Annotated in this window: 45 protein-coding genes, 1 tRNA gene and 1 pseudogene (1 of these 47 running past the window's edge); 32 read left to right on the forward strand and 15 right to left on the reverse strand. The window is 71.3% G+C overall.

Going from position 1 to position 57,671, the window contains the following annotated elements; translation table 11 throughout:
• Window positions 1–939 (forward strand): sugar phosphate isomerase/epimerase (locus tag KUF83_RS19165; protein ID WP_217455954.1); only part of this gene is annotated, 939 nt, incomplete at its 5' end.
• 151 nt (window positions 940–1,090) lie between these two features.
• On the opposite strand, the gene KUF83_RS19170 is transcribed toward KUF83_RS19165, so the two are convergent.
• The 4 genes from KUF83_RS19170 to KUF83_RS19185 all read right to left on the reverse strand — a co-directional run bounded on the left by KUF83_RS19170 (window position 1,091) and on the right by KUF83_RS19185 (window position 7,698).
• On the reverse strand, window positions 1,091–2,479 hold the full coding sequence (locus KUF83_RS19170; protein ID WP_217455955.1) for an OFA family MFS transporter: 1,389 nt from the start codon (window positions 2,477–2,479) through the stop codon (window positions 1,091–1,093).
• A gap of 109 nt (window positions 2,480–2,588) precedes the next feature.
• On the reverse strand, window positions 2,589–4,733 hold the full coding sequence (locus KUF83_RS19175; RefSeq protein ID WP_217455956.1) for an acetate--CoA ligase family protein: 2,145 nt from the start codon (window positions 4,731–4,733) through the stop codon (window positions 2,589–2,591).
• A gap of 3 nt (window positions 4,734–4,736) precedes the next feature.
• Window positions 4,737–6,002: a formyl-CoA transferase gene (gene frc / locus KUF83_RS19180; RefSeq protein WP_217455957.1), complete on the reverse strand. Its 1,266-nt coding sequence runs from the start codon at window positions 6,000–6,002 to the stop codon at window positions 4,737–4,739.
• A 10-nt stretch (window positions 6,003–6,012) separates the two neighbouring features.
• Entirely contained in the window at window positions 6,013–7,698 is a 1,686-nt protein-coding gene (locus KUF83_RS19185) for a thiamine pyrophosphate-binding protein (RefSeq protein WP_217455958.1), read from the reverse strand.
• Between the two features lie 187 nt (window positions 7,699–7,885).
• Here KUF83_RS19185 and sucC point away from each other — a divergent pair, with 187 nt between their 5' ends.
• The 3 genes from sucC (at window position 7,886) to KUF83_RS19200 (ending at window position 11,620) form a co-directional block, all read left to right on the forward strand.
• Entirely contained in the window at window positions 7,886–9,022 is a 1,137-nt protein-coding gene (sucC, locus tag KUF83_RS19190) for an ADP-forming succinate--CoA ligase subunit beta (RefSeq protein ID WP_217455959.1), read from the forward strand.
• 11 nt (window positions 9,023–9,033) lie between these two features.
• Window positions 9,034–9,933, forward strand: coding sequence for a succinate--CoA ligase subunit alpha (sucD, locus tag KUF83_RS19195; RefSeq protein WP_217455960.1), 900 nt, complete (start codon window positions 9,034–9,036; stop codon window positions 9,931–9,933).
• Between the two features lie 145 nt (window positions 9,934–10,078).
• The gene (locus KUF83_RS19200) at window positions 10,079–11,620 is read left to right on the forward strand and encodes an aldehyde dehydrogenase family protein (protein WP_217455961.1); all 1,542 of its coding nucleotides are present in this window, start codon (window positions 10,079–10,081) and stop codon (window positions 11,618–11,620) included.
• 223 nt (window positions 11,621–11,843) lie between these two features.
• On the opposite strand, the gene KUF83_RS19205 is transcribed toward KUF83_RS19200, so the two are convergent.
• Window positions 11,844–13,178, reverse strand: a complete 1,335-nt coding sequence (locus tag KUF83_RS19205) for a DUF2254 domain-containing protein (RefSeq protein WP_217455962.1) — start codon at window positions 13,176–13,178, stop codon at window positions 11,844–11,846.
• A 141-nt stretch (window positions 13,179–13,319) separates the two neighbouring features.
• Here KUF83_RS19205 and KUF83_RS19210 point away from each other — a divergent pair.
• Window positions 13,320–13,404, forward strand: a tRNA-Leu gene (locus KUF83_RS19210).
• A 335-nt stretch (window positions 13,405–13,739) separates the two neighbouring features.
• A complete protein-coding gene (locus KUF83_RS19215) occupies window positions 13,740–15,395 on the forward strand; it encodes a carboxylesterase family protein (RefSeq protein WP_217455963.1) in 1,656 nt (551 codons plus the stop codon).
• Between the two features lie 55 nt (window positions 15,396–15,450).
• Here the strand turns inward: KUF83_RS19215 and KUF83_RS19220 are convergent, their stop codons facing one another.
• The gene (locus KUF83_RS19220; RefSeq protein WP_217455964.1) at window positions 15,451–15,765 is read right to left on the reverse strand and encodes a hypothetical protein; all 315 of its coding nucleotides are present in this window, start codon (window positions 15,763–15,765) and stop codon (window positions 15,451–15,453) included.
• A gap of 366 nt (window positions 15,766–16,131) precedes the next feature.
• Between KUF83_RS19220 and KUF83_RS19225 the strand changes: the two genes are divergently transcribed.
• The 4 genes from KUF83_RS19225 to KUF83_RS19240 all read left to right on the forward strand — a co-directional run bounded on the left by KUF83_RS19225 (window position 16,132) and on the right by KUF83_RS19240 (window position 20,644).
• Window positions 16,132–17,814, forward strand: a complete 1,683-nt coding sequence (locus KUF83_RS19225) for a serine/threonine-protein kinase (RefSeq protein WP_217455965.1) — start codon at window positions 16,132–16,134, stop codon at window positions 17,812–17,814.
• Window positions 17,811–18,635: an N-formylglutamate amidohydrolase gene (locus KUF83_RS19230; RefSeq protein ID WP_217455966.1), complete on the forward strand. Its 825-nt coding sequence runs from the start codon at window positions 17,811–17,813 to the stop codon at window positions 18,633–18,635. Before KUF83_RS19225 ends, KUF83_RS19230 begins: the two co-directional genes overlap by 4 nt.
• 75 nt (window positions 18,636–18,710) lie before the next feature.
• Window positions 18,711–19,577 (forward strand): DUF429 domain-containing protein, encoded by an 867-nt coding sequence (locus KUF83_RS19235; protein ID WP_217455967.1) that lies wholly within the window; start codon window positions 18,711–18,713, stop codon window positions 19,575–19,577.
• Window positions 19,578–19,702: 125 nt separating this feature from the next.
• Window positions 19,703–20,644, forward strand: a complete 942-nt coding sequence (locus KUF83_RS19240; protein WP_217455968.1) for a YhjD/YihY/BrkB family envelope integrity protein — start codon at window positions 19,703–19,705, stop codon at window positions 20,642–20,644.
• Between the two features lie 78 nt (window positions 20,645–20,722).
• Here KUF83_RS19240 and KUF83_RS19245 read toward each other — a convergent pair whose 3' ends face one another.
• Window positions 20,723–23,641, reverse strand: a complete 2,919-nt coding sequence (locus KUF83_RS19245) for a glycosyl hydrolase 115 family protein (protein ID WP_217455997.1) — start codon at window positions 23,639–23,641, stop codon at window positions 20,723–20,725.
• 703 nt (window positions 23,642–24,344) lie between these two features.
• On the opposite strand from KUF83_RS19245, the gene KUF83_RS19250 reads away from it, so the two are divergent.
• Window positions 24,345–26,351 (forward strand): bifunctional polysaccharide deacetylase/glycosyltransferase family 2 protein, encoded by a 2,007-nt coding sequence (locus KUF83_RS19250; protein WP_217455998.1) that lies wholly within the window; start codon window positions 24,345–24,347, stop codon window positions 26,349–26,351.
• A 45-nt stretch (window positions 26,352–26,396) separates the two neighbouring features.
• A complete protein-coding gene (locus KUF83_RS19255) occupies window positions 26,397–27,605 on the forward strand; it encodes an LCP family protein (protein ID WP_217455969.1) in 1,209 nt (402 codons plus the stop codon).
• Between the two features lie 36 nt (window positions 27,606–27,641).
• On the opposite strand, the gene KUF83_RS19260 is transcribed toward KUF83_RS19255, so the two are convergent.
• Window positions 27,642–28,835: a N(5)-(carboxyethyl)ornithine synthase gene (locus KUF83_RS19260; RefSeq protein ID WP_217455970.1), complete on the reverse strand. Its 1,194-nt coding sequence runs from the start codon at window positions 28,833–28,835 to the stop codon at window positions 27,642–27,644.
• A gap of 57 nt (window positions 28,836–28,892) precedes the next feature.
• Entirely contained in the window at window positions 28,893–29,165 is a 273-nt protein-coding gene (locus tag KUF83_RS19265; RefSeq protein WP_217455971.1) for a hypothetical protein, read from the reverse strand.
• 524 nt (window positions 29,166–29,689) lie between these two features.
• On the opposite strand from KUF83_RS19265, the gene KUF83_RS19270 reads away from it, so the two are divergent.
• Window positions 29,690–29,893 carry a cold-shock protein gene (locus tag KUF83_RS19270; protein WP_217455972.1) on the forward strand — a complete coding sequence of 68 codons (204 nt, stop codon included), beginning with the start codon at window positions 29,690–29,692 and terminating at the stop codon, window positions 29,891–29,893.
• Window positions 29,894–30,154: 261 nt separating this feature from the next.
• Here KUF83_RS19270 and KUF83_RS19275 read toward each other — a convergent pair whose 3' ends face one another.
• Window positions 30,155–30,937, reverse strand: a complete 783-nt coding sequence (locus tag KUF83_RS19275) for a CDP-alcohol phosphatidyltransferase family protein (protein ID WP_217455973.1) — start codon at window positions 30,935–30,937, stop codon at window positions 30,155–30,157.
• A gap of 144 nt (window positions 30,938–31,081) precedes the next feature.
• Here KUF83_RS19275 and KUF83_RS19280 point away from each other — a divergent pair, with 144 nt between their 5' ends.
• From KUF83_RS19280 to KUF83_RS41995, 5 genes and pseudogenes are all read left to right on the forward strand, one after another.
• Entirely contained in the window at window positions 31,082–32,056 is a 975-nt protein-coding gene (locus tag KUF83_RS19280) for a zinc-binding alcohol dehydrogenase (protein ID WP_217455974.1), read from the forward strand.
• Window positions 32,057–32,314: 258 nt separating this feature from the next.
• On the forward strand, window positions 32,315–32,713 hold the full coding sequence (locus KUF83_RS19285; RefSeq protein ID WP_055513514.1) for a 6-carboxytetrahydropterin synthase: 399 nt from the start codon (window positions 32,315–32,317) through the stop codon (window positions 32,711–32,713).
• A 23-nt stretch (window positions 32,714–32,736) separates the two neighbouring features.
• Entirely contained in the window at window positions 32,737–33,837 is a 1,101-nt protein-coding gene (locus KUF83_RS19290; RefSeq protein WP_217455999.1) for a glycosyltransferase family 4 protein, read from the forward strand.
• Complete coding sequence (locus KUF83_RS19295) at window positions 33,834–34,826, forward strand: class I SAM-dependent methyltransferase (protein WP_217455975.1); 993 nt, start codon at window positions 33,834–33,836, stop codon at window positions 34,824–34,826. Before KUF83_RS19290 ends, KUF83_RS19295 begins: the two co-directional genes overlap by 4 nt.
• A pseudogene (locus KUF83_RS41995) lies at window positions 34,826–35,842 on the forward strand (YbhN family protein); the annotation flags it as partial. The gene KUF83_RS19295 and the pseudogene KUF83_RS41995, both read left to right, overlap by 1 nt.
• Window positions 35,843–36,036: 194 nt before the next feature.
• Here the strand turns inward: KUF83_RS41995 and KUF83_RS19300 are convergent.
• Window positions 36,037–36,792, reverse strand: a complete 756-nt coding sequence (locus tag KUF83_RS19300; protein WP_217455976.1) for a creatininase family protein — start codon at window positions 36,790–36,792, stop codon at window positions 36,037–36,039.
• 75 nt (window positions 36,793–36,867) lie between these two features.
• On the opposite strand from KUF83_RS19300, the gene ribA reads away from it, so the two are divergent.
• The 7 genes from ribA (at window position 36,868) to tgmB (ending at window position 43,946) form a co-directional block, all read left to right on the forward strand.
• Window positions 36,868–37,527 (forward strand): GTP cyclohydrolase II, encoded by a 660-nt coding sequence (gene ribA / locus KUF83_RS19305; RefSeq protein ID WP_217455977.1) that lies wholly within the window; start codon window positions 36,868–36,870, stop codon window positions 37,525–37,527.
• A 124-nt stretch (window positions 37,528–37,651) separates the two neighbouring features.
• Window positions 37,652–38,641 carry an ornithine cyclodeaminase family protein gene (locus KUF83_RS19310; RefSeq protein ID WP_217455978.1) on the forward strand — a complete coding sequence of 330 codons (990 nt, stop codon included), beginning with the start codon at window positions 37,652–37,654 and terminating at the stop codon, window positions 38,639–38,641.
• Window positions 38,638–39,792 (forward strand): FAD-binding oxidoreductase, encoded by a 1,155-nt coding sequence (locus tag KUF83_RS19315; protein WP_217455979.1) that lies wholly within the window; start codon window positions 38,638–38,640, stop codon window positions 39,790–39,792. The genes KUF83_RS19310 and KUF83_RS19315 overlap by 4 nt, the downstream gene beginning before the upstream one ends.
• Entirely contained in the window at window positions 39,789–40,850 is a 1,062-nt protein-coding gene (locus KUF83_RS19320) for a saccharopine dehydrogenase (protein ID WP_217455980.1), read from the forward strand. The genes KUF83_RS19315 and KUF83_RS19320 overlap by 4 nt, the downstream gene beginning before the upstream one ends.
• The gene (locus KUF83_RS19325; RefSeq protein WP_217455981.1) at window positions 40,843–42,024 is read left to right on the forward strand and encodes a saccharopine dehydrogenase family protein; all 1,182 of its coding nucleotides are present in this window, start codon (window positions 40,843–40,845) and stop codon (window positions 42,022–42,024) included. The genes KUF83_RS19320 and KUF83_RS19325 overlap by 8 nt, the downstream gene beginning before the upstream one ends.
• 724 nt (window positions 42,025–42,748) lie before the next feature.
• A complete protein-coding gene (gene tgmA / locus KUF83_RS19330; RefSeq protein ID WP_033325990.1) occupies window positions 42,749–42,940 on the forward strand; it encodes a putative ATP-grasp-modified RiPP in 192 nt (63 codons plus the stop codon).
• 16 nt (window positions 42,941–42,956) lie between these two features.
• The gene (gene tgmB, locus KUF83_RS19335; RefSeq protein WP_217455982.1) at window positions 42,957–43,946 is read left to right on the forward strand and encodes an ATP-grasp ribosomal peptide maturase; all 990 of its coding nucleotides are present in this window, start codon (window positions 42,957–42,959) and stop codon (window positions 43,944–43,946) included.
• Window positions 43,947–44,082: 136 nt separating this feature from the next.
• On the opposite strand, the gene KUF83_RS19340 is transcribed toward tgmB, so the two are convergent.
• Together KUF83_RS19340 and KUF83_RS19345 are read right to left on the reverse strand one after the other, a co-directional pair.
• Window positions 44,083–46,008 (reverse strand): phosphatase PAP2 family protein, encoded by a 1,926-nt coding sequence (locus tag KUF83_RS19340; protein WP_217455983.1) that lies wholly within the window; start codon window positions 46,006–46,008, stop codon window positions 44,083–44,085.
• A gap of 210 nt (window positions 46,009–46,218) precedes the next feature.
• Window positions 46,219–47,136, reverse strand: coding sequence for a BadF/BadG/BcrA/BcrD ATPase family protein (locus KUF83_RS19345; protein WP_217455984.1), 918 nt, complete (start codon window positions 47,134–47,136; stop codon window positions 46,219–46,221).
• 232 nt (window positions 47,137–47,368) lie between these two features.
• Between KUF83_RS19345 and KUF83_RS19350 the strand changes: the two genes are divergently transcribed.
• From KUF83_RS19350 to KUF83_RS19370, 5 genes are all read left to right on the forward strand, one after another.
• Window positions 47,369–48,490, forward strand: a complete 1,122-nt coding sequence (locus tag KUF83_RS19350) for an ROK family protein (RefSeq protein ID WP_217455985.1) — start codon at window positions 47,369–47,371, stop codon at window positions 48,488–48,490.
• 271 nt (window positions 48,491–48,761) lie between these two features.
• Window positions 48,762–50,093: an ABC transporter substrate-binding protein gene (locus tag KUF83_RS19355; protein ID WP_217455986.1), complete on the forward strand. Its 1,332-nt coding sequence runs from the start codon at window positions 48,762–48,764 to the stop codon at window positions 50,091–50,093.
• 152 nt (window positions 50,094–50,245) lie between these two features.
• Window positions 50,246–51,223, forward strand: coding sequence for a carbohydrate ABC transporter permease (locus tag KUF83_RS19360; protein WP_217455987.1), 978 nt, complete (start codon window positions 50,246–50,248; stop codon window positions 51,221–51,223).
• Between the two features lie 18 nt (window positions 51,224–51,241).
• Entirely contained in the window at window positions 51,242–52,123 is an 882-nt protein-coding gene (locus KUF83_RS19365) for a carbohydrate ABC transporter permease (RefSeq protein WP_217455988.1), read from the forward strand.
• Window positions 52,124–52,127: 4 nt separating this feature from the next.
• Window positions 52,128–53,969, forward strand: a complete 1,842-nt coding sequence (locus KUF83_RS19370; RefSeq protein ID WP_217455989.1) for a hypothetical protein — start codon at window positions 52,128–52,130, stop codon at window positions 53,967–53,969.
• 108 nt (window positions 53,970–54,077) lie between these two features.
• On the opposite strand, the gene KUF83_RS19375 is transcribed toward KUF83_RS19370, so the two are convergent.
• Both KUF83_RS19375 and KUF83_RS19380 read right to left on the reverse strand, forming a co-directional pair.
• A complete protein-coding gene (locus KUF83_RS19375) occupies window positions 54,078–55,430 on the reverse strand; it encodes an MFS transporter (RefSeq protein WP_217455990.1) in 1,353 nt (450 codons plus the stop codon).
• Window positions 55,431–55,652: 222 nt separating this feature from the next.
• Window positions 55,653–56,318: a TetR/AcrR family transcriptional regulator gene (locus KUF83_RS19380; RefSeq protein WP_217455991.1), complete on the reverse strand. Its 666-nt coding sequence runs from the start codon at window positions 56,316–56,318 to the stop codon at window positions 55,653–55,655.
• A gap of 162 nt (window positions 56,319–56,480) precedes the next feature.
• Here KUF83_RS19380 and KUF83_RS19385 point away from each other — a divergent pair, with 162 nt between their 5' ends.
• Both KUF83_RS19385 and KUF83_RS19390 read left to right on the forward strand, forming a co-directional pair.
• Window positions 56,481–57,374, forward strand: coding sequence for a shikimate dehydrogenase (locus KUF83_RS19385; RefSeq protein WP_217456000.1), 894 nt, complete (start codon window positions 56,481–56,483; stop codon window positions 57,372–57,374).
• 231 nt (window positions 57,375–57,605) lie between these two features.
• Window positions 57,606–57,671, forward strand: the start of a protein-coding gene (locus tag KUF83_RS19390) for a bifunctional sugar phosphate isomerase/epimerase/4-hydroxyphenylpyruvate dioxygenase family protein (protein ID WP_217455992.1). Its footprint extends 1,749 nt past the window's final position; only the first 66 of its 1,815 coding nucleotides appear in the window; it begins with the start codon at window positions 57,606–57,608; its stop codon lies beyond the right edge, outside the window.

The following is a 57,671-nucleotide window of genomic DNA, read 5'->3' on the forward strand; positions in this document are numbered from 1 at the left end:
GCCCTGCTCGGCGCCGCCACCCCCGCCGCGGCCGCCGCCGACAAGGGCCGGGGCCGCCCCGTCCTCCCGCCCGGCCGCCTCGGCATCCAGCTCTACAGCCTCCGCGACAAGGTCTCCACGCTCGGCTTCGCGCCCGTCTTCGCCGAGCTGAAGAAGTACGGGTACGACGAGGTCGAGTTCGCCGGCTACACGCAGGGCTCGGCGGGCCCGATCACCCTCGCCCAGCTCAAGCGGCTGGCCCGCAACCACGGCCTGAACCCCATAGGCAGCCACGTCGGCTACTACTCCAGCGATCCCGGCGCCTACACCTTCGCGCAGAACCTCGAGAAGGTGCTCGACGACGCCCAGGCGCTCGGCCTCAAGCACATCGGCACCGCCTCGGGCCCGTTCCGCTACGGCTCCACGGTCGACGCGTGGAAGCGCGCGGCCGAGGAGTTCAACACCTACGGCGCGGCGGCCCGGGCCCGCGGCATGAAGTTCTACCAGCACAACCACTCCGAGGAGTTCTCTTTCGCGACCGACAATCCGAAGGTCCGCCTCTACGACGTGCTGCTCGCCGAGACCGACCCGAAGCTCGTGTACCTGGAGATGGACATCTTCTGGGCGTACTCCGGGGCGTTCCGCTTCTCGAAGCGGCCCGACGGCACGCCCGCGCCCTTCGAGCCCCTCGACTACGTGCTCAAGCAGCCCGACCGCTTCCCGCTCTTCCACGTGAAGGACGGTGTCAGCGACCCGTCGAACACCTACGGCTACCGCATGACGGACGTCGGCGACGGTGACATCGACTACCAGCGCTTCATCTCCGGCGTCACCCGCCTGCGCGGCCACCGGCTGGCGCACCACTGGCAGGCCGAACACGACAACCCCGTCGAGTCGTTCGCGTTCGCCCGCAAGTCGAGCAAGCACCTGCATTCCCTGCGGGAGCAGTGCGGCGAGTAGCCGTCGGCCGCGAAACGGTCGGTCCCGGGGCGTCGGAGCCCCGGGACCGACCGTTTCTGGTTCCGGTGCGTACGGCCCCGTATCCGCTGTCGAACACGAGGACGCCCGGCTGGGAATCCCAGCCGGGCGTCCGCCCGAACGCTGTGCGGTTCTAGTCCGTATCCCGGCTGATCGGCATCGGGTTGGCCGTCAGGTTTTTTGCTTTCGGCCGGCCCGGTGGGGTCAGGAAGAGGGCGATGCACGCCGCGAAGAGTGAGATCGAGCCCGCCAGGGTGAATGCCCCGTTGTGGCCCCAGTTGTCGACCACGACCTTTCCCATACCGGCGCCGAGCAGGCCGGACACCAGCTTGGAGCTGTAGACCAGCCCGTAGTTGGACGCGTTGTTGTTCTCGCCGAAGTAGTCCGCCGTCATCGCCGCGAACATCGGGAAGATGGCGCCTCCGCCGAATCCGGAGATGCTGGAGAAGAGGAGGAACAGCGGGAGGTTCTTGAGGTCGGCGGACCACAGGATTCCGTACTGCGAAAGGCCGAGGACGATACAGACGAAGATCAGGCAGCGCTTGCGTCCGTAACGGTCCGAAAGCCAGCCGATCACTCCCCGGCCGGTGCCGTTGACGATGGCCTTCATCGACATGGCCGTCGCGACGATCCCGCCCGCGAAGCCGGCCTCCTCGCCTATGTCGACCTGGAAGGCGATGCCGAAGATGTTCACGCCTGAGGTGCACAGCAGGCAGAACCACATCAGCGCGACCCGCCCGGTCCGCCAGGCCTCCCCGGGGGTGTACTGCTTCACGGCCGGCGGGTTCATCGCCATCGCGCGACGGGCCCGCGGGTCGTCCGGCGGCCGCAGCGGGTCGACCTCGGCGGGCCACCAGTTCTTCGGCGGGTCCCGGAAGAAGTAGCCGGCCACTGCCACCATCGCGGCCAGGAAGAAGCCGACGGACACGAGGACCCAGCGGAAGTTCGTCAGGTCCATGTAGTTGGTGAAGAGGAAGACGAACGGCACGGAACCGTAGGCGAAACCGCCGTTGACGAAGCCGGTCTTGCCTCCCTTGCGTTCCGGATACCACTTGCCGACCATGTTCACGCAGGTCGCGTACACCATGCCGGCGCCCATACCGCTGAACATGCCGAACCCGACGTACGCGACGATCACATGCGGCGCGAACGCGAGGGACAGATATCCGAGCAGTGTGCCGAGAGCGCCGAGCATCATCGCCCAGCGGGCGGGCAGTTTTCCGCTTTCCCTGAGCTTTCCGGCGGGGAAGGCCACAGCTGCCTGGAAGAACACCCAGACACCGAGCATCCAGAAGATGTGCCCGTCGTTCCAGCTGTGTGCGATGTGCAGTGTGTCCTCGGCCGACGCGAACGCGTACTCGGCCGAACTGATGCCCATCATGCCGATCCACGGCAGGATGACCATCCACTTGCGCTTGCGGCCCATGATGTCGATATCGGTCTCGCCGAGCCGATACACACGGCCGTTCCGGTCAGTCACCTCCCTGTAGGGGACGGGTGTCGAGATGTCGGTGGTAGTCATGACGGAATGCACCCCTTGTGTCGAAAGAGCTGGCCAGCGCCCCCTGTCCAATTCCTTTCGTGCTTTCGGGGTCGGGGGCGGCCGCACGGCCGCCCCCTCCTCGATCACCTCATCGGCCGCCCCCCAACAACCCGGCCGCCCGCGCCCACCGGTACTTGGCGCCCAGCACCGCGACAGGCTTCTCCGTCGTGTACGGGTACGCCACGACCCCGTGCTCGAAGAGGTACTGGCAGGCCTCCTCGACCTCGACGTCGCCCGCGAGCGACGCCACGACGGGCTTCTCGATCCCGCGCTCGCGGAACTCGGCCACCACGCGCGCGGTGAGCTCGGCGAAGACCATGGGAGGGGTCACGATGGTGTGCCAGTAGCCGAGGACCAGCGAGTGGATCCGTGGGTCCTCCAGGCCCAGCCGGATCGTCGCCTCGTACGTCGACGGCGGTTCGCCCCCCGTGATGTCCACCGGGTTGCCGGCCGCCCCGAAGGGCGGGATGAACTCACGGAAGGACGCGTCGAGGTCCGGCGGTATCTCCATCAGGGAGAGCCCGTTGTCGGTCACCGCGTCGGACAGCAGCACACCGCTGCCGCCGGCACCCGTGATGATCACGATGTTGTCGCCCTGCGGAGTCGGCAGCACCGGCAACGCGCGCGCGTACTCCAGCATTTCGTTCAGCCCGGGAGCCCGGATGACGCCGGCCTGCTTCAGGATGTCCTCGTACACGGCGTCGTCGCCCGCGAGGGCCCCCGTGTGCGAACCCGCGGCCTTGGCGCCGGCCGCGGTGCGGCCCGCCTTCAGGACGACCACCGGCTTCTTCGGGACGGTCGCCCGGGCGGCCTCCACGAAGGCCCGCCCGTCCTTGAGGTCCTCCAGGTGCATGGCGATGCACTTGGTGTTGGGGTCCTCGCCGAACCATGTCAGCAGGTCGTCCTCGTCCAGGTCCGACTTGTTGCCCAGCCCCACGATCGCGGAGACGCCCGTCTTCGTGGTGCGCGCGAAGCCCAGGATGGCCATCCCGATGCCACCGGACTGCGAGGTCAGCGCGACACCGCCCTTCACGTCGTACGGTGTGCAGAACGTGGCACACAGGTCGTGCCACGTCGAGTAGTAGCCGTAGATGTTCGGCCCGAGCAGCCGGACCCCGTACCGCTCGCCGATGGCCACGATCTCGTCCTGGAGCTCGTGCTCCCCGGTCTCCGCGAATCCGGAGGGGATCAGTACGGCGTTGGGGATCCCCTTGCGTCCCACCTCCTCCAGGGCCGAGGCCACGAACTTGGCCGGGATGGCGAAGACCGCCACATCCACCTCACCGGGAACGTCGGTGACACTCTTGTACGCCTTGCGGCCCAGAATGTCATCGGCCTTGGGGTTCACCGGATGGATCTCACCGGCGAAGCCGCCGTCGATGAGGTTGCGCATGACCGAATTGCCGATCTTGCCCTGCTCGTTGGAGGCGCCGATCACCGCGACCGACGCCGGCTGCATCAGCCGGCGCATCGAGGTGAGGATCTCGTCGCGGCTGTACCTGCGGCGGGGCTTGGCCACCGTCTCGGCGAGGATGACCCGGATGTCCGCGGCCATCGCGCCCTCCGGGGTGGCGATCACCGGGTTGAGGTCCACCTCGGCGATCTCCGGGAAGTCCGAGACCAGTTCGGAGACGCGGCGGATCTGTTCGGCGACCGCCCACCGGTCGACCGCGGGAGCACCCCGCACACCGCGCAGGATCTCCGCGGCCCGGATCGAGTCCAGCATCGACAGGGCCTCGTCCGCGTCGACGGGCGCCAGCCGGAACGTGACGTCCTTCAGGACCTCGACCAGCACACCGCCCAGCCCGAAGGCCACGACCTTCCCGAACGTCGGGTCGGTCACCGCGCCGACGATGACCTCCTGTCCCTGGGCGAGCAGTTCCTGCACCTGTACGCCCTCGATACGGGCGTCCGGCGCGTACGCACGCGCGTTGTCGATGATTCTGTGGAACGCGGCGCGTACGTCGCTTGCGCCCTCCACGCCGACGATCACGCCGCCCGCGTCGGTCTTGTGGAGGATGTCGGGGGAGACGATCTTCATCACGACGGGTCCGCCGAAGCGGGCCGCGTACGCGACCGCCTCGTCGACGTCCGTCGCCAGCTCCTCGCCGGGGACGGCGATCGCGTACGCGTCGGCGAGCACCTTGCCCTCGGGCGCGGTCAGCGTGGTCCGTCCCTCGGCCCGCACGGCGTCCAGGAGCGCACGCACCCTCAGCACCCGGTCTTCGGCCATCAATCAGATCACTCCGTTCGACTTGAGCAGGCGCAGCTCCTCGTCACCGAGACCGAGCTCGCCGACGTACACCTCTTCGTTGTGCTCGCCGAGCAGCGGCGAACTGGTCACGTCCACGGGGGAGTCGGAGAGCTTCAGCGGGCTGCCCACGGTCACGAAGTCGCCCCGCTCGGGGTGCGGCACCGTCACGACCATCTCGTTGGCGACCAGCGACCGGTCCTCGATGATCTCCTTGGTGGAGAGGATCGGGCCGCACGGGATGTTGTGGGCGTTGAGCTTCTCCAGCACCTGCCACTTGGGGAGCGTGGACGACCACTCCTCGATCAGCTGGAACATCTTGGTGAGCTGGGGCAGGCGGGCCTCCGGGGTCGCCCACTCGGGGTCCTCCGCCAGCTCGGGCCGGCCGATGAGCTCGGAGAGCGGCTTCCAGCCGACGGGCTGCACGATGACGTACACGTAGTCGTTGGGGCCGCCCGGGGCGCACTTGACCGCCCAGCCGGGCTGGCCGCCGCCGGACGCGTTGCCGGACCTGGGAACCTCGTCGCCGAAGTCGTCGTTGGGATATTCAGCCAGCGGCCCGTGCCCGAGGCGCTGTTGGTCCCGCAGTTTCACCCGGCACAGATTCAGCACGGCGTGCTGCATCGCCACGTTCACGCGCTGCCCGCGCCCGGTGCTCTCCCGCTGGAACAGGGCGGCGAGGATCGCCGCGACCGCGTGGATCCCGGTGCCCGAGTCGCCGATCTGGGCCCCCGTCGCCAGCGGCGGCCCGTCCTCGAAGCCGGTGGTCGACATCGACCCGCCCATGGCCTGAGCGACGACCTCGTACGCCTTGAAGTTGGTGTAGGGGCCGTCCCCGAACCCCTTGATGGAGGCATAGACGATCCGCGGATTGATCTCCTGGATGCGGTCCCAGGTGAAGCCCATGCGGTCGACCGCGCCCGGCCCGAAGTTCTCGACCATCACGTCGGAGCGCCGGATCAGCTCGGTGAGGATCTCCTTGCCGCGCTCGGTCTTGGTGTTGAGGGTGATGCTCCGCTTGTTGCAGTTGAGCATCGTGAAGTAGAGGGAGTCGACGTCCGGGAGGTCCCGCAGCTGTTTGCGCGTGATGTCTCCGGTCGGTGCCTCCAGCTTGACGACGTCGGCGCCGAGCCAGGCGAGCAGCTGGGTCGCGGACGGTCCGGACTGGACGTGCGTCATGTCGAGGACGCGGATGCCTTCGAGAGCCTTGGCTGAGGTCGACGTTCCTGCCGTGGAGGTCATGGGGGTCATCGGGGACACCTCACTTGTACATCGTCTGGTTCATGGTTCCGGGGGCGTACGCGTCCGGGTCGACCCAGACGTTGATGAGTGACGGCTTGCCCGACTCGCGGGCGCGCTGGAGGGCCGGGGCGATGTCGGCGGGGTCGCGGACCTCCTCGCCGTAGCCGCCCAGCATCTGGGCGAACTTGTCGTAGTGGACGTCGCCGAGGGTGTTGCCGACCCGCTCGCGCTCCAGGCCGTACTTCGCGGCCTGGCCGTAGCGGATCTGGTTCATGGAGGAGTTGTTGCCGACGATGCCGACGAAGGGGAGGTTGTACCGGACGAGCGTCTCGAAGTCCCAGCCGGTGAGGGAGAAGGCGCCGTCCCCGAAGAGGGCGACGACCTCCTTGTCGGGCCGTGCCTTCTTGGCGGCGAGCACGAAGGGGACGCCGACGCCGAGCGTGCCGAGGGGGCCCGGGTCCATCCAGTGCCCGGGCGACTTGGGCTGTACGACCTGCCCGGAGAAGGTGACGATGTCGCCGCCGTCGCCGATGTAGATGGAGTCCTCGGTGAGGAAGTCGTTGATCTCGCTGACCAGCCGGTAGGGGTGGATCGGTGAGGCGTCCGACTTCAGGCTCGGCAGTCGCTTCTCGAGGGCGGTCTGTTCGGCGGCGCGCAGTTCGTCGAGCCACTCCTTGCGCTTCGACGCGCCCCCGTTGATGCGCCCGGAGACGGCCTCGGTCACCGACTTCAGGACGAGGCCCGCGTCCCCGACGATCCCGAGGTCGATGTCCCGGTTCTTGCCCACGGTCCGGTAGTCGAGGTCGATCTGTACGACGGTCGCGTCCTGCGACAGCCGCTTCCCGTAGCCCATGCGGAAGTCGAAGGGCGTACCGACGATGACGATGACGTCCGCGTTGGAGAAGGCGTACCGGCGTGACAGCTGGAAGTGGTGCGGGTCGCCGGGCGGCAGCGTGCCGCGGCCGGCGCCGTTCATGTAGGCGGGGATGTTGAGGGCGCGTACGAGGTCGATGGCGGACTCGGTGCCGCGGGTCGTCCACACCTGGCTGCCCAGCAGGATCGCCGGCTTCTCGGCGTGCACGAGGAGATCGGCGAGTTTCTCGATGGCCTCGGGGTCGCCCGCCGAGCGGGTCGAGGCCCGGTACTGGCCGGCGGCGGGTACGCGTGCCTTCTCCACCGGCACCTTGGCGTCCAGGACGTCACGCGGGATCTCGAGGAAGGAGGGCCCCGGCGCCCCGTGATAGCACTCGCGGAACGCCATCGACACCATGTCGGCGGCCCGCGCGGTGTCGGGCACGGTCGCCGCGAACTTGGTGATGGGCGTCATCATGTCGACGTGCGGGAGGTCCTGCAGGGAGCCCATCTTGTGCTGGGTGTGCGCCCCCTGGCCGCCGATCAGCAGCATCGGGGACTCCGCGCGGAAGGCGTTGGCGACGCCCGTCACGGCGTCGGTCGTGCCGGGTCCGGCGGTGACGACCGCGCAGCCGGGCTTGCCGGTGATGCGGGCGTAGCCGTCGGCGGCGTGGGCGGCGACCTGCTCGTGGCGTACGTCGACGACCTCGATGCCTTCGTCGACGCAGCCGTCGTAGATGTCGATGATGTGGCCGCCGCAGAGCGTGTAGATGACCTCCACGCCCTCCGCTTTGAGTGCCTTGGCGACCAGGTGCCCACCGGAGATGAGGTTCTGGCTGTTGTCGTCGGGCATGGCGAAGTCCTGTCCCTTCGTAGGGGATTGGGCGCGCGGAAGTGCAGCTCATACGTGGTGCGCGCACTGTTCGTGGATGCCGTCGCGGTACATTGCATACAGTCGACGAATACTGTATGAAGCTTGTTATCCCGCATCCGGTGGGTGGTGTCCAGGGGGCGTGCGGCACTTTTAAGAGGGAGCCGAGATGGACCTGTTCGAGCACCAGGCAAGGGAACTCTTCGAAGAACACGGCATCTTGGTGCCGAGGGCGGAGGTCACCGACTCGCCCAAGGAGGCACGCGAGGCAGCCCGCAGGCTCGGCGGCCGCGTCGTCGTCAAGGCGCAGGTGAAGACCGGTGGACGCGGCAAGGCGGGCGGTGTGAAACTCGCCGCCGACCCGGCCGCCACCGAACTGACAGCACGCCAGATCCTCGGCATGGACATCAAGGGCCACACGGTCGGAAAGGTGATGGTGGCCCAACCGGTCGACATCGAGAGCGAGTTCTACGTCAGCTACGTACTCGACCGGGCGGCCGGCCGTTTCCTCGCCATCGCCTCGGCCGAGGGCGGCATGGACATCGAGGAGGTCGCCGCGACCCGGCCCGACGCCGTCGCGCGGGTCCACATCGATCCGGCCGAGGGCGTCACCCCGGCGAAGGCCACCGAGATCGCCGAAGCCGCGGGCCTGCCCCCGCAGACCGTCGACGTCCTGGTCAGGCTGTGGGACGTACTGATCCGCGAGGACGCCGTCCTCGTGGAGGTGAACCCCCTCGTCCGTACGGTCCAGGGGCAGATCCTCGCCCTCGACGGCAAGGTCACCCTCGACGACAACGCACGCTTCAGGCAGGCACGTTGGGGCGGCCAGGAATCCACGCACGACGACCCGCTGGAGGCGGCCGCCGCGGCCAAGGGCCTCAACTACGTGAAGCTGGACGGCGAGGTCGGCATCATCGGCAACGGCGCGGGCCTCGTCATGTCGACCCTCGACGTGGTCGCCGGTTGCGGCGCCCGCCCGGCCAACTTCCTCGACATCGGAGGCGGCGCCTCCGCCCAGATCATGGCCGACGGCCTCTCCGTCATCCTCTCCGACCCGGCCGTCAAGTCGGTCTTCGTCAATGTCTTCGGCGGCATCACCGCCTGTGACGCGGTCGCCGACGGCATCGTTCAGGCTCTGGAATCGGTCCACTTGACCAAGCCGCTGGTGGTCCGCCTCGACGGGAACAACGCCGTGCGCGGTCGTGCCATCCTCGACGACCGCGCACACCCCCTGGTCCAGCAGGCCACCACCATGGACGGCGCCGCGCGCCGCGCCGCCCAACTCGCCAACGCCAACGCCAGCTGAAGGAGCGGGACATGGCCATCTACCTCACCAAGGAGAGCAAGGTCCTCGTCCAGGGCATGACCGGCGGCGAAGGCATGAAGCACACCCGTCGCATGCTCGCGGCGGGCACCGACGTCGTCGGCGGGGTCAACCCGCGCAAGGCCGGACAGAGCGTCGACTTCGACGACCGTGCCGTCCCCGTCTTCGGCTCGGTGGCCGAAGGCATCGCGGCGACCGGCGCCGACGTCAGCGTCGTCTTCGTCCCGCCCGCCTTCGCCAAGGCGGCAGTCGTCGAGGCCGCCGACGCCGGCATCGGCCTCGCGGTCGTCATCACCGAGGGCATCCCCGTCCACGACTCGGTCGCCTTCACCACCTACGCGAGGGCGAAGGGAACCCGGGTCGTCGGCCCCAACTGCCCCGGCCTGATCACCCCGGGGCAGTCCAACGCGGGCATCATCCCCGCCGACATCACCAAGGCCGGCCGCATCGGCCTGGTCTCCAAGTCGGGCACCCTCACCTACCAACTCATGTACGAGCTGCGGGACATCGGCTTCTCCACCTGCGTCGGCATCGGCGGCGACCCCGTCGTCGGCACGACCCACATCGACTGCCTCGCCGCGTTCCAGGACGATCCCGACACCGAACTCATCGTCCTCATAGGCGAGATCGGCGGCGACGCCGAGGAACGCGCGGCCGCGTACGTCCGCGACCACGTCACCAAACCCGTCATCGGCTACATCGCCGGCTTCACCGCCCCCGAGGGCAAGACGATGGGTCACGCCGGCGCCATCGTGTCCGGCTCGTCCGGCACCGCCCAGGCCAAGAAGGAAGCCCTGGAAGCGGCGGGGGTACAGGTGGGCGGCACCCCGACCGAGACGGCCCGGCTGGTGCTGGCCCGGCTCGAAGCGGAACGTGATGTCACTCATAGGTGACGTGACGTCACTTTCGGGCGCAGCTGCGCCTCGCTAGCTTCCCCCTACGACGTCCCCGTACGCGAGTACGCACTGCGGTGCTCCCGTACGCGGGACGAGCCATGCACGACCGCCCCCGACTGTGCACCGAGAGCGGAGCAACCGAATGGCACCCACCCTCACCCTCAAGTCCCGCACCTCGTGGGCCGACGCCTGGCAACGCTGCCTGGCCACGGCACCCGAGGCCTTCAGGGACGACCGAGTCCTCAACCTCTGGGGCGCCGCCTGGCAGGCGGACGGCCGGGCCCTGCCCGCCACCAGCCCTGTCGACGGCAGCCCCGTCGCGGGCCCGCCCCGGCTGGACGGCGCCACGGCCCACCAGGCCGTCCGCGCCTCCCTCGACCAGCACCGCGCCTGGCGGCACGTACCCCTCGAAGAACGCCGGGCCCGCGTCGCGGCCACCCTCGACGCGCTCACCGAACACCGCGAACTGCTCGCCCTCCTCCTCGTCTGGGAGATCGGCAAGCCCTGGCGTCTCGCGCAGGCCGACGTCGACCGCGCCATCGACGGCGTGCGCTGGTACGTCGACGGAATCGAACCCATGATCGCGGACCGGACCCCGCTGGACGGGCCCGTCTCCAACATCGCGAGCTGGAACTACCCGATGAGCGTGCTCGTTCACGCCATGCTGGTACAGGCACTGGCAGGGAACGCGGTCATCGCCAAGACCCCGACCGACGGCGGCGTCGCGTGCCTCACCCTGGCCTGCGCGCTCGCCGCACGCGAGGGCATACCCGTCACCCTCGTCAGCGGCAGCGGCGGCGAGCTGTCGGAGGCGCTCGTGCGCGCGCCCGAGATCGGCTGCGTCTCCTTCGTCGGCGGCCGCGACACGGGCGCCGCCGTGGCCACGGCCGTCGCGGACCTGGGCAAGCGACACGTACTGGAACAGGAGGGCCTGAACACCTGGGGCATCTGGAACTACTCCGACTGGGACGCGCTGACGGCGGCCGTCCCCAAGCTCTTCGACTACGGCAAGCAGCGCTGCACGGCCTACCCGCGCTTCGTCGTCCAGCGCGAGCTGTTCGACCAGTTCCTGGCGGCGTACCTCCCGGCGGTTCACACCCTCCGGGTGGGGCACCCCCTGGCCGTCGAGCAACCCGACGACCCGTACCCCCAGCTGGACTTCGGGCCGGTGATCAACGCGGCCAAGGCGAAGGAACTGCACGACCAGGTCGCCGAGGCCATCGACCGCGGCGCCGTCCCCCTGCACCGCGGCCGGCTCGCCGACGCCCGCTTCCTGCCCGGCCAGGACACCTCGGCGTACGTCCAGCCGGTCACGATCCTCAATCCGCCGCCGTCCTCCCCGCTCCACCACGCGGAACCCTTCGGCCCGGTCGACACCATCGTCCTGGTCGACACGGAGGCGGAACTGCTGGCCGCCATGAACGCCTCGAACGGCGCGCTGGTCGCGACGCTGTCCACGGACGACGAGGCCACGTACGACCGCCTGGCCCCGCAGATCCGGGCCTTCAAGGTCGGCCACGGAAAACCCCGCTCCCGGGGTGACCGCGACGAACTCTTCGGCGGTTTCGGCGCGTCCTGGCGCGGCGCCTTCGTGGGCGGCGAACTGCTGGTCCGCGCGGTGACGCACGGACCGGCGGGGGAGCGGTTGCCGGGGAACTTCCCGGAGTACCACCTGATGCCGTGACCACGGTGGTGCGACCGTCATCGTCACGTCGACCGTCATCGTCACGTCGACCGTCGTCGTGACGACTGTCGTCATCGTGACGATGTGACCGTCACGATGACGAGGCTGTCACCGTCATGACCATGACGGCGTGAGTGTCGTGACCACGATGCGGTGATCACGAGTGGGCGGCGCCGCGCGCCCGGCGCCGCCCACCGGCACAGGAGCCGACCGCGAACCTGGCCTAGCCGATGCCCTGCCGGTCCGGGTGGAGGGCGAAGGCGCGGTCCGCGGCCTCCGGCACGGTCCGTTCCACAGCCTGGACCAGCAGCGCGCGATGCCGCAGCAGCGGCGCCCGACGGTCCTCGGGAACGGCGTCGAGAAGATCGTCGAACCCGGCCAGCAGACGGCGGGTGACCTGAGGACTGCGCACCGCGCAGATCCGGACCTCGGCGAAGGCGAGGTCGACCAGCTCGGTCCACCCCGGCACGGGCTGCACCAGCCGGACGGTGCCCTGCCGGTCCCGGTGCAGCGAGGCGCCGAGCGGCCGCCGCGCCACCGAGGACAGGAACTGCACGATCCGGTCCACGGCCTGCACCGCGGTGGTGGGGTCGTTCACCGCGGCCGACAGGGCGCGCAACGCGATGTCCGACAACTGCCGCAGCCCGAACCCGAGATCCTGGTGATACGTCCGCTCGGCACCCACGGCCACCCGGAAGCCCAGCGTTCCCAGCCCCTTCGTGGCGGGGCCGCCGTGCACCGAGAACACGGGTGTGCCCGGCACGACGAAATCCCCGATCCGCGGGACGAGCCGCAGTACGACGCCGTGCTGCCGCGCGGCACGGACGAGCCGCGCGATGTCGACGTCCCGCAGCACCCCCGCGCGGCCGTGATGGGCGAACCGGGCGGTCTCGGCGCCGAGACCGACGGGTTCGTCCGCCGAGATGTCCAGTGGCATGTTCGCGACGACCCGCAACGCCTCCGAGGCGATCAGGTCCACGACGTGCCCGACCCGCATCAGCCGCAGGGTCGAGTTCACGTACAGGACGAAGAGGATCACGCTCAGCCCGACCAGGATCAGGGTGAGGACGGCCTGGACGAGCGGGATGGACGACACGAGCGCCGGATCGCTCTGACTGTCGTACGAGGTCAGGACGAGCAGCGACTGGACGAAGGTCGCCAGGAACACCGCGAAGGTGACCTTGGTGATCCGGCTGCGTACGAAGATCCGTACGATGCGCGGGCTGAACTGCCCGGCGGCCATCTGCACGGCGACGAGCGAGATGCTGAAGACGACACCGATGAAGGTCATCATGGCCGCGCTGACCGTGGTGACCACGGTCTTCGCGTCCTCGGCGATCCCCAGCAGATCGCTCACCGTGTCCTCGTCGCCCGCGTCGCGCAGGGCGGTGAGGATCGCGTCGTCCACGGCGGTCGCCGCCGACCACACCACCACGACCAGGACCAGCGCGGCGCTCGGAGCGAACCAGAACGTGTCCCTCAGATGCTCCCGCAGCGGCGAGAACGACCGGGGACGCCGCCCCCGGGGGAGCCCGACCGTAGTTTTCCAGTCACCCATGGTGAGACTGTAGGTGCGCCCTGCACGCCTCGCCGGGAACCCCGCCGAAGCACGGAAACGCAGGTGAAGGCCACTCCGAAAGCTTGGTATTGTTGTCCATGTCGCCGCGGGGAACACCCCCGTCCAGGCGGCAGACACCTGGTCCGGGTGGCGGAATGGCAGACGCGCTAGCTTGAGGTGCTAGTGCCCTTTATCGGGCGTGGGGGTTCAAGTCCCCCCTCGGACACACAGAACACAGGAACACGTACAGAAACACAGACCAGACGCCTACCGGTGCTGACCGATTCTCGGTCGGCACCGTCTGCGTTTCGGGACCGCCCGCCGCCGGGGTACATCACCCGCTCGCTGATCCGCGGGGTGGCTGTTGTGCGGCCCGGCCGAGGCGGACCGTCATGCCGGCGGCAGCCAAGCACGCTCGAGGCCGTGGACCAGGCGGCCGCCCTTGCACGGGCAAGCCCCGCTCCCCCGAGGGCTCGGTCGCCCGAGGCTTGATGTCCCCCATCCGCGGTCTGCGACCGTGGTGCGGATTCCGCAACGAAACGCCGCCGCAGAGGAGTTCCGATGAGGCACGTCGAGGAACAGGGTTCACCGCCGCCGGTGGTGCGTACCGACGCGGGCGCAGTGCGTGCGGCAGCGGCCCGCCTGCACGAGGCGGACGGGACCACCGGGTCCGTCGCGGCGTTCCTCGGGATCCCCTTCATGGCGCCGCCGGTGGGGCCGCTGCGATTCGCCTCACCGCGTCCGCACCCGCCGTGGAGCGGCGTACGACCCACCGCCGGACATCGCCCCGCGTTCCTCCAGCCCCGACGGGGACGGCCGCCGGTCACCGGCGCGGCCCCCGCCGGGACCCGCGCGGAGGACGCCGTCCACGCCAACGTCTGGACACCGGACGTCGCCGGCCGCCGGCCCGTGCTGGTCTACGTCCACGGCGGCGGCTGGGAAGTGGGTACCGCCGCGAGCCCGACCTTCGACGGTTCCCGGCTGGCGGAACACGGGGACCTGGTCGTCGTCACCTTCAACTACCGCCTGGGCCCCTTCGGGTTCGGACTGCACGAGCACCTGGCCGACCCTGTGACCGGCCTGTGCGCCAACTGGGGGCTGCAGGACCAGATTGCGCTGGTCGAATGGGTGCATGCGAACATTGCGGCCTTCGGCGGCGACCCAGAGAACATCACCCTCTGCGGCACGTCCGCGGGCGGCGCCGCCGTCCGGCAGCTCGCACTGCTCCCGCGACTCGCGGGTGCGATCCGCCGCATCGTCCCGATCAGCGCGGCTCATGTCTGGACGCCCGTGTACGCGCTGGAACCGGCGGACGCGCGCACCGCGTTCGAGGCGGTGGCGGACCGCCTCGGCGTCGACGTACCGGGGCTGCGCACCGTGGACGCCGAACGGCTGCTGACCGTCTGGCACGAGTACTTCGCCCACGTCCCGGCCGGCCGCCCGAAGACATCGGGTCGCTGGTACCGGGGGCCCGTGGTCGACGGCCGGCTGATACCCGGCCAGGACGCGCACCGGCCGGTGCCCGACCTGCCGACCCTGTCCGTGGTGACCGCGACGGAGGGCTCCTTCTACACCGTCGCCGCCCGGCCGAGCCCCGCCGACGGCTCCGAACTGCGCGCCATGGTCCGTGACCTGCTGCTGAAGGGCCGCACCGATGTCGGAGAGCGGCTCGTCGACGCGGTCGTCGACCACTACCGCGTGTGCGCCCGGGAAGCGGGACTCCCGAGCGATCCGTTCGCCCTGTACACGGAGATCTTCGGGGACGCCATGTTCCGCCACCAGATCGTCCGTACGGCCGAGCGCGCCGCACGCGAGAGTGGTGCGCCGTACTTCCTTATGCACTTCGAGTACGAGGTGCACCCGCCCGGGCACGGCTCACCGCACGAGGCGACCTCGCCGTTCCTGTTCGGCACGCACGCGATCGCGCAGCACCGCGAGGCCTTCGGCGACGGCCCCCTGGAACGGCGGGTCTCGGCGACCCTGATGGACCTGGTGGCATCGTTCGCGCACGACGGAACACCGCGCAGTGAACACGCCCCGCGATGGCCCGAATTCACCCCCGACGAGCCGAGCACGATGCTCCTCGGCGGCCCGGACGGCCCCCGGATCGGCTCCGTTCCGAAAGCGGCCCAGCTGCGGTTCTGGGACTCGGCCGACTGGCATCCGCGCTCCGGCGAGTCCGGAACGGCCGCGGTGACCTTCTCCGCGAGCTGGTAGGGCCTGGCCACATGCCGGTTTCGAACTCACCGCCGTGGAGGTGGCAGGGCCGCCCTCAACGCTTCGTCCGCGCCTCGATGCCGGCCAGCAGAACCTTCAGTCCGGCCGCGAAGCTCGCGTCCCAGTCGTCGTCGGCGATGTGGTCGTACGTGGTGACGGTCGGGTACTGGTCGCGCCGGCGTCTGCCGGCCGCGGCGACCAACCTGGCGACGGCCGCACCGAACCCGATGGAAGCAGGCGTCGCGCCGGCGGCGTACAACACGGTGCAGCAGGTGGGCGCCGCGTTCGGCACCGCCCCGCTGAACTCCGTCGCGACCGGCGTCACTCCGTCGTACCCAGAGGACCACGGGGCCGAGTCGGCCGCTGTCACCGCCGGCACCGTGCACGGCTGCACGGCTGCACGGCTGCACGGTGGCGCTCCGGGTGGCCTTCGGAGCCCTCCTGTCCGGCGCGGCCCTCGTCGGACTGTTCTCGAAAGGAGGCCGGCGAACGGCGCAGCCGGGAGCCGTACCCGAGACGGCGAACCAGGCCGAGAAGCAGGCGGCCGAGAAACAGTCGAGTAGCAGGGCCGCCGCGTGACGCGGGTGTCGCCGGGTACCGGCCGGGCGTGCCCAGATCACCGACAGCCCATCCCCTCGACGGCAAGTCCCCTTCCCCCGCACCGCTATGCTCGCCGGTGTTCGAATCTGTATGGGGCCGGTGGGGCGGTTGCCACCGGGAGGGGCGTGAGTGAGGCGTGTTATCCGGCAGCGATGATCAGCAGGGCGCGGCCTACGCGCCACACGGGGCCGGGCGGCTGATCGCCGGCCGGTACCTGCTGGCCGAGCAGCTCGGCAGGGGCGGCATGGGCACGGTCTGGCGGGCCCACGACCAACTGCTCGCCCGGGACGTGGCGGCCAAGGAGCTGCACGTCTTCACCCAGGGCGACGAGGACCACCGAAGATGGCTGCGCCGTGCCGTGCGCGAGGCACGGGTGGTCGCCCGGGTGCCGCACCCGCACGTGGTCGGGGTCCACGACCTGGTCGAGCACGAGAACCGGCTGTGGATCGTCATGGAGCTCGTCGACGGCCCCTCGCTCGCCCAACTCATCGCCCAGTCCGGTCCGTTGGAGCCGAGAAAGGTCGCCGCGCTGGGGGCGCAGCTGCTCGGCGCACTGGAGGCCGTGCACGCCGTCGGAGCGCTGCACCGGGACGTCAAGCCGGCCAACGTCCTGCTGCGCCGCGACGGCAGCGCGGTCCTCACCGACTTCGGGATCGCCGTCCTTGACGACGGTGAGGCCCACACGAACTCCGGTGAATTCGCGGGTTCCGTCGAGTACATGGCGCCCGAACGTGTCAACGGCGGCCAGGTCGGCCCCGCTTCCGACCTGTGGTCGCTGGCCGCGACACTCGTCACCGCCGCCACCGGCTCGTCGCCGTTCCGCCGCCCCGCGCACGCGGCCACCCTGCACGCCGTGGCGTACGAAGAACCCGGTCTCCCGGCGCAGTTGGGCCCGCTGCTGCCGGTCGTCGAGGCGCTCCTGCGCAAGGTGCCCGAGGAACGGCCCTCCGTGGCCGACGCGTCGGCCGCCCTGCGGCGCGTCGCCGAGGGAGCCGTCGAGGGAGCCGCGGAGAGAGCCGGGGACACGGCGCCGTTGCCGACGCCCACCGTCCAGGTCCAGGTCCCGGCCCCGGCCGGTGTCGCCCTCGCGGACGCGGAGACCCGGACCCGTCAGCACGCCCCGTGGTCGGAGCCGGTCTCGCTCACCTCGCGCTACGACGCCGAGACCGCGTCCGCGTTGAGGAACGATGCCACGGGGCGAGGGAACGCGGGACGGCGTGACAAGCGGCTGCTGTGGTGGGTCGCCTCCGCAGTCGCCCTCCTTTTCCTGGGGACCGGTGCCGGTCTCCTCCTCGCCGGGGTCCCGCCCTTCGAACGGGCCGCGCAGGACGGCGCGGCGGACCGCGAGGACCAGAGGAGCGGGGCCGACCAGGCGGCCGGGACCCCCTTGTCGCCGACGCCCGTCGTCGCCAACGACTCGGTGGTCCGCAGCACGGAGGGCTGGCAGCGGGTCACCGAGACGCTCATCCGGGCGGGCGACACGGTCACGGTCCGCGTCGTCTCGGGGCAGTGGACCGTCGACGACCCCGAGATGCCACAGACCGGGCCCGACGGGTACGACCCCGCGACCGACAAGGCACTGGACTTCGCCGCGGCGACCTGCAAGGTCAACGCGTCGGCGCCCTTCGGCGCGCTCCTCGGTCGCTTCACCGAGGGAGGCGAGGGCGAGACGAGCGACCTGGTGGGCAAGGAATGGACCTTCCAGGCAGCGGCCGCGGGCACGCTCGAACTGCGCATCAACGACGGCGACGGTACCTGCCTGGCGGACAACTCCGGTGACCTTTCCGTCAAGGTGACCGTGACCGGGGAGCCCGGGTGAACGGCTCTCCGGACCCCTACCGGCTCGTGCCGGGCGCCCCCGACTCGCCCGTGATCCTGCACGTACCGCACTCCTCCCGGGTCGTCCCCGCCGGTGTACGTGAGGGAATCGTCCTCGACGACGCCGCGCTGGAACGGGAGTTGGACCACATCACCGACTCGCACACCGCCCGGATCGCCGCGGAGGCCGCCGCCCTGGCCGCGAACGGGCCCGGACGGAAAGAACCCTGGCGGTTCGTCAACGGGTTGTCGCGCCTGGTCGTCGACCCCGAGCGCTTCCCGGACGAACGGGAGGAGATGCGGGCCGTCGGCATGGGAGCCGTCTACACCCGCACCACCCACGGGAAGCCGCTCCGACCGGACGGCCATCCGGAGGAGCCGCTCATCGACCGCTACTTCCACCCCTACGCCGCCGCCATGACCGACGCGGTGGCCCGGCGGCTGGAGGCCACCGGACGGGCCGTGATCATCGACGTGCACTCCTACCCGGGCGAGCGGCTGCCGTACGAGCTGCACGGCGACGGCCCCCGGCCACCCGTCTGCCTCGGGCACGACTCCTTCCACACCGCGCCCGACCTGCTCGCCCACGCCGAGAAGGCGTTCGCCGGCTTCGGCGGTACGGGCGTCAACAGCCCCTTCTCGGGGACGTACGTCCCGCTGAAGTACTACGGGACCGACCGGCGGGTCGGTGCTCTGATGATCGAGATCCGGCGGGACGTCTACATGACCGAGCCGGGTGGTCCGGCCGGCCCCGGCCTGCACCGGGTGGCGGCCGCGCTGGCGGAACTCGTGGACGCGGTGACCGGCGCGCCGCCGACCTGAGCCGTCGTCCGGCCGGCCGGAACGGGACGCAGGCCCGGCCACCCCGCCGGTAGCCGTCTCTGGTACTACCGTCCCATGGCAATGGAGCGGTTCATCGGCATCGACCTGGCCTGGGCGCAGGGCGGGGCCCGCAGGCCCAACGAGACCGGCGTGGCCGCCATCAACGGCGACGGGGAGGTCGTCGACTGCGGCTGGACCCGCGGCCTCGACGAGACGGCGGCATGGCTGGCCGGGACGGCCGTCGACGGATCGACACTGGTCTTCGTCGACGCTCCGCTGGTCGTCGACAATCCGACGGGCCAACGCACGTGCGAACGGCAGGTCGGCCAGCGGTACGGACGCTGGAAGGTGAGCGCGAACAGCACCAACCAGCGCTCTGCCCGCCTGGCCGGAGTACTCCTGCGGGAACGGCTCCAGGAGGCGGGCTGGTCCTACGACGACGGCAGAAGCGGACCGCCGGGCGGCGGCCTCGTCCTGTCCGAGTGCTACCCGTACACGGCTCTCGTCGGGGCCGGCGAACTGGGCTACGACCTGGAGCGGCCCACCTACAAACGGCGGCCGGCACGCGTGCCGTCCGCCGACTGGCGAGCGGTGCGGGCGCAGGCCTGCGACGTGCTGATCGCGCGCATGGCGGGCCTGGAAACCGCCGACCCGCCCCTCCTGCTCTCCTCGCACCCCGTCTCCCGCCGGCTGCTGGAGGAGCCCTCGCCCGAACGGGCGGCCGACTACAAGCACCGGGAGGACCTCATCGACACGCTGCTCTGTGCCTGGACGGCCGCCCTGTGGTACCGGCACGGACCGCAGCGCTGCCAGGTACTGGGAGCGGACGGTCTCCAACCGCCGGGGCACGCTCCCACCATCATCGCGCCCGCCCGCCCCGAGCAGCGACGGGACCACATGGCTGTCTCGGCGGTTCCCCGGAACGGGCGCGGAGGCCGCTGAGCCGGTCGCCGATCCGGCGCCCTGGGGGCACGCTGGAAGCAGCCACCCGCGATGCGGGCGGCCGACCGGCGCCGGGACGAGAGCTCCCCTGCCGGTCGCACGGGAACAGGGCGAGGTGAACACGCATGTGCCACGGGGCCGTGTCGTCGCTGCGGCGGGCCTGTCGCGGCCCTCTCGTCCTGGGGCGCAACGCCGGTGACGACCCGCCGTCCGGGCCCCGGGACGACGAGAAGGGCGGACGGGCACCCCGCGGCCACGGGCACCGGTCCGGGGAGCTGAGGCGTTCCCTCCACGCCCGGGGCACGGGAGTATGGCTGCGCGGCAAGGAAGTGGAGCTTCTGCACCGTGCGATGGGCTTCGCGGCGCTGGGGCTGGTGACGCTCTCCCCGCTGCTGATCGTGGTCGCGGCGACCGTTCCGATCCAGGAGCGCGGCTTCGCTCTGTGGGTCGTGGACGGCATGGGGCTGTCCGGCCGGCCTGCCGACTCCGTACAGGACCTCTTCGCCGCGCCCCGCAAGGTTCTGAGCACGACCAGCGCCCTGAGTGTGGTGCTGCTCGCGCTCTTCGGCGTGACCTTCGCGGGCAGCGTCCAGACCGGCTACGAGAAGGTGTGGGACCTGCCGGCCGGGCGCTGGCACGCCGTGTGGCGACGCGCGGTGTGGCTCGTCGCCCTGACGGCCTACCTCTTCGCCGAGGCGCAGAGCGGGGCCGTCCTCGGATCGGGAGTTCTGCGCTCATGGGGCCGGATCGGCCTGTCCGTGCTGCTCGGGGTGCTCTTCTTCTGGTGGGCGCAGCGATTCCTGCTGGGCGGCCGGATCCCCTGGCGTGCCCTGCTGCCGGGCGCGATCGCCACGGTGGTGGGCCTGGGCGGCCTTCGCGCGTTCTCGTCCCTGGTCTTCTCCCCGCTGATCGTGAGCAACGCGGTCTCGTACGGTGCGGTCGGCACGGTGCTGATCGTGACGTCCTGGCTCATCGGTGTCGGCTTCGTCGTCTTCGGTGGTGCCCTCGTCGGCCGCTACTGGTACCTCCACGAACCGCACCACGTTCCGCACCGGCACCGGTCCTGACCCGTCGTCCGGCCGGGTTCCCTCCTGGGGGAACCCGGCCGGACGCGGTTGCCGGACGGCCCGTCCGGGCGTCGGCGCCTACCGGGCGGGCGACTCCGGGCCCTGCCCCGCGGGCTCGGGGTCGGGATTGAAGGACCGGTGGTAGCTCTCGGGCGGCGCGAGATAGCTGCCGGGCAGGCCGCCGGTGTCGATGACGATCTGGTCCACCGCGATCGCGGGGTCGACCATGAAGAGCCTCAGCACGTGCTCGCCGGGTTCGGTGACGGTCACCGTCGCCGTCAGCTTCTCGATCCCGTCCTCCACGTTGCGGGCCCAGGCATCCCCCCGGTTGCCGGTGGCGACGGCCTGGCCCGACAGGACCGTCACCGGCCGGTCGTCGAGGGCGACGGCCAGCCGCCGGTGCCCGCGCTCGTCGAGGGAGGGCAGACGGAAGACGGTGACCGGGAAGTCACCGGTGGACGTGAAACGGACGCGGTAGCGCAGCTCCGGTGCCCGCCGGGTGAGTTCCTCCGTGATCGGTTGTGCCGTCGACGGCACCGCCTCCATGGCGGCCGTGCGGCGGCCGAGCCCGCGCACCGTCCGCCAGCGGGCTCCGCCGCGTGCCAGCCGCCGGTCGAAGTGGGCGGCGTCGATCGAGACGTAGCCGTGGGCCTCGACGAACCCGCGGGCCCGCTCGCGCGCCCGTTCCCCGTCGTTGAGCACCCGCAGGGGCACGTCGAAGCCCTGCCCGGCGCCGGTGACGGTCACCTTCGCGTCGTACGCGCCCTCGGGCACCCGCTCCCAGTCGATCTCCACCCACACGCGCGTCTGCTCGGTCAGGACACCGCCCGGCGTGCTCAGCCGCACCCACGGGTGGCTCGCCTCCGCCGTCCAGTCCAGCGCGAGGAAGCCGGTGTTGAACACGTCGAAGAAGCGCCGGTCCCTGGTGTACGAGGTGAAGGACAGGGGCCGGTCGGTCCCGGTCTCGTTGCCCTCCGCCGCCACGCCTGCACCGGACGTGTCCTTCACGGGCACCCGGGTGACGGTCGGGCGGCCGGGCGCCTTGGGGATCTGCGAGGGGTACGGATTGACGATCCCGTCCCATTTCCCGCCGGCGATCTCGGTGTTGTACCGCTTGGTGATCGCCACCTCCTCCGCGTGGGCCGCGCCGGACAGGTCCGCGAAACGGTTCGCCCCCGCCCCGCGCCCCTGGCGGATCGCCAGGGCGTTGCGGTCCGCCCAGTAGAACTTCAGGTTCATCAAGTACGCCCCGTGCACCGGGTATTCGACCAGTTCGTAGAAGGCGTCCCGGTAGGCCTCGGGCAGCCTTGCCCCGAGCGCTCTGGTCCGCTCCAGCAGCCGGCCGTACGCGGCCATCCGGCGGCCCGCCTCGTCCCCGTGATGGACGAGCGAGAAGGTGCCGCGGTCGATGAACTCAGGCCGCCGCTCGGCCGCGAGGCGGTAGTACTCGGTGCGGATGGCGGCGATCTCCCGGCCGTGGCGCTGCCCGAACTGCCGCCCGGCCCACTCGACGAGGAAGTCCTCCACGTCGTCGGCGTCCCAGCGGTCGACGTCCCAGGCCATGTCCATGGAGAAGGACAGCCCCGTCTCGATCGACTTGAGGTCTCCCACGTTGAAGATCCACATGCGGTCGGCGCCGTGCTCGTACACGCGCCGCAACTCGTGCCAGACCTTGGTCAGTTGAGTGGTGTCCAGCCACAGGTAGCTCTTGGGGCGGCCCCAGTAGGAGAGGTGGTAGTAGATGCCGTTGCCGCCCGGGCGCCGCCGTTCCACCTCGTCGGGCAGCTGGCGCATGTTGCCGTGGTTGTCGTCCGGCCAGATCAGCGTCACGTCGTCCGGCACCCGGACACCGGCGTTGTAGAGCTCCAGGACCTCCTTGTACGGGATGAAGATCTGCGGCTCGGCCGAGGGGCCGACCTCCTCGGTCAGCAGGCGGCGCTGGTCCGCGATGATGTCGTTCATCACCACGACCTTCTCCGGGATCGTGGTGGCGTGCTTCGTCTCCAGCGCGGAGTCGTGCAGTCCGCGCATCCCGAGCGTCCAGCTGCTCTCGTAGCCGGCGTTCTGGCGGGCCCGGGCCCGCCAGTAGTCGGAGATGACGGCCGGGTTCACCGTGTAGTCGTACACCGGCAGGCCGCCGTCCGGGGCCGGGTGCTCCCTGGCCCAGGGGTCCCACTCGTGGACACCGTTGCGCAGCATGGCCTCGGGATGACTGGAGCCGACGACGATGCCGTACCGGTCGGCCAGTTCGGGGTTCTCCCGGTGCTTGTTGAAGAAGTCGGAGTACGGATGCATCGCGGGCCACAGGTAGTTGGCCTTCAGGCGGAGCAGCAGTTCGAAGACGCGGCGATAGGTCTCCGGGCCGATGTTCTTGTCCGGCTCCTGGGTGCGGTGGGCCCAAGTGGTCAGGTTCTGCTCGTCGTTGATGAAAACGCCCCGGTAGCGGACGGACGGCTCGTACCGTTTGAGGGTTCTCGCGGGGACCGTCACGGTGTCGCTGTGTTCCACGGGGACGTCGGCCCACCAGTGCCAGGGCGAGACCCCGATGCGTTCCGAGGTGTCGTAGATGCCGTAGGCGGTGCCGCGCCGGTCGCTTCCGGCGATCACCAGGGCGCGTTCCACTCCGCGGACCGGGCGGTCCACCACCTGGGTCACCGACGCCTCCCAGCGGCCCTTCACCCGGGAGACGTCCAACCGCCCTTCCTTGACGAGCCGGTCGACGACCGGGCTCGCGCCGATGGTGCCCACCAGGACGAGCAGCGGGGCCTTCCCGGGCAGATCGTGCAGCAGCCGGGGCCGTATGCCGCTGACCCGCTCGATGTCCGCCCGCAGATCGCCGGCCGCGCGGACCACCGCGGGGTCGTCCGCCGGATCCACGAACAGGTCGACGGCTACGCCGCCCCGCACCAGAGGGAAGCCTGCCCGGTCCGACGACGCGGCCCGGGCGGTCGTGGGCAGCACTCCGGGGATCAGCGGGGCCGCCCCGGCGGCCGCCATGCCCCGCAGGAACGACTTGCGGGTCCACGCGGGTGAGGGGCTCTGCTGTGCGTCGAGCGGCGGTTCGTTGTGCGGCACGAGGCGCTGCCTTTCCGCGTCCGGCCCGCGCGAGGCCTCGTCCGGGCCGTCGGCTGGGCCGAGCGCATGACTCGGTGGGATGAGGCGGGGGAGCGACGGGCACGGCGAGGAGCGCGGTTGCCCTGCCGGACAACGGATTGGCATGCTCCGGCCAGAAAGCGCTTACTGTGCAGCCTAGGCCAGGTCTGATGAAGGCGTCCAGATCCCCGCGGGTGGCTCTCCGAGGTGCGGCCGGGGAGTGGAGGCGCCGGTGTGCGGCACGCTCGACGCCCGGACGGGAGCGTTCCCGCGGCGGTGCGGGTTCCTGTGAGGCTCGGCGTTGACCCCGTGCGATCGCAAAGCTGTGGCTAGACTCGCGCCCCATGCGTAACTCCGGCCCCGCCAGCCAGTGGCAGCAGACAGCCCGCAGCGCGTCGATCACCAACGCCCGGGGTCGCAGGAGAACGGACCGCGCGGCGATGCCCCGGCATGGCGGCACGCGCCTCAACTCGCCCATGGGCCGGGCCACTTGGGCAACCTCGTGCGCATCGCCCGAGAGGGGTGACGACGTTCCGTGAGGGGTCGCCACAAGCAGTCCCGCGACCCGCGCGGTCACTGGCTGCTCCTGATACTCGTCCTGCCCGCGATGTTCGCGGCCCTCCTCTTCGAGGGCTGGACCAACCACGAGGTCGACGCCGCGGACACACGGTCCGACTGCACCTCACCCGCCCCCGACGCCGTCTCGGGCGGCGGCCCCGTCATCGGGATCAACCGCAACGGCGTACAGACCGGGTCGATGCCCGCCCGCACCGTCGCCCTCACCTTCGACGGCGGCCCCGACCCCCGCTGGACCCCGCGCATCCTCGACCTGCTGAAACAGCATCGGGCCCGCGCGACCTTCTTCCTCCTCGGCTCCCGGGCCGCCCGCCACCCGGACCTCGTGCGGCGGATCCGTGCCGAGGGTCACGAGATCGGCTCCAACACCTACACCGGCGCCGCCCTGGGCGAGACGTCACCGCTCCGCTTCTCCGCCGAACTCGACCTCACGCAGAGCGCGTTGGCGGGCACCGCGGGCCTGCGCACCAACCTGTTGCGGATGCCGCGGACCACCTCGCCCGACACCCTGTGCGGCCGCGAGTGGAAGGCGGCACGACGCGCCACCGACCAGGGCTATGTGCTGGTCGCCGCCGACAAGGCGTCCCGGAAACCGGCACAGGGCCTGGTCCGCCAGTTCAGCCAGACGGCGACCGCCTACCGCGAGACGGGGAAGCTGCTCAGGAACCCGGGCGCCGACCGCTTCACCACCGTCTCGGCCGGGCTCCGGCTGACCCCGTACCAGCCGGTGTCGGTCCTCGAACGATGGCGTGGCACCGCCCTGATATGGGCCACCACCCTGGGGCACGCGTTCTCGAACGCGATGACCTGGACACTCGGCATCGCGGGCGCTCTCGGAGTGCTGCGGCTGCTTCTGCTCGTGCTCTTCGCCCGCGCCCATGTCCGGCGGCTCGAACGCTCCCGGCCCGGCGCCCCCTGGCTGAGGGAGGTGACGGAACCGGTCACCGTGCTCGTGCCCGCCTACAACGAGGCGGCCGGGATCGAGTCCACCGTCCGCTCGCTGCTCGCCTCCGACTACCCCCGGCTGCAGATCATCGTGATCGACGACGGCTCGACGGACCGTACGGCGGAACTCGCCGAAGGTGTCGGCGACCCACGGGTGCTGGTGATCCGCAAACCCAACGGCGGGAAGGCCGCCGCCCTCAACACCGGGCTGGGACACGCCAGTCACGACATCCTGGTCATGGTGGACGCCGACACCGTCTTCGAGCCGGACGCCATCCACCACCTCGTCCAGCCGCTCGCCCACCCGGCCGTCGGCGCGGTCAGCGGAAACACCAAGGTCGGCAACCGGCGCGGCCTGCTCGCCAAGTGGCAACACCTGGAGTACTGCTTCGGCTTCAACCTCGACCGCCGGATGTTCGAGGTGCTGGAGTGCATGACCACCGTCCCCGGCGCCATCGGGGCCTTCCGCCGGGACGCGCTGATGGGCGTCGGCGGGGTCAGCGACGACACGCTCGCCGAGGACACCGACCTCACCATGGCCCTGTGGCGGGCGGGCTGGCGCGTCCTCTACGAGGAGTCCGCCGTCGCCTGGACCGAAGTACCCACCTCGCTCCGGCAGTTGTGGCGCCAGCGCTACCGCTGGTGCTTCGGCACGATCCAGTCCATGTGGAAGCACCGCCGTGCCGTCCTGGAGGTCGGCGTCGCCGGCCGCTTCGGACGGCGCGGACTCACCTACCTCGCGCTCTTCCAGGTCGCCCTGCCGCTGCTGGCGCCGGTCATCGACGTGTTCGCCCTGTACGGCGTGCTGTTCCTCGACCCGCTCACGTCGGCCGGGGTGTGGTTCGGCTTCATGGGTGTCCAACTGGTCTGCGCCGGATATGCGTTGAAGCTGGACGGCGAGCGCGTACGGACCCTGTGGTGGATGCCGTTCCAACTGGTCGTCTACCGGCAGCTGATGTATCTGGTCGTCATCCAGTCGGTGGTCGCCGTGCTGCTCGGCAGCCGGCTGAAGTGGCACCGTATGAAGCGTTCCGGTACCGCGGCTGAACAGATCGGCGACCTCGCCCCGTATAAGAGCCTGCCCACGAGATGACCCCGTGACGGGGTGACCCCATGTGTTGAGGGACTGGACAGGCCGATGAACGACGGGACCCATCACCCGGCGGGCCACGACCGGAGCACGGGCGTGGCGGAGCCGTCCCGCCCAGCAGCGTCGAGGACGGGACGGGGCAACTCCGCCCCGCCCTCGACACGTACGGCACCGCTGCCCGGGATGCCCTCGCCCGCCACACCGGGACGGACGGGCGACGGGAGCCGCCCTCGCCGCGCGGGCGGTGGCAGATCCCCGAAACCCCGCCCCACCGGCCGCCGCAGGGCGGTACGGCTGGCGGTCCTGCTGCTGGTCGTGCTGCTCGCTTCCTCCGCCGGCACGTACCTGTGGGCCGACACCAAGCTCGACCAGGACGTCGACCTCGGCGCGCTCCCGGACCGGCCGCAGGGCGGCAGGGGCACCAACTACCTGATCGTGGGCTCCGACAGCCGTGACGGACTGTCCGAGCGGGACCGGCAGGACCTGCGCACCGGTTCGGCCGAGGGCCGTCGCACCGACTCGATGATCCTGCTGCACACCGGTGCGAACGGCACCACGATGCTGAGCCTGCCGCGCGACTCCTGGGTGACGATCCCGCCGTACGTCCGCCCCGAGACCGGCCGGAGCTACCGCGCCGAGCCGAACAAGCTCAATGCCGCGTTCTCGCTGGGTGGCCCCGACCTGCTGGTACGGGCCGTGGAACGCAACACCGGGTTGCACGTCGACCACTACGCGGAGATCGGCTTCGCGGGCTTCGTCGGGGTGGTCGACGCGGTCGGCGGCGTGGACATGTGCCTGGAGCGGGACGTCAGGGACGACAAGTCCGGCGCCGACCTGCGAAAGGGCTGCCAGACCCTCGACGGCGGCAAGGCACTGGCGTTCGTCCGGCAGCGCAAGCAGGAGGCTGAGGGCGACCTCGGCCGCACCCGCAACCAGCAGAAGTTCCTGGCCGCGCTCGCCGCGAAGGCGGTGACTCCCGGGACCCTCCTCAACCCGGCCAGGTCCTTCCCGACCCTCAGCGCCGGCCTCGACACCCTCGTGGTCGACAAGGACACGGACCTGCGGGACCTCATGTCGCTGTTCCAGGCGATGCGGGGCGTCACGGCGGGCGGCGGCCGGCAGATCAACGTGCCCGTCTCCGACCCCGGTTTCGCCACCTCCAAGGGCAGCGCCGTGAAGTGGGACGACCGCCGGGCACGGACACTCTTCACGGAGCTGAGGGACGACCGGCCGGTGACCCTCCCGCAGGGAGAGTGAGCTGCGGGAGGCAGACGTACCCCGGCCGGGGACGCCTCAGACCCGCTGAACGGAGGCGAGCGGGGCCGGGGGGAGGGGAGCGGCCGGGACCTCGTGAGTGTGCGGATAGACGGTCGACCGGCGCTGGAAGGAGATGATCTTCGGGTTCAGCACGACACCGTCACGGATCTCGATGGCGTTCCTGACCGTGGCGTCGCTCTGCCAGGACTCGGAACCGCTCATGACCGTGCGCAGGTAGGGCAGGAGCGCCTCGCTGATCTCCCAGGTGGCCGAGTTCCACAGGTGGGACGGGCTGTGGTCCACCCCGTAGTAGTGGCAGCCGGGTCCCACCGTCGGCATCGGCTCGCCGAAGGTCGTCGGCCGGGCCCATTCGAAGCCCATGCCCTCGTCGCAGGCGACATCGACGAAGAAGGTCCCCGGGCGGAACAGCGCGAGCTCGTCCTCGGTGACGAACATCAGCGGTGCGTCGGTGTCCTGCCGGACGCAGTTGACGACGATGTCGAACCCGGCCAGGTACTCCGCCAGCGGCACGGGTCCGAGCCCGGTGAGCGCCTGCAGACGCGAAGGGTCGTCCTCCCGCTCCTCGAAGTGGCCCATCACCACGGAGGGCATCGGTGAGGCCACCGCGGCCGCGGCACGCTGGGTGAGCACCGTGACGTCGGAGACCCCCATGGCGCCCAGGCCCGTGACCGCCCCGCGCGCCGTGGCGCCGAAGCTGATGACCACCGCACGCAGACGGCGGCCGTAACTGCCGGTCAGCCCGCCGAGCTGCAGGGCGTGCAGCACCGAGCAGTACCCGGCGAGTTCGTTGTTCTTGTGGAACACGTGGACGCTGAAGGCGCCCGTGGAGGTCCAGTGGTTCATGGCCTCCCAGGCGATGAGGGTCAGCCGCCGGTCGATGGCGGTCTGGGTCATCCGCTCGTCCTGCACACAGTGCGGCCAGCCCCACAGCACCTGGCCCTCGCGCAGCTGCGAGATGTCCTCGTGCATCGGCTTGGGGAGCAGCAGCACGTCGGACTCGACGAGGAGCTGCTCACGGGTGCGCAGCCCGGCCACCAGCGGCCGCAGCACGTCGTCGCCGATGCCGAACCGCTCGCCGTACCCCTCCTCGAGGGAGATCTTCGCGCGTACGTCCGGGTCGATCCGTTCGAGGTGAGCGGGATGCAACGGCAGCCGGAACTCGTTCTCCTTGTGGGAGGAGGCGAGTACTCCGAGACTCAGCAGACTCATGCGCGTCCTTCTATTTCGTTGTTGTCGTGCGTGGTGGGGCCGCCGGGACCGCCCGGGTCAGGAACGGCCGTCCCGGTGCCCGCGGACGCGTTCCTCCAGGGGGAGGGGCGTCTCGGCGAGGCCGTTGACCGATCCGCTCGCCATGCGCGCGCACGTCCCGTGGCAGGCGAGCAGCTGCCTGCCGTCGTGGTGGGAGACCACCACGGCCTCGGGGTCGGGCGCCTTGCGGTAGTCGGTGCCGCACATGAGGCAGGCCAGCCCGGAGAGCATCTCGGCGGTCGGCTCGGGGCGTCCTCGGCGGTGACCGGAGATCGCGTCCTGTGAATACATGTGTCCCGCATCCTCTTGGTCGGTTCAGGGCCGTGTGCAAGATCCCGGGATACCCGGCAGACACCCGGAGAGCCGGGAGATCTGCTGCCGCCGGACGGGGAAGGGGCTGCGGGAGACGGCGGGACGGTACGAGCCAGAAGGCATCGTGCGGCTCATTTCCGGCCGGATGCGCGGTGCGCCGGCCTGTGCCGTTCTCCGAGTGCGACGCCGACACGGATGACGGCGTACGAGGTGCGCCCGATGCCGCCACCGTACTCCCTTCCGGAGCCGCGGCCGACCCGCGGGAGCGTGATCGGGCCTCCGCCGCTCGCGCCGGGAATCTTTCCGGCACACCGGACGTTGTGCGGAGTGGTTGTAGTTGAAGTTTGCGAACGTGTAAGCGCCCGCGGAGTTCTGACAGCGGGCGCTCAGTCGTATCCCGGGGGTTTTCTTCGACGGCTGACGACCGGCAACCCGAAGCCGCGCGAGCGCGCGGTCTCGAACAGACCCGTCATCCAGACCCGTCATCCCGAAGGAGACATCACATGCCTCAAGGAACCGTGAAGTGGTTCAACGCGGAGAAGGGCTTCGGCTTCATCTCCCCCGACGAGGGCGGCGCCGACATCTTCGTCCACCACTCGGCCATCGACACCGACGGTTTCCGCTCCCTGGAGGAGGACCAGAAGGTGGAGTTCACCGCCAGCCAGGGCCCCAAGGGCATGCAGGCCGACCAGGTCCGCCCCCTCTGAGGAGAGTCCCGCCCGAGGCAGGCCCCGCGCGGGCCTGCCTGCGCGAGGACATCGCGGCGGCGGGATCGGTTCTGCCGGACCGCGAGATCGCAGAACTGGAAAAGACCGGCCGCTGACCCACCGCCCGGAGGCGGGCCGGGACACGCGCGGCTCCGCCGCGTCGGTACGGCCGGTCACACGGGAACCCGCAGCGAAGGCTGTAGGCACACGGCTGCGGGTTCGTGGGGTGGGCGCCGGATTCCCGCGCCCTGACGGGCCGCTCTACGAGGCGCCCGCACCCGCCGTCTCGCGCAGGCGCTCCACCTCGATGCGCGCCACCTCGCGCTCGACGGAGCCCCTCGTCCGCCACAGCCACCCGATGTCCCGGCCGAACGACCAGGTCAGCAGGGCCAGGGCCAGGGCGACGACCCCGAAGGTCAGGGCGTACGGAAGGATCCCGGAGCCGCCGAGCAGGAGCAGGACCCCCTGGAGGGCCGCCACCGTCTTGCGGGCGGTGCTCGGCGGGAGGGTGCCGTTGAGCCACGGGAGGAACTTCGCGGCCGCCACGAAGGCGTAGCGCATCGCGCCGATGAGGAGGGCCCAGGGGCCCACCGACGCGGCGAGGTACACGCTGAGCACCAGGATGAGGAACGCGTCGACCTCCATGTCGAAGCGTGCCCCGAGCGCCGTGGAGGAACCGGTGCGGCGGGCGACCTTGCCGTCGACGGCGTCGAGGATGAGGGCGACCGCGGTGAGCGCGACCAGGACCGTCACCGGCGGCGGGCTCCGGAAGGAGTCCGCGACCAGGGCGGTCACCCCTCCGACGAGGGTGGCCCGCCCCAGCGTCACGCGGTTCGCCACCCCGAAGGAACGGGGCCGCGAGCGGTGCAGGGCGCGTGAGAGCACGGCCCATGTCGCAAGGCCGAAGGCCAGCCCCGTGAGCCAGCCCGCGGGGCCCAGGCCGATCGCCGTGCCGAGCACGGCCAGCAACAGAAGCTGCACGCCCGCTCCCACGGCCGTCTCCTGCTGCAAGAGCCTCGCGTCGTACGTGTTGTTCAGGGCCACCGCACATCCTCCGGCCAGGTGACAGAGACGATCATTGCCGCGTACCTTGTGCGCGGCTTCGCAAAGGTCGGTACGTGGCTCGCCGCCCGATCGTTCAGCCCGCCCGCTCAGCCCATTCACATGGATTACTCAGGAGGATGCCGAATGGACCGCTCCGCCCGCGCCTTCTGGCTCAGCTCTCCCGGCCGTGGCGAGCTCCGGGACACCCACCTGCCGGAACCCGCCGAGGGTGAGGTCGTGGTGCGCACACTCTTCTCGGGGGTGAGTCGCGGAACGGAGACGCTCGTCTTCCGCGGAGGGGTGCCGGAGAGTCAGTACGCCGCCATGAGGGCGCCCTTCCAGGAAGGGGACTTCCCCGGGCCCGTCAAGTACGGGTACCTGAATGTCGGAACCGTGGAGGAGGGCCCCGCGGACCTCGTCGGACGGACCGTCTTCTGTCTCTATCCGCACCAGAGCCGGTACGTCGTCCCCGCGAGCGCCGTCACACCCGTACCGGACGACGTGCCCGCCGCGCGGGCCGTGCTCGCCGGGACCGTGGAGACCGCCGTCAACGCCCTCTGGGACGCGGCGCCGCTGATCGGCGACCGGATCTCCGTGGTCGGCGCGGGCATGGTCGGCGCCAGTGTCGCCGCGCTCCTCGCACGGTATCCCGCCGCCCGTGTCCAGCTCGTCGACGCCAACCCGGCACGCGCGGACCTCGCGCGGGCCCTCGGCATCGACTTCGCCCTCCCGCAGGACGCCGCGGGCGACCGCGACCTCGTCGTCCACGCGAGCGCCACCGAGGCCGGGCTCGCCCGCGCGCTCGAACTCCTCACCCCGGAGGGAACCGTCCTCGAACTGAGCTGGTACGGCGACCGGAAGGTCAGCCTGCCGCTCGGGGAGGCGTTCCACTCCCGCCGCCTCGTCATACGCAGCAGCCAGGTCGGGTCCGTCTCACCGGCCAGGAGTTCCCGCCGCACGTACGCCGACCGGCTGGCGATCGCGCTCGAACTCCTCGCGGATCCCGCCTTCGACGCCCTGATCACCGGCGAATGCGCCTTCGAGGCCCTGCCCGAGGCGATGGCCGGGCTCACCACGGGAGAGACGACGGCCATGTGCCACCTGGTCCGCTACCCCTGAGCGGCACGGGGCCGTGACATCCGCGGCCCCGCGCCCGGCGTGAGCGGCCCTCACGGGCCGGCCGCCGTCACGCGCCCCGAGCGGAGCGAATCCGCACGTCGGCAATCAAGTCCACACCACGCGCCCCTGGCCGCCCTGTCCCGGGCACCCTGTCCGAAACTCCGCCCCGAACCCCCTGAACACGGAGAACGGACCGGCCGTACTACACGGCACGCCCCGGCAGAGGGGTCAGACGCGCCGCACCTGGAGGGTCGTCCGTTGTTCAGCATCACCGTTCGCGATCACCTGATGATCGCCCACAGCTTCCGCGGAGAGGTCTTCGGACCCGCGCAGCGCCTTCACGGAGCGACGTTCCTCGTGGACGCCACGTTCCGCCGCGCCGAGCTGGACGACGACAACATCGTCGTCGACATCGGACTGGCCACCAGGGAGCTCGGGGAGGTGGTGGCCGAGATGAACTACCGCAACCTCGACAACGAGCCGGTGTTCGCCGACACCAACACCTCCACGGAGTTCCTGGCCAAGGTCGTCGCCGACCGCCTCGCCGAGCGCGTGGAGAAGGGGGCGCTGGGCGAGGGAGCCCGCGGCCTGGCCGGCATCACGGTCACCCTGCACGAGTCGCACATCGCCTGGGCGAGTTACGAGCGTGCGCTGTGAACCACCACGCCGACATCATCCCCATGTCCCTGCGCGCCCTGCACTTCGTGATGCCCGGCGGAGTGGACGACCCGACCATGCCCAGCGGCGGCAACGTGTACGACGCCCGGGTCAGCCTCGACCTGCCCGGCTTCGGCTGGCAGGTGCACAAGCACGCCATCGACGGCAGCTGGCCCCAGCCCGGAGCCCCGGCCCGTGCCGAACTGGCCCGCACCCTCGCGGACCTGGCCGACGGCACCGTCGTACTCCTCGACGGTCTGGTCGCCTGCTCGGTCCCCGAGATCGTCATCCCGGAGGCCGGACGGCTGCGCCTGGTCGTTCTCGTGCACCTGCCGCTCGGCGACGAGACGGGGCTCACGCCCGCGCTGGCCGCGGACCTGGACGCCCGGGAGCGCCGCACCCTGCGTGCCGTGCCGGCCGTCGTCGCCACCAGTGAGTGGGCGGCCCGCAGACTCGTCGCCCACCACGGACTGGCGCCCGACCGGGTCCATGTTGCCGCCCCCGGCGCCGACATCGCTCCGCTCGCCCCCGGCACCGACGGCGTGTCGAGACTGCTGTGCGTGGCTTCGGTCACCCCGCGCAAGGGGCAGCACCGTCTCGTCGAGGCCCTCGCCACCGTCACCGACCTGCGCTGGACCTGCGTCCTCGTCGGCGGCCTCAACCAGGACCCCGAGTACGTGGCCGGACTGCGGAACCTCATCGACGAACACGGCCTCGGCGACCGGCTGCACCTCGCCGGCCCCCAGTCGGGCGCCGCACTCGACGCGAGTTACGCCTCCGCCGACCTGATGGTCCTCACCTCGTACGCGGAGACGTACGGCATGGCCGTCACCGAGGCGCTCGCCCGCGGGATTCCCGTGCTGGCCACGGACGTCGGCGGGCTCCCCGAGGCGGTCGGGCGTGCCCCCGACGGCGGGGTGCCCGGCCTGCTCGTGCCGCCGGAGAACCCCGCGGCGCTCGCCGCGGAACTGCGCGGCTGGTTCGACGAGGCAGACGTACGCCGGCGCCTCAAGGCCGCCGCGCGCGCCCGCCGGGCATCCCTGGGAGGCTGGGCCACCACGGCCCGGAGTCTGTCGGGTGTCCTGGGGCGACTGAAGAGCGAGGCAAGGAGGGGGGCGGCATGAGCGGAACGAGCACCACGCCGACAGGGATTCCGGGGGCCGCTATGACGACCGCCCCGGGACCGGGCGACATGACGCCGGCCGGGGCCGGGGCCGGGGACGGCGGACGGGACACAGGAACGATTCGGCTCGGCGACCGCACCCGCGGCGAAGCCACCGACGACACCACCCGCTACGCCCCCGAGTGGCTTCAGCTGCGCGAGGGCGTCGACGCCTCGGCCCGGGCCTCCGAGCTGCTCGATCCCCTGCGGATCCGGCTCGCGAACCTGCCCCGGCGGGCCAACGGGTTCGTCATCCACGACCTCGGCTGCGGCACCGGATCCATGGGACGCTGGCTCGCGCCCCGGCTCGACGGGCCCCAGCACTGGGTGCTGCACGACCGCGACCCGTACCTGCTGCACTTCGCCGCCGTCGGGTCACCCCGGTCGGCCGCCGACGGCAGCCGGGTCACGGTGGAGACGCAGCGCGGCGACGTCGGCCGGCTCACCGCGGACGCCCTGGCCGGCGCCTCGCTGGTGACGGCCTCCGCGCTGCTGGACGTCCTCACCCCCGACGAGATCGAGACACTGGCCGCGGCCTGCGCCGGGGCCGGCTGCCCCGCCCTCCTCACGCTCTCGGTGGTGGGACGGGTCGAACTCACCCCGGCCCATCCGCTGGACGCCGAGATCGCCGAGGCGTTCAACGACCACCAGCGGCGCGGAGACCTGCTCGGCCCCGAGGCGATCAACGCGGCCTGCGACGCCTTCGCCCGGCACGGCGCGACGGTACGGGTGCACCCCAGCGCGTGGCGCCTCGGACCCGACGAGTCGGCGCTGACGGCGGAGTGGCTGCGCGGCTGGGTCGGCGCGGCCGTCGAACAGCGCCCGGAACTGGCCGGCCCGGCGGCGGCCTATCTCCAGGAGCGCCTCACGGCGTGCGAGGCGGGGGAGCTGCGCGCGGTGGTCCACCACAGCGACCTGCTCGCGCTGGCCCGACCGGGCGGGGAAGTGTGATGGGCGCGCAGGCCGTCGCGGAGGAGGAGGCGCGGTCACTGGCCGCCCTGGACGACGAACTGTCGGCGGCGGTCCGCGACGACCGCGGCGCCGACGCGACGGCGCCGCGGCCTCGCGCCGACGCGAACAGCTCTCTGCCCGCCGTGCGCCCGCACGGCGGCGGGGCCGGCCTCCTGCGCCGTGTCCGCGCCCGCCTCGACTCCCGGCTCCTGCGCACCCACTTCGGCTCGATCGCCGGTGTCGTCATCCTCACCGTGCTGACCTGGCGGCTGGGGACCGGCGTCTTCCTCGACGGCCTGCGCCGCATCGACTCGCTCACGCTCCTCGCGGCGCTCGGCATCGGGGTCCTCACCACGGTGTTCAGCGCCTGGCGCTGGTGCGTGGTGGCCCGCGGCCTGCGGCTCGGGCTCCCGCTGGGCCCGGCCGTCGCGGACTACTACCGTGCGCTGTTCCTCAACGCGGCGCTGCCGGGCGGGGTCCTCGGCGACGTGCACCGCGCGGTCCGGCACGGGCAGAGCGCCGGGGACGTCGGCCGCGGAGTACGCGCCGTCGTCCTGGAGCGGGTCGCGGGCCAGGTGGTCCTGGCCGTGGTCGGTGTGGCCGTACTGCTCACCCTGCCCTCGCCCGTCCTGTCCCAGACCCGGCATCTCGCCGTGCTGCTGGCCGTCGTCTCGCTGTGCGGGGTCGTCACCGTGGGCGCCGTCCGGGGCCGGGGCAGGACGCCCCGTACGTCCCGCCGTCGCCAGGCCGTTCGTGCCACGCTCGCCGAGGCGCGCGGAGCACTGCTGGCGCGCGGGAGCTGGCCGGGCGTGGTGATCTCGTCCGTCGTGGTGCTCGCGGGGCACGTCCTGATGTTCCTGCTCGCGGCCCGGGTCGCCGGGTCCGCCGCGTCCGCCGCCGAGTTGGTGCCGCTGGCGCTGCTGGCCCTGATCGCCATGAGCCTGCCGCTGAACGTCGGCGGCTGGGGGCCCAGGGAGGGCGTCACCGCCTGGGCGTTCGGCGCCGCGGGCCTCGGCGCGACCCAGGGCCTGACCGTGGCCGTCGTCTACGGCGTGCTCAGCTTCGCCGCGAGCCTGCCCGGTGTCGCCGTACTGGTGGCGCGTTGGTACGCGGGACTGCGGAGCCCGCGCGTGGACGGCGCGGCGGCCGGGCCGGGCCCGCGGTCGCCGGGAGCGCGGAAGCCGGGCCGCGCGGAAGGAAGCGGGGACGCTCAGTGCGAATCGACCACCGGCGGCAGTACGGACTCCGATGTCAGCAGCGAGAAGTACGCTCCGAAGGAGTCGGCGAGCGAGGCCAGAAGTTCCTTCCCCTTCCCTGCGGACGCCCTCGAAGGGCGCCCGATGACACCGGACTTGGTATAGGCCGACATGCCGAGAGAGAGCAACTGCCGACGGTCGTCGGCGACGAAGTCGGAGGTCTCGTAGCCAGGCCTGAGGAATTCCGGATCCGTGTGCAGCAGAATGGAGGTCTCAATTTCCCCCGCATGCATATCGGTGAGCAGCGAGGTCTCCACCCCTGCCGCCAACCGTGCCGCTTCCCAGTCCTCGGCCGCCGGGAACAGAGCCATTCGAGCGCCGGCCGCGGAGGATTCCTGAACTACATTGCCCAGTACGTAATTTCCGCCATGACCATTGATCAGTACGAGCGTGTCCACCCCGGAGCGGCGCAGCGATTCGGCTATGTCCCGCACCATCGCATGGAGTGTCACGGAGGAAATGCTCACCGTTCCCGGCCAGGCCGCGTGTTCGTGCGAGCAGGAGATCGTCACCGGAGGAAGGAGGTGAACGGGGAATGCTGCAGCGACCTCCCGGGCGATCGCACACGCGACGAGCGTGTCGGTCGACAGCGGAAGATACGCGCCGTGCTGCTCGAAGCTGCCCACGGGGAGCACGGCGACCTGCCGGGCGACACCGGCGCCTCGTGCCCGTACGTCCTCCGTGGTGTCCACCGGCAACGGACCTGACATCGTGAGCCGTATTTCCGAACCGCCCGAATTGACCATGTTCTCGCGACCTTTCGTCTCTGCTTAGGAACCAGAATCATGACAGAAATAGATGGCGTACTCGCCGGGAAATCCCACTCCGCAGGCGTCGAGCGGGTCGTGAATGCCCCGCTGCCCACGGTGTACGGGGATTTCCAGGCCGTCGGCTACCTGGACCGTACCCGCGGAGACGAACAAGTGGCCCTGGTGTACGGGGACATCCGGGAAGAGGGAATGCTCACACGGCTGCACTCCGAGTGCCTGACCGGTGATGCGTTCGGGTCCCGGCACTGCGAGTGCGGACCCCAGCTCTCCACCGCACTGCGGAAGATCGCGGCGGAGGGCCGCGGCATCCTGATCTACCTCCGGGGGCACGAGGGCCGTGGCATCGGTCTGCTGGCCAAGCTCCAGGCGATGAAGCTCCAGGCGGAGGGCCTCGACACGGTCGAGGCGAACCTCGCGCTCGGACTGCCCGTGGACGCCCGTGACTACGGCGTGGCCGCGGACATCCTGCACGACCTCGGCGTCCGCTCGGTGAGACTGCTGTCCAACAACCCGCGCAAGCGGGAGGCGTTGCTCCGCAACGGCATCGCGGTCGACGCACAGGTGCCGCTGCTGATCCCGCCCTGCGACGACAACATCACCTACCTCCGCACCAAGCGCGAGCGTCTGGACCACGATCTGCCCCACCTGGACGCCGTCGTGGGCCACCGCGTCTGACGCGTCCCGGCCCCCGGCCGCCCCGCGCGCCGCCGACCTCCCCCTGCGGCGCGCGGCGGCCGGGCACGTCACCCGGACGCCCGGGACGTGGTGCGAGCGGTACGGACGGGGGAAGGGAAGAGGGGTGACCGACGACGTCCTGCATCTCTCCCGCGACCAGGTGGCCGGCCTGCTCGACACCGACGCCGCGATCCGCTCCCAGCGGGCGGCCTTCACCGCGCTCGGTGACGGCACCGCCGAGCTGCCGGGGAAGATCATGCACCCGAGCGGGCTCGACGACAGCGTCGTGTTCGCCTACCTGGCGCGGCTGTCCGCGGACACCGGGGCCGTAGCCAAGTTCGGCAGCGTCAACCCGGGCAACGCGGCCGGCGGACTGCCGACCGTGCACGCCGTGATCAACGCGCTCGACCCGGACACCGGGCGCCTCGTCGCCGTCATGGACGGCACGGTGGTGACGACCCTGCGCACGGCCGCCGCGAGCGCGGTGGCCCTCGACGCACTCGCCACCCCCGACAGCGCCGAACTCGGACTCCTCGGCTCCGGCACGCAGGCCCTCGCCCACGCGCGGTCCGTCGCCCGGGTGCGAAATCTGAGAGCGGTACGGCTGTGGAGTCCCACGCCGGACCGGCGCGACCGGGCGGCCCGGCTGCTCGCCGCCGAACTCGCCATCAGCGTCGAGGCCGTGGACTCGCCCGAGGAGGCCGTGGCTGGACTGCCCATGGTCGCGGCCTGCACCCTCAGCAGGACACCCGTCGTCCGGGGCGAATGGCTCGCGCCGGGATGCACGGTCGTGAGCGTCGGTTCCTTCGAACCGAGCCGGAGCGAGGTCGACCCCGAGGTCGTACGGAGAGCCGCCGCCGTCGTCGTCGACGATCCGGCCACCGCGGCGGGACACGCCGGGCCCGTGGTGGACGCGCTGCGCTCCGGAACACTCGCCCACGACGACCTGATCCCGCTCGGCGCCGTCCTCACGGGCCGCCGCGCGGCACGTACGAGCGCGCGGGACATCGTCTACTACAACAGCGTCGGCCTCGGCGTCCAGGACGCCGCAGCCGCCTGGGCCGTGATCGACGCCGCGCGGGAACGCGCCCGTGGAGGGGAGCCCCGCCCATGACAGGTGTGCCCGGTCGTGCGGGAGTCGTCGTCATCGGCGGCGGGGTGATGGGCGCGAGCATCGCCTACCACCTCGCGCGGGCGGGAGTGCCCGACGTGGTGCTGGTCGAGCGGGACGAACTCGCCTCGGGGTCCACCTCGCGGGCCGCGGGAGGCGTGCGCGCCCAGTTCTCCGACGAGCTCAACATCCAGCTCGGCGCGCGGAGCCTGGAGGCGTTCGCCCGCTTCGGCGAGGAGACGGGCCACGACATCGGGCTGCACCGCGTCGGCTACCTCTTCCTCCTGTCGACACCCGAGGAGGTCGAGGCGTTCGAGGCCGGGGTACGGCTGCAGAACGGCCTCGGTGTGCCCAGCCGCATGCTGGACCCGGCCGAGGCCCGCCGCCTGTCGCCGCTGATCACCACCGAGGGGCTGCTGGCCGCCGCCTTCTCCCCGGACGACGGCCACTGCACCCCGGAGGCCGTGGTGCACGGATACGCGGCCGCCGCCCGCCGCCACGGCGCGAGGATCGTCAGGCACTGCGAGGTCACCGGCATCGAGACGCGCGGCGACACCATCACGGCCGTCGTCACCCGACTGGGCCGGATCGCCACCGGGGCCGTGGTCTGCGCGGCCGGCGCCTGGTCCCGGGCCGTCGGCGCGATGGCCGGCGTCGACCTGCCCGTGGAGCCGCTGCGCCGCCAGATCGCCGTCACCGAACCGGTCCCCGACCTCCCGCCCGGCCTGCCCATGACCATCGACTTCACCAGCAGCCTGTACTTCCACACCGAAGGGCCCGGTCTCCTCGTCGGCATGTCGGACCCCGACGAGGAGACCGGGTTCGCCACCGGGACGCACGACCGCTGGATCCCCCGCCTGTGCGCGGCCATGGAGCGCCGCGCCCCCTCCCTGCTCGGCCTGCGCAGGACGGGCGGCTGGGCCGGCCTGTACGAGATCACCCCGGACCACAACGCGCTGATCGGCGAGGCCGGTTCGGTCTCCCGCTTCCTGTACGCGACCGGGTTCTCCGGGCACGGCTTCCTCCAGGGACCGGCCGTCGGCGAGGTCGTCCGTGACCTCTACCTGGGGCATGATCCCTTCGTCGACATCACCCCGCTGCGTGCCGAACGGTTCGCCGCCGACGCCCCGCGACCGGAGGTCAACCGCGTATGACCGAGCTGCACCTGTGGCTGCGCGACGAGACCCGTACGACCGAGCGGCGCACGCCCGTCGTGCCGTCCGACGCCCGGCGGCTCGCCGGGGCCGGTGTGACGCTCACCGTCGAGGAGTCCCCGCAGCGGATCTTCCCCTCCGAGGCGTACGAGGAGGCGGGCTGCCGTGTCGTCGAGGCGGGGACCTGGAGGGACGCACCGGCGGACACGGTGATCGTCGGCCTCAAGGAACTGCCTGATGCTCCCGGGGAGTTGAGGCACCGGCACCTCTTCTTCGGGCACGCGTACAAGGCGCAGCCCGGCGCCGGGGCGCTGCTGCGCCGCTTCGTCGCGGGCGGCGGGGCGCTGTTCGACCTGGAGTACCTGGTGGACGACGACGGGCGCAGGCTCGCCGCCTTCGGCTACTGGGCGGGCTACGTGGGCGCCGCCCTCGCCGTCCTGCACCACCGGGGCAGGCTGACGGCTCCGCTGCGGCCGACGTCGAAGGAGGAACTGGACGCCGGCCTGCGCCCGGCCCCCGGCGACGAGCGATTCTCCTCACTCGTGATCGGGGCGCTGGGCCGCTCCGGACGCGGAGCCGGGGTCGCGCTCATCGAGGCCGGACTCGAACCCACCCGCTGGGATCTCGCCGAGACCCGCGCCCTGGACCGGCAGGCCCTGCTGGAGCACGAGCTGATGGTGAACACGGTGCTCACCACCGGGCCTGCCACACCCTTCCTCACCGACAAGGATTTCGACGACCCGGGCCGCCGCCTCGGCACCGTGTGCGACGTGACCTGCGACGTCGGCTCCCCGTACAACGTCCTGCCGGTCTACGACACGATCACCGACTGGACGGATCCCGTGCGACGCCTGCACGAACGGCCCGCCCTGGACCTCATCGCCATCGACAACCTTCCCTCCCTGCTGCCCGAGGAGGCGAGCACGGACTTCTCGGCGGCCCTGACACCGCAGCTCCTGGAGTTCGGGACGGGCGGGGCGTGGGGGCGCTGCCTGGACCGGTTCGACGAGGCATGCCGTGAACTCGGCTCCACAGAAGGGAAATTGGGCGATGTCTGAGACCGCTGGTTCCGCTGTGGCCCCCGTGCGCCCCTCCGGCACGGTCCACTGGATCGGGGCGGGCCTGTCCACCGGCAGCGGACTGGCCGCGCTCTGCGAAGCCGCCGACCGCGTACGCCTGTGGCACCGCACCGAGCAGCGGGCCGCCCGGAGCCTGGCTGTGCTCGGACTCACCGGCCGCGCCGAGCCGCGCGCGTACACCCCGCAGGCCCTCGAAGCCGAACTGGCCCCGGGAGACGTGGTGGTGTCCATGCTGCCCGCCGCCGGACACGCGGCGCTGCTCGCCGCCTGTGTGCGCGGCGGCGCCCACTTCGCCTGCTCCAGCTACGTCTCGCAGGCGGTGCTCGACCAGGTCCCCGCAGCCGCCGCGGCCGGAGTCGTCGTGCTCACCGAATCCGGGCTCGACCCGGGCATCGACCATCTCTTCGCGCACAGCCTCATCGGCCGCGCCCGCGAGGAGATCGGCGCGGACACCGCCGCCGAGGTGAGCCTCACGTCGTACTGCGGAGGCATCCCCGCCGTCCCGAACGACTTCAGGTACCGCTTCAGCTGGGCTCCGGCCGGTGTCCTCAACGCCCTGCGCTCGCCCGCCCGTTACATCGAGGCGGGCGCCGAGACGACGGCCGCGCTGCCCTGGGAGGCCACGCGGACCCATGTGGTGGACGGGGAGACCTTCGAGGTCTACCCGAACCGCGACAGCGTCCCGTTCGTCGGGCAGTACGGACTGCCGCCCGCCTGGAAGCCCCTGACGTTCGTCCGCGGCACGCTGCGCCTCGACGGCTGGCTCGACGCCTGGCAACCGGTCTTCGAGGAGCTCCGCCACGGCGACGACCGGCGGATCACGGCACTCGCCCAGGAGCTGGCCGCCCGCTACCCGACCACCGACGCGGACCGCGACCGGGTGGTCCTCGCCGTGTCACTGGACGTCCGCGAGGGCTCGGGACGCACCTGGTCGGGGCGCTACCTCCTGGACCTCGAAGGGGACGCCGACGAGAGCGCGATGGCGCGCTGCGTCTCACGGACGCTCGCGCTCGGCGTACGGCGGATCCTCGGCGGCGGTGTACCGGCCGGTCTCCACCGCGCGGCGGAGACGGCCGGGCGGTCCGAGGAGTGGCTCGCCGAACTCGCCCGCGAGGGAGTCGACTTCGTCCTGCGGACAGGCGGTTCCGCCTGACGGACTTCGCGCCGGGCGCGTCCACGACCGGAGGGCCGGCCTCCGCGAGCCGAGCGGGAAACCCCGAAACAGGACAGAGTTCCCGAACGGGCGGTTTCCGACGGCCTTGCGCGGCCCGTACGACGTGAGATGTACGACACACCTGTGACGCGTCGCGGAAATCAGGTACTCGCGGATGCGACCGCCGCCCCCGCGGTGGGCGAACAGCCGGCCGGTCCGGTCCGCGTCAGCGGTCCCGGCCTGCTCGACCGCATCCACCTCTCGCTTCAACTGGGCTTTCACCTGGTCCGGTTGGCGGTCGGTCGCGGTAGGAGCAACCGCTACGAGGGAGGTGTCCGCCGCATGAGGTCCATGGCCGCGGCCGTATGTCCGCGATGTTCCGCGTTCCGGCGCGCGCAGGTGTCGCCCGTCCCTCGGCGCCCGGGGGTCGGGCGGTCCGCCGGGTGGCCGGAAGTGTGTGTCAGTGCGCTGAACTGCGGCTCGGCGCCGGATCCGTAGGCCCGGAGAGTACGTCATAGGAGGCGAGTGGCTGCCTATGCACGCAGGTCTGCCCCCGGTCGGATCGAGTGACGAACCGTACCGCTTCGGTGACTACGCAGCGTGAGGCAACCATTCGCCTGTTCGATTCGTATATCTCCGTGGAAGCCCTGTGGACCCGCTGGGCGACGTGACGCCGGAGCGTCACGATCCGCTTGTCCGGGTCCACACCGAGCAAGGAGAACCGATGCGACCGTTCGCGCTCAACTATGCCCGTCCGGCCCAGCAGTTGGAGGTCAGCGTTCCGTATGCCTATGACTCCAGACTGCAGTTGAACGTGCTCCCGGACGGGCGGCTCGCCGCTCACGACTACGCCGTGTTGCGGGAGCTGGGGGCCACGACCTCGACCGCGGGCTCGAAGACCCACTTCGACGACTGAAGCCGGACCTCAGACGATGACGGTTCTGATCCTGACGTGCGAACAGGATGTGACCGCGGACATGGTGGTGGCGGAGCTCGACGGGAACGGTGTCCCGGTCGTCCGCCTCGACCCCGCGGACCTGCCCGGCCCGGTGGCCCTGTCGGGCGAGTACGTGCACGGCACCTTTCGCGGGCATCTGTCCGCCGGCGGCCGCCTGGTGAGCATGAGCGGGCTGCGGTCCGTGTGGGTGCGCAGGCCCGGCGTGCCCGCGGCCCACGCCGCCGAGCCCTCCGACTGGCTGACCGAGGAGTCCGCGCAGGCGCTCTACGGCATGCTCCGCTCCACCGGCGTGCGCTGGATGAACCACCCCGACGCGGCCCGACGGGCCCGGCACAAGCCCTGGCAGCTCCGCCTGGCCCAGCTCAGCAGCCTGCCCGTACCAGCCACTTTGATCACCACGTTCCCGCAGGCCGCCCGCGAGTTCGCGGACCGCTACCCGGATCTGGTGGTCAAGCCCGTCTCGGGCGCACACCCGCAGGAGCCGCCCAGGGCGGTGCCCACCAGCAGGGTCGCACCCGAGACGGACTTCACGGCTGTCGCCTTCGGCCCGACCCTGCTCCAGCGGCGGGTGGCCAAGCGGGCCGACATCAGGCTGACCTGCGTCGGCGACCGGATCTTCGCCGCACGCAAGGCGGTCGCCCCGGAGGCCGACCCCGACGAGGTGGACGTACGGTTCGCCACCTCCGACGCTCCGTGGCAGGCGGTGGACGCGCCGTCCTGCATCGCGGCCGGAGTGCTCGCCTACCTCCGTGAGGCCGGACTCGCCTACGGAGCCTTCGACTTCGCCGAGGACGCCGAGGGGATGTGGTGGTTCCTGGAGTGCAACCAGTCCGGCCAGTTCGGATTCGTGCAGATCGAGTCGGGGCAGCCGATCGCGGCCGCCGTCGCCGACTGGCTGGCCACCCCCGGCCCGGCCGGCGCACCGGCCAACGGCGGCAGGGCGTGGGCGATCGAAGGTCATTGACCGCACCCTCATCGCCGCTGCTGCTGCCGCCGCTGCCACTGTCACCGCCACCGTCGACTCCGGACACGGACGGCGCCCCGTGCGGGACGCCTGGAACTGTGCGGAGCGCTCCGGGGGGAGCGCTCCGCGTGCGCGGTCAGGTGAGCCGGACCGACAGCCCGCGCGAGGTGAAGACCGGCTCGGCGTGGAACCCGTCCACCGTGATCCCGGCGAACCGCCCCTGCAGCGCCCGCGTCTCGATCACCGGAAGGAGCGTGCCCCGCCTCGGGCGGTGCGAACCGTCGAGCCGCACGACGAGCCTGCTGCCCCGGTCGAGCAGCACCCGGCGGCCGACCTTCAGCGCCGGGTCGCCGTCGCCCGGGAGCGTCACCTCCAGCGTCGTACCGGACGCCTGGGTGTAGGAGCCCCGCACCCGGAGGGGCGAAGTCGCCCGCAGGGTGCCGCCCTTCACCCGTATGTCTCCGCAGCCCAGCGCGTCGGCCGAGGCGGTTGCGAGGACACCCTGCTCCAGCGTGGTGCCGCCGGAGTACTCGTTGTCGCCGGTGAGGGTCAGCGTGCCGCTGCCGCGCTTGACGAGCGCGCCGCGCCCACCGATGTCGTTGCGCCAGGTGTCGGCGCCGGCGAAGCCCCCGGCGGCCGCGTCGAGCGTGACGTGCACGTCGGCGTCGAAGGCCCCGTATCCGTCGGCGGCGGCGAAGAGGTTCAGCCGCCCCCACTTCTCGAAGCCGTCCAGCAGGACGTAACCGGCGGGCAGCGCGGTCGTCCGCAGCACCTCGCGCCGCTGGGCCGCGGAGAGATAGGGGAGCCGGGTCTCCAGCAGGACCTCGGCGCCCTTCGGCACGGTCATGGGGTCGTGAGCGCGCCGCTTGGGCAGCACGTACGTCAACCGGGGCTTCACCGCGGCCCAGTTGGCCGCGCGGTCCGCGTACGGGTCGGTGTCCCGGCCCGCCGAGTGCGCGTAGGCGTGGAGGGTGTCCGCGGTCGTGCCGGTGTGCTGCTGGAAGTAGGCCGCGGCCTGGGCCCGGGCCGCGGCCTTGAGGCCGGCGTTCTTCGGGTCGGCGAGGGCCGCCGCCGCGAGGGCCGTCGACAGGACACGGCCGCCGACCACGTCCATCGTGGAGTGCATGCCCGCCACGATGCGGGTGTGGGCGAGCTCGGAGGCACGGGCCACCAGCTCCTGGAACCGCTCGGGCACCGCGTAGCCCATGGCCAGCGCCGCGAGGTAGAAGGCGTTCGTGTGGCCGCTGGTGAAGCCGCCGTCGTCGGCCGGGTCGGTGCCGCGCTGCCGCAGCAACTGCGGGACGACCACGACGTCGGACTCGTAGACGGGGAAGCCCTGGTCGTCGGTCCTCCCCGTGTCGACGACCTCGTTGTCCTCGTTCATGCGCCACGGGCGGGGGTACTGGTAGCCGAGCTTCGACGGGTTGCTCGACGCGAACGGACCGCGCACGGTGTCGACCAGCTCGGCGACCTTGCCGAGGTCCGAGGTGTACGAACCGGCGCCCAGCGCGGAGCCCGCGGGCGCGTCGGCCGGGACCGCGTCGTTGATCCGGCCGGCCGGCACACCGTCCGGCGCCGAGGTGATGCCGGTGACGGCCTTCGCCCCGCTCCGGTACAGGGCGGCGAGCGGGCCGAGGCCCGCGATCACCGCGTAGCTCTGGTGCTGGCGGTCCTGGACGAACGCCGTCCGGGCCTCGGCGTCCGTGCGGCGCCGGGTGACGCGCGCGCAGTACCGCATGTTGGCGCGCAGCACCTCGGGCATCAGCGGGGTGCCGGTGTTCCAGGCCGTGCCCGTCTTCCAGATGCGCGCGAAGCCGTCGAGGATGTGCACGGCCGCGTTGGTCTCGGACGTGAGGTTGGTGACGACGTTCGTGGTGTACGAGTCCACGAAGGCGGCTGAGGTGTTCGTGGCGGCCGCTGTCGCCGCCGACGCGGTGGCCGGCCAGGCGACGACGGCGGGAGCCGCGATCAGTCCGGCCGAGACGCCCACGGAACTCCGCAGGAACACACGCCGGTCGATACCGGCTCTGCCACGAGGGGGACGGGGGTGCACACCGGGCATGGAGGTGCCTCTCCTTCTGGTCCTGCTGAGGTCTTGACGGGAGGGATGAACTCGAAAGTGCGGAACTCGAAATGCTGGACTCGCACCGAAGCGCTGAACCCGCACCGATCACGTGAGCTGACCCCGGACCGGTGAACGCGGGTTGAACGAGCGGACTCATCGCGCGGTGGTGAACTCAACGGTCGCGGAAACCGCCCTGCCCGCGGCCCTTCACAGCAGCGCCCGCGCCAGCGCCACGGCCCCTTCGACCGGCGGAACGCGCAGCCGCCGCGGCCGTGCCGAGGGCAGTTCCTCGGCGAGCGCGGCGGTGAACGCCTCGTACAGCACCGGCTGGAGGAGCACCGTGCCGCCCGCCACCACGACGTCGTCCACGGGGATTCCGCGTCCGGCGAGCCGTACGACGAGCGACGCGAGTGCGCGGCCGCCCTCGGCGATCACCCGAAGGGCGAGCGAGGAGCCCTCCTCGGCCGCCGCGAACACACTGGGGGCATGGCGCCCCCACTCCGCGGAGACGTCGGTCGCGCTCTCCAGCGCCGCTCCCAGGGCGGGTACTTCGGACACCCCGAAGGCGGCGGTCAGCCGGTCGGCGAGTGCGTCCGGCGGCTCGGCGCGGTCGTGCGCCGCCCACACGGCCCGCGCGGCCTCGCGTACGAGCCCCGCCGAGCCGCCCTCGTCGCCGAGCACCGCGCCCCAGCCGCCGACCTGGATCCCGGTGCCGTCGGCGAGCCGGCCCACCGCGACGGAACCGGTACCGGCGACGAGACCGACGCCCTTGTCCAGACCCGCCGCGGGTACGAGGAGTTCGGCGTCGCCGACGACACGGCAGGGCACATGGAGGAGGGCGTGCAGAGCGGAACGGATCTCCTCGCACTGGCGAGGTGTCTCACAGGCGTGCCCGCCGACGGCCACGGAGGCGGGGCGCGCACCCTGGGGCAACGCGTCGTCGATGAGCGCGGCCAGCCAGGCGGCGGCGGACGCGGGATCGTGCGGCCGCCACCCCCTGCTCCTGCGCACGTGGTCGGCGACCGTGTCCGGCCCGGAGCCGGGGTCGCCCCCGGCTTCCGCGCGCAGATGCGTCTTGGTGCCGCCCACGTCGATACCGACGGCGATGGGCGTGGAGTCCAGCACGGAGCCTCTTTCGTCGGTGCGCGGTACGCGCATGCGAAGCGAGCGGCGGGCGAACCGTGCCTACGAATGTCAACTAGGGAAGCCCCGGGACGGGCTTCGGGGGAGTGCGGCAGGCGAGTACCGCACGAGTTCGTTAGGAAGTTAACTAACGAAGTAGGGTGCGTCAAGGGTTGTGGAACCCATGCCGTACAACCGTTGCGACAGGCCGCTGCGGCATGACCTGAGGGAGAGCATGAACCTGAGCGAAAGCGCCCGCGCCGTGTTCGCCGTACTGGCCGCATCGGGCACCGCCACCCGTCCCCAGCTGGCGGCCGGTGCGGGACTGTCCAAGCCGACCGTCTCCACGGCCGTGGCCGAGCTGGAGGCCGCCGGGCTCGCCGCCTGCTCCGGCACCGCGACCGGCGGCACCGGCCGTTCCGCCGCCGTCTACGGCCTCGGTCCCGCGGCGGGCGCCGTACTGGCCGTCGACCTCGGCCCCACCCACACCCAGGTGCGCGGCTGCGCCCTGGACGGAACCCTGCTCGCCCAGGGCACCGGGCCCCGGGCGGACGCCGCCGACACGGTGCGGGGGGCTCTCGACGCCCTTCCGGCCGGAGCCCCGCTGCGCGCCATCGTCGTCGCCGTCGGCGACGTCACCGCGCGGGACCGGGAGGGCACCGGGATGCGCCCCGCGACCGCCAAGGCCGGCCCCGTCTTCGACGCCATGGCCGTCGCCCTCCCGCCGGGCGTCCCCGTCCACCTGGAGAACAACGTCAACTGCGCCGCGCTCGCCGAACTGCACGAGGGCGCCGCGCGCGGCCGCGACTCGTTCGGCTATCTGCGGATCGGCGTCGGCATCGGCCTCGGCATCGTCATCGGCGGCCACGTGCTGCGCGGGGCGAACGGCGCCGCGGGAGAGCTGGCCCGGCTGCCCTACCCGTGGGACGACGGCCGTGAACCGCGCCAGGAGGCCCTGGAGGAGCGCATGGGCTCCCGATCCCTGCTGCGCCGGGCCGAGGAGGCCTGGCGGGGCACCGACGGCCCCTGCCCCCGTACTCCCGAGGGGCTCTTCGCCCTCGCCGAGGAGAGGCACGCCACAGCCGGTCTCGTGGTCGGCGAGCACGCGGCGGACGTGGGCCGGCTCGCCGCCGCGGTGGTCGCCGTGCTGGACCCGGGGCTGATCGTGCTGGGTGGCGGCACCGGCGCGTTTCCGCAGCTCCTGCCCGGTGTACGGACCGAGCTGGCGCGGCTCAGCTGGCCCACCGAGGTGGTCAGCAGCACGGTCGGCGACAGCGGCACCGTGGCGGGTGCGAGCCGACTTGCCGTGGCCCATGGAATTCAAACCGTGACCGGTGGTATGCGAGTCAAGCATTGACGGGTCAGCCGCAGGTCTGCCAATGTCCGGACAAGCGCTTTCCATGGCCGGCGGGACCCGGCCCTGGGTGAGGCGTCCCGCCGTACTCGACCCGACGTACGGCAGCCGTGCGAGGGCGCGCTCGTACGACTGCGGCTCCCATGCCGGGGACCCCCACTCGTCAGAGCGATGCAGCCGGGCGAGGCCGCACGCCGGAAGGCAACAACCCCAGGGAAAAGACCCGAGCCGCTCGACGGCCAGGGGATCCGTCACGCACATCCAGGAGGACCCGGTGGGTCACCAGATCTCGCGCAGAACCCTGTTCCGCTCCGCGAGCGGCATCGCAGTCGCCGGCGCGCTCGGCACCTCGCTGAGCGCCTGCAGCGGCGGAACCGGCGCCGGCAGCACCAGCAGCGACCTCACCATGATCTGGTGGGGCAGCGACGACCGGCACGCGGCCTACAAGAAGGCGCTGGCCACCTTCCAGAAGAAGAACCCGAAGATCAAGATCCGGGAGACCTACTCCGGCTACGACGGGTACTTCGACAAGTTCAACACCAACATCGCCGGCGGCAGCGCCCCCGACCTGCTGCAGATGGACACCGCTCTGGTCGCGCAGTACGCCCGCAAGGGTGTCCTCGCGCCGATCGACTCCTACGTCGGCAAGAGCCTGGACCTGACCGGCTTCTCCAAGACGCTCCTCGCCGCCGGCACGGTCGACGGCAAGCTGTACGGCGTCCCGTCCGGCATCGGCGTCAACCAGCTCACCGTCAACCGCAGCGGCCTGGAGAAGCTGGGCCTGAAGCTGCCGGACCGCGAGTGGACCTGGGCCGACCTCAAGAAGATCTCCACCGACGTCTACAAGAAGAGCGGCGGCAAGATCCACGGCGTCGACGACGGCGGTGGCGGCACCCTCCAGTGCTTCGAGATCTTCGCCCGTGAGCACGGCGAGACCTTCTTCTCCCCCGACGGCAAGAAGCTCGGCTTCACCGCGGCCACCCTCCAGGAGTGGTGGGAGTACTGGGCCGACATGCGCAAGGCCAACGCCTGCCCGCCGCCGGCGATCACCTCCGCCGCGCACAACGACCTCACCAAGAACGCGGTCGTCATCGGCAAGGCGCTGTTCACCTTCGACTCCGGTGTCTACGGCGCGGGCGGCTCCATCACCGACGCACAGCTGGACTTCCTGCCCACCCCGCAGGGCGACTTCTCCGGCGCGATCGAGGGCAACTTCGTCAACGGCGGTGTACTGCTGAGCGCCACCAAGGCCAGCAAGAAGGTCGCCGACTCGGTGAAGATCATGTCGTTCTTCGCCCAGGACGCCACCGCGATCAAGGACATGCAGCTGCTGCGCGGCATCCCGCCGACGGACAAGGCCCGCAAGCTGATCGCCTCGGGTCTGACCGAGACGGACAAGCTGAACATGGAGAACGCCGACTACATCTCCCAGCGGGTCGGCAAGGCGAGCGACGCCCTGGAGGCCCCCGCGCCCCCGCCGCAGGGCGCCGACCAGATCTGGGACCTGCTGTTCCAGTCGAACCTCGCCGTGGCCTTCGGCAAGAAGTCGATCAAGGCGCAGCTCGGCGAGTTCTTCGACCAGTCCGCCGGAATCCTGGGCGGCTGACGCTCCGCCGAGCCGACGTGCCGCTCGCGGCCGCGGACCGGCCGTGACCGGTCCGCGGCGGCCCCCCCCCGCGCCCCCTCCCGGGGCGCGGGGAGCGCGCCGAGCGGCGCCGCACGACAGAAACACCAGGAGAGGGTCAGGGAGAGATGAGTATGACCACCGCGAAGACCGACGAGGTCGTGAAGGAGCAGCCCGCTCCGTCGACCCCGTCAGACCAGCGGGAGCGTGACCGTATGCGCCGCCGTCTCGCCAGAAGGCGCGGCGGGGGCTGGTGGCCGTACGCCTTCCTGGCCCCGTGGTTCGTCGGCCTGTTCGGCCTGACGATCTACCCGATGCTCGCCTCGCTGTACCTGTCCTTCACCAACTTCGACCTGCTGACACCCGCGCAGTGGATCGGAGTGGACAACTACGACAAGATGTTCACCGACGACCCGGTCTTCTGGGACTCGGTGCACGCCACGCTGCTGTACGTGCTCGTCTCGGTGCCGCTGAAGCTGGCGCTGGCCCTCGGTGTGGCGATGCTGCTCAACCGCGACCTCAGGGGCATCGGCCTGTACCGGGCCGCCTTCTACCTGCCGTCCCTGCTCGGCGGCGCGGTCGCGATCGCCATCGTGTGGCGGCAGGTCTTCGGCGGCGACGGCCTGTTCAACGACTTCCTCGCCTGGTTCGGCATCAAGGGCCAGGACTGGATCTCCAGCCCCGACACCGCCCTCTACACGCTGATCCTGCTGGCGGTCTGGCAGTTCGGCACCCCGATGGTCATCTTCCTCGCCGGCCTCAAGCAGCTGCCGAAGGACGTGTACGAGGCGGCCGCGATCGACGGTGTCACGCCCGTCACCCGGTTCTTCAAGATCACCCTGCCGCTGCTGACGCCGATCGTCTTCTTCAACGTGGTCCTGCAGATCATCGACGCGTTCAAGACGTTCACCCCCGCCTTCGTCATCAGCAACGGCTCCGGCGGACCGCTCAACTCGACCATGCTGTACTCCCTCTACCTGTACAAGAAGGGCTTCACCGACCTCCAGATGGGATACGCCTCGGCTCTCGCCTGGGTGTTGTTCCTGGTCATCGCAGGCTTCACGGCGGTCAACTTCATCGCCAGCCGCTACTGGGTCCACTACGACGACTGAGCGAGGAGTCCTTCACCCATGTCCGCCATCACCACGGCCTCGAAGTCGCCGCTGCAGAAGCTGCGCTCCGCCACCGGTTCACGCCGCATCTTCATCCACACCGTGCTCATCGGCGTGGCGATCGTCATGCTCTATCCGCTGCTGTGGATGCTGAGCAGCTCCCTCAAGCCCGACACCGAGATCTTCACCCAGCCCGGGCTCATCCCGAGCTCGCTGCGCCCGGAGAACTACTCCGAGGGCTGGAGCGGTTCCGGCAACTCCTTCTCCCTCTACATCACCAACTCGCTGATCGTCACGATCGGCGCGGTGATCGGCAACGTGATCTCCTGCTCGCTGGCCGCCTACGCCTTCGCGCGCTTCGAGTTCCGCGGGAAGAAGATCTGGTTCGGCCTGATGCTCGGCACGCTGATGCTGCCGACGCAGGCCGTCCTGATCCCGCAGTACACGATCTTCTACAACCTGACGTGGATCAACACGTTCCTGCCGCTGATCGTGCCGAAGTTCCTCGCGGTGGACGCCTTCTTCATCTTCCTGATGGTCCAGTTCATCCGCTCGATCCCGCGTGAGCTGGACCAGGCGGCGATGATGGACGGCGCCAACCCCTTCCAGATCTACTGGAAGATCATCCTGCCGCTGATGAAGCCGGCGCTCATCACCACCACGATCTTCACCTTCATCTGGACGTACGACGACTTCCTGCACCAGCTCGTCTACCTCCAGCAGAACGACAAGTTCACCGTCCCGCTGGGCCTCACCCTGTTCCTGGACCAGACGAGCGGCTCGTCGTACGGCGCGATGTTCGCCATGTCGACGCTCGCCCTGCTGCCCACGCTCATCTGCTTCCTCATCTTCCAGAAAAGACTGGTGGAAGGCCTGGCCACCTCGGGCATGAAGGGCTGAGTCCGTGCATCTCCTCCATCAGCGCGGGCCGTTGCACGACCTGCCGGACGATCCCGCCGCGTACGACGCCGTCCTGGCGGGCGTCACCGAGACGGCCCTGGCCCGGATGACTCCCGAGGGCAGCCTCGAGAACCCGGCGGCCGGCGACGACATCGGCGACACCTCGCTCGGCATCACGTCCCTGCTCGCACTCGCCTGGCACCGCACCAAGGACCCGCGCCTGCCGGAGGCGGTGCGGCGAAGCCTCGCCTTCCACCTGCGCTCGCGGGTCTACACCGAGGACAACCCCGGCTATCCGAACCTGACGGCGCGCGACACCGGCCTGCCGTACGCCCGCTACGTACTGGAGGCGGGCGCGCATCCCATCGGCGACTGGCCGAGCACGGTGTGGGCGCTCCTCCAGGCGGTCAACGTCCTCGACGCGGCGGACGGCCTCGTCGAGGAGGAGCAGTACCGCGAACTCCTGCGCGTGGCCGGCGGATACTGGCGCTGGCTGACCGAGGCCACGGTCTTCAACCCGCAGGACGCCGCGAACCAGGCCATCGGCTGCGTGGTCGGCGGCCTGATGCTCGCCCGGCACCTCCCCTCCGAGGAGGGCGGGCCGGTGCGGCAGCGGGCCCTGCGCCTGTACGCCGACGAGATCCGCGCCCGCCGGGTACGGGACCGGGGCGCCCCGCTGCCGCCGGAGCACGGCGGCGCGTACGACAACAACTACGGGCCCATCTCCCTGTCGTTCCTCGCCCAGGCCCACCGGGTCAGCGGCGAGGAGGTCTTCGCCGAGGACGGTGAGACGCTGGCCCGCTACATCGACGCGCGCGTCTGCGGGAGTGGCTTCGACATCGGCGGGCCCCGCTACAGCGAGCAGCACTCCGCCTTCGAATCCGTCCTGGGACTTCGGTACTTCGGTCACCGGATCGGCGCCGACATCGGCCGCTACGCCGGGGACGCGCGGTGGGCCCGGCACGCGGTCGGGGCCGACGGAGGCGTGGACGGGCACTTCGCGTTCATGCTCGTCTGGCAGATCCAGGACACCACCGGCTGGCACCGCACCCAGAGCGCGGCGCCCGCCCGCCACCAACTGCGCTCCGGCACGGTCACGGTGTCGTTCGACGACCGGATGACTCCTGCCGTGATCGAGGCGGGCGGCACGGTGCTCATCGCGGCCGCCGTCAACCGGCAGCACGGCTTCGGCCCTGTGACGGACGGCTTCCTGCTGTGCCGCCCGATGGGCGCGGTGCGGGTCGCGGACCAGCGCGCCGGCGGGCTCGCGGCCAAGCTCGTGACCAAGCCTGTCGTCGGCCGGGACCACGTGCTGCGCCAGGTGCGGTCCCTGTACGTCACGGACGGCACGCGGCTGTGGACGACGGTGGTCGTCGAACGGCTGGACGGGGAGCGGTACCTGCTCGCCGGGATGCCGTACGTCACCGCGGACGGTGACCGGCTCCGCCGGGTGGGCGACTTCCCGCTCGTTGCGGCCGCCGGTGGGCTGCGCCTGACGCACCCCCCGCAGGACGAGCCGGACTCCTTCGACGCGCGGAGCGAACTCACCCAGCAGCAGGCCGCGTTCGCGCTCGCCGCCGACCCGCGCGGGTACGGCGACCCGGACGCCGGCTGGCGTCACGTACGGACGACGAGCGCCCTGGAGGCCGGACCCGCGCCGGACGCGCCGGAGGGGCTCGACGTCTTCGCCGTGCGCTACGGACCGGCGGACTCCGGACGGCTCGACCTGGTCTGCGAGCGGACCGAGGAGGGACTGGTCGTACGCACGGAGTCCTTCACCGCGGTGCTCGGCGAGGCCGACGAACACGGCGAACCGCGGCTCACGTTGACCACCGCGAGGACCTGACCTCCTGACTCCCGCGGGGACCTGACCTCCTCGGCGGATGTGCCCGAGCCCCCGGACGGCTTTCGCCGCCGGGGGCTCAGGCATGTCCCGTGGTCCTGTACGAGGCGGCTACAACGACACCGTCTCGCGGCCCGGTGACCCCTGCGGCACGCGCTCGCCGAGGTGCTCCGTCGGCACCTTGTGCGTCTCGCGTGCGGTGAGCGCGGCGATCACCGGCGGGACGCACAGCGCGGCCGTGAACAGGGCCACGGCCCCCCAGTCGTCCCCGTCGGGACCCGCGATCTGCGCGGCGAAGGTCACCGCGAACCCGGCGACCGCGAAGCCGATCTGCGTACCGATGGCCATGCCCGACAGGCGGACCCGGGTCGAGAACATCTCGCCGTAGAAGGACGGCCAGACCCCGTTCGCGGCGCTGTAGACGACACCGAAGGTGATGATGCCGAGGACCAGGACCAGCGGGTACGAGCCCGTGGAGATCGCCCACAGATAGGCGACCATCAGTACGCCACTGCCCGCGGCGCCGATCAGGAAGACGGGGCGGCGGCCGATGCGGTCGGACAGGGTGGCCCACAGCGGGATCGCCCCGAGGGCGACGAGGTTGGCGAGCGCGCCCACCCACAGCATCGACGTACGGTCCATGCCGACCGAGTCGCTGGTCGCGTACGACAGCGCCCACACCGTGAAGATCGTGCTGACCGAGGCGACGAGGGCGGCCGCGACCACTCGCAGGACGTCCGCCCAGTGGTCCTTCAGCAGCACGGCGAGGGGCATCTTCGCGACGCCCTCGGTGGCGGCCTGCTGGGTGAAGGTCGGGGTCTCCTCCAGGGTGCGGCGGATGACATAGCCGGCGACGGCGACCGCGATGCTCATCCAGAACGGGACCCGCCAGCCCCAGGAGAGCAGTTGGTCCTCGGGCAGCGCGGCGACCGGGATGAACACGAGCGTGGCGAGGAGCTGCCCGCCCTGGGTGCCGCTGAGCGTGAAGCTGGTGAAGAAGCCGCGTCGCCCGGGTGGCGCGTGTTCCAGTGACATCGAGTTCGCGCTGGCCTGCTCACCGGCGGCCGAGATGCCCTGCAGGACCCGGCAGATCACCAGCAGCACCGGGGCCAGCGTGCCGACCTGGTCACGGGTCGGCAGACAGCCGATGAGGAACGTCGACACGCCCATCAGGATCAGCGTGAAGACCATGATCTTCTTGCGGCCGACGCGGTCGCCGAAGTGCCCGAGGAAGAGCGCGCCGACCGGGCGGGCCGCGTACGCGACCCCGAACGTGGCCAGCGACAGGAGCGTCGCGGTGGCCGGGTCCGACTCGTCGAAGAAGACCTCCGGGAAGATCAGCGCGGCCGCGCTGCCGTAGATGAAGAAGTCGTAGTACTCCAGCGCGCTGCCGATCCAGGCGGCCGTCGCGGCTTTCTTCGGCTGACCGGGCGGCGCGTCGAGGGGCGCTGCGGGGACGGACACGGCGTGCTCCTTCGGGGGAACTCCGACGCAGGCGGAGTGAGCGGAGGGGAGAGGTGCCGGATCCCTGGGGTGTGGGACGGCCGCACCGGGGGCTACCCGGTTAATTAACCCACTGGGTAGTTAGTAGTGGCTGGCTACGGATGTTGCGCTCACGTTTCCCGGGTGTCAAGAGGTCCGGTCGAAGGATCTTGCGTGGAGGCGTGCCGGTGTCCGGGCTCCGTCTCAGCGCGTCGCGCGGTCCGCCGTCAGGTAGGCGATGACCATGTCGCCCAGCATGCTCCGGTAGTGCTCGCGCTGCGCCGGGTCGACCAGGTCGCGGCCGAACAGGGCCCCGAAGGTGTGCCGGTTGGCGACCCGGAAGAAGCAGAACGAGCTGATCATCGCGTGCAGGTCCACGGCGTCGACGTCAGCCGTGAACAGGCCCGACTCCCGCCCCGACTCCAGGATGCGGCGGATCACGTCCAGGGCGGGCGAGCCGATCCTGCCCAGCTCCTCCGAGGCGGCGATGTGCTCGGCCCCGTGGATGTTCTCGATGCTGACCAGGCGGATGAAGTCCGGGTGCGCCTCATGGTGGTCGAAGGTCAGCTCGGCCAGCCGCCGGATGGCCGCGACCGGGTCCAGGTGCTCGACGTCGAGCCCCTGCTCGGCCTCACGGATGACGCCGTACGCCCGCTCCAGTACGGCGGTGAACAGCCGTTCCTTGCCGCCGAAGTAGTAGTAGATCATCCGCTTCGTGGTCCGGGTGCGGGCGGCGATCTCGTCGACCCGGGCTCCGTCGTAGCCGGCCCGGGCGAACTCCTGGGTGGCGACGTCGAGGATCTCGGCCTTCGTGCGGGCGGCGTCACGGATGCGTCCGTTCGGCCGTGCCGGTTCTTCGACGCTGGTCATCGGGTTCCTTCGGGCGAGGGGCCAGTGCCGCGATTCTAGAAGCAGGCTCCCCCGTGCGGCCGCGGGTGTCCGGCGGGCCTTCCCGTCGTCCCGGGATGCTGGTATAGCTAACGTACTAGTTCGTACATTAGTGAGCCGCTCTGGAGGTCCGCCGTGGTCGCCGTGGTCAAGGACTCGTATCTCGTCGGGCTGATCGGCGCGGGCATCGGCCCGTCCCTCAGCCCGGCACTGCACGAGCGGGAGGCCGACCGGCAGGGCCTGCGCTACGTGTACCGGCGCATCGACATCGACACGCTCGGCGTCCCGCCCGAGGCGGTGGGAGACCTGGTGCGCGCCGCGCGCGACCTGGGCTTCGACGGGCTGAACATCACCCACCCCTGCAAACAACACGTCATCGGACACCTGGACGCGCTCGCCCCACAGGCCGAGGCGCTCGGCGCGGTGAACACCGTCCTCTTCGAGGACGGCCGCGCGACCGGGCACAACACGGACGTCACCGGGTTCGCGGCGTCCTTCGCCCGCGGACTGCCCGACGCTCCGCTGGAGCGGGTGGTGCAGTGGGGCGCCGGGGGAGCGGGCGCGGCCGTCGCGCACGCCGTGCTCACGCTCGGGGCGGGGCACATCACCGTCGTGGACGCGGTCCCGGACCGTGCGGCCACGCTCGCGGCCGGGCTGAACCGCCACTTCGGCGCGGGCCGCGCGACCGCCGCCACGCCGGACCGGCCGGCCGCGCTGCTCGACGGCGCGGACGGTGTCGTGCAGGCCACGCCCGTGGGGATGGCCGCCCACCCCGGACTGCCGTTCGCCGCCGGGCTGCTGCATCCCGGGCTGTGGGTCGCCGAGGTCGTCTACCGGCCCCTGGAGACCGAACTGCTGCGGGCCGCCCGGGCGGTGGGGTGCGCGACGCTCGACGGCGGGGGGATGGCCGTCTTCCAGGCCGCGGACGCGTTTCGGCTCTTCACGGGGAGGGAGCCGGACGGTGTGCGGATGCTGGCGGACATCGCCGAACTTACGGAGGTGGCCGGTGCGGCCGGTGCGGCCGGTGCCCGGAGCTGAGGGCGCCTCGGGGGTGGGGTGGCCTGTGTCGCCGGGCGGGTGCGGGTGCTTCGTGGCCGGTCGCGCAGTTCCCCGCGCCCCTTGGTGGGCCGGGGTTCCGCGGGGCGGCCTTGGTGGGCCGGGGGCCACGCGGGGCGGCCTTGGTGGGTCGGGGTTGCCGTGGGTTGTGAGGTGGGGGGCCTGAAGGGGGGTCCGTTTCTTGTCGTGCAGTGGAAGTGAAGGAGCAGCAACGTGCGTACGTCCATCGCCACCGTCTCTCTCAGCGGACCCCTCACCGAGAAGCTCACGGCCGCTGCG

This window comes from Streptomyces sp. BV286, assembly GCF_019090165.1.
GTDB lineage: Bacteria > Actinomycetota > Actinomycetes > Streptomycetales > Streptomycetaceae > Streptomyces.

Bases quoted from the DNA above. Each gene is read 5' to 3' on its own strand.
- KUF83_RS19170 (WP_217455955.1), bottom strand. From the start codon at position 2,479: ATGACTACCACCGACATCTCGACACCCGTCCCCTACAGGGAGGTGACT.
- KUF83_RS19175 (WP_217455956.1), bottom strand. From the start codon at position 4,733: ATGGCCGAAGACCGGGTGCTGAGGGTGCGTGCGCTCCTGGACGCCGTG.
- frc (WP_217455957.1), bottom strand. From the start codon at position 6,002: ATGACCCCCATGACCTCCACGGCAGGAACGTCGACCTCAGCCAAGGCT.
- KUF83_RS19185 (WP_217455958.1), bottom strand. From the start codon at position 7,698: ATGCCCGACGACAACAGCCAGAACCTCATCTCCGGTGGGCACCTGGTC.
- sucC (WP_217455959.1), top strand. From the start codon at position 7,886: ATGGACCTGTTCGAGCACCAGGCAAGGGAACTCTTCGAAGAACACGGC.
- sucD (WP_217455960.1), top strand. From the start codon at position 9,034: ATGGCCATCTACCTCACCAAGGAGAGCAAGGTCCTCGTCCAGGGCATG.
- KUF83_RS19200 (WP_217455961.1), top strand. From the start codon at position 10,079: ATGGCACCCACCCTCACCCTCAAGTCCCGCACCTCGTGGGCCGACGCC.
- KUF83_RS19205 (WP_217455962.1), bottom strand. From the start codon at position 13,178: ATGGGTGACTGGAAAACTACGGTCGGGCTCCCCCGGGGGCGGCGTCCC.
- KUF83_RS19215 (WP_217455963.1), top strand. From the start codon at position 13,740: ATGAGGCACGTCGAGGAACAGGGTTCACCGCCGCCGGTGGTGCGTACC.
- KUF83_RS19235 (WP_217455967.1), top strand. From the start codon at position 18,711: ATGGCAATGGAGCGGTTCATCGGCATCGACCTGGCCTGGGCGCAGGGC.
- KUF83_RS19240 (WP_217455968.1), top strand. From the start codon at position 19,703: ATGTGCCACGGGGCCGTGTCGTCGCTGCGGCGGGCCTGTCGCGGCCCT.
- KUF83_RS19245 (WP_217455997.1), bottom strand. From the start codon at position 23,641: ATGGCGGCCGCCGGGGCGGCCCCGCTGATCCCCGGAGTGCTGCCCACG.
- KUF83_RS19250 (WP_217455998.1), top strand. From the start codon at position 24,345: ATGTTCGCGGCCCTCCTCTTCGAGGGCTGGACCAACCACGAGGTCGAC.
- KUF83_RS19255 (WP_217455969.1), top strand. From the start codon at position 26,397: ATGAACGACGGGACCCATCACCCGGCGGGCCACGACCGGAGCACGGGC.
- KUF83_RS19260 (WP_217455970.1), bottom strand. From the start codon at position 28,835: ATGAGTCTGCTGAGTCTCGGAGTACTCGCCTCCTCCCACAAGGAGAAC.
- KUF83_RS19265 (WP_217455971.1), bottom strand. From the start codon at position 29,165: ATGTATTCACAGGACGCGATCTCCGGTCACCGCCGAGGACGCCCCGAG.
- KUF83_RS19270 (WP_217455972.1), top strand. From the start codon at position 29,690: ATGCCTCAAGGAACCGTGAAGTGGTTCAACGCGGAGAAGGGCTTCGGC.
- KUF83_RS19280 (WP_217455974.1), top strand. From the start codon at position 31,082: ATGGACCGCTCCGCCCGCGCCTTCTGGCTCAGCTCTCCCGGCCGTGGC.
- KUF83_RS19290 (WP_217455999.1), top strand. From the start codon at position 32,737: ATGTCCCTGCGCGCCCTGCACTTCGTGATGCCCGGCGGAGTGGACGAC.
- KUF83_RS19295 (WP_217455975.1), top strand. From the start codon at position 33,834: ATGAGCGGAACGAGCACCACGCCGACAGGGATTCCGGGGGCCGCTATG.
- KUF83_RS19300 (WP_217455976.1), bottom strand. From the start codon at position 36,792: ATGTCAGGTCCGTTGCCGGTGGACACCACGGAGGACGTACGGGCACGA.
- ribA (WP_217455977.1), top strand. From the start codon at position 36,868: ATGACAGAAATAGATGGCGTACTCGCCGGGAAATCCCACTCCGCAGGC.
- KUF83_RS19315 (WP_217455979.1), top strand. From the start codon at position 38,638: ATGACAGGTGTGCCCGGTCGTGCGGGAGTCGTCGTCATCGGCGGCGGG.
- KUF83_RS19320 (WP_217455980.1), top strand. From the start codon at position 39,789: ATGACCGAGCTGCACCTGTGGCTGCGCGACGAGACCCGTACGACCGAG.
- KUF83_RS19325 (WP_217455981.1), top strand. From the start codon at position 40,843: ATGTCTGAGACCGCTGGTTCCGCTGTGGCCCCCGTGCGCCCCTCCGGC.
- tgmA (WP_033325990.1), top strand. From the start codon at position 42,749: ATGCGACCGTTCGCGCTCAACTATGCCCGTCCGGCCCAGCAGTTGGAG.
- tgmB (WP_217455982.1), top strand. From the start codon at position 42,957: ATGACGGTTCTGATCCTGACGTGCGAACAGGATGTGACCGCGGACATG.
- KUF83_RS19340 (WP_217455983.1), bottom strand. From the start codon at position 46,008: ATGCCCGGTGTGCACCCCCGTCCCCCTCGTGGCAGAGCCGGTATCGAC.
- KUF83_RS19350 (WP_217455985.1), top strand. From the start codon at position 47,369: ATGAACCTGAGCGAAAGCGCCCGCGCCGTGTTCGCCGTACTGGCCGCA.
- KUF83_RS19360 (WP_217455987.1), top strand. From the start codon at position 50,246: ATGACCACCGCGAAGACCGACGAGGTCGTGAAGGAGCAGCCCGCTCCG.
- KUF83_RS19365 (WP_217455988.1), top strand. From the start codon at position 51,242: ATGTCCGCCATCACCACGGCCTCGAAGTCGCCGCTGCAGAAGCTGCGC.
- KUF83_RS19380 (WP_217455991.1), bottom strand. From the start codon at position 56,318: ATGACCAGCGTCGAAGAACCGGCACGGCCGAACGGACGCATCCGTGAC.